The organism is Flavobacterium sp. NLM (assembly GCF_002210235.1).
Taxonomy (GTDB): domain Bacteria; phylum Bacteroidota; class Bacteroidia; order Flavobacteriales; family Flavobacteriaceae; genus Flavobacterium; species Flavobacterium panici.
In genome coordinates, this window is record NZ_LIAC01000004.1 from 230,686 (window position 1) to 287,999 (window position 57,314).

The 57,314-nt window shown below is 32.6% G+C and carries 68 protein-coding genes (2 of these 68 only partly in view); 61 read left to right on the top strand and 7 right to left on the bottom strand.

Annotated elements, in window-relative coordinates:
* Nucleotides 1-174, bottom strand: the 5' portion of a protein-coding gene (locus APR43_RS06395; RefSeq protein WP_053470818.1) for a replication-associated recombination protein A. 1,104 nt of this gene lie to the left of the window's left edge; only the first 174 of its 1,278 coding nucleotides appear in the window; its start codon is at nt 172-174; its stop codon lies beyond the left edge, outside the window.
* A 163-nt stretch (nt 175-337) separates the two neighbouring features.
* Between APR43_RS06395 and APR43_RS06400 the strand changes: the two genes are divergently transcribed.
* Nucleotides 338-1,111, top strand: coding sequence for a rhomboid family intramembrane serine protease (locus tag APR43_RS06400; RefSeq protein ID WP_053470819.1), 774 nt, complete (start codon nt 338-340; stop codon nt 1,109-1,111).
* Nucleotides 1,112-1,172: 61 nt separating this feature from the next.
* Nucleotides 1,173-1,679 (top strand): hypothetical protein, encoded by a 507-nt coding sequence (locus tag APR43_RS06405; RefSeq protein WP_053470820.1) that lies wholly within the window; start codon nt 1,173-1,175, stop codon nt 1,677-1,679.
* Between the two features lie 2 nt (nt 1,680-1,681).
* Here the strand turns inward: APR43_RS06405 and APR43_RS06410 are convergent, their stop codons facing one another.
* The 5 genes from APR43_RS06410 to APR43_RS06430 all read right to left on the bottom strand — a co-directional run bounded on the left by APR43_RS06410 (nt 1,682) and on the right by APR43_RS06430 (nt 9,909).
* On the bottom strand, nt 1,682-2,482 hold the full coding sequence (locus tag APR43_RS06410; protein ID WP_053470821.1) for a DUF2490 domain-containing protein: 801 nt from the start codon (nt 2,480-2,482) through the stop codon (nt 1,682-1,684).
* Nucleotides 2,483-2,522: 40 nt separating this feature from the next.
* On the bottom strand, nt 2,523-3,257 hold the full coding sequence (gene rlmB, locus APR43_RS06415; protein ID WP_053470822.1) for a 23S rRNA (guanosine(2251)-2'-O)-methyltransferase RlmB: 735 nt from the start codon (nt 3,255-3,257) through the stop codon (nt 2,523-2,525).
* 85 nt (nt 3,258-3,342) lie between these two features.
* Nucleotides 3,343-4,821, bottom strand: coding sequence for a SusD/RagB family nutrient-binding outer membrane lipoprotein (locus tag APR43_RS06420; protein ID WP_053470823.1), 1,479 nt, complete (start codon nt 4,819-4,821; stop codon nt 3,343-3,345).
* 3 nt (nt 4,822-4,824) lie between these two features.
* A complete protein-coding gene (locus APR43_RS06425) occupies nt 4,825-8,121 on the bottom strand; it encodes a SusC/RagA family TonB-linked outer membrane protein (protein WP_053470824.1) in 3,297 nt (1,098 codons plus the stop codon).
* Nucleotides 8,122-8,205: 84 nt separating this feature from the next.
* Nucleotides 8,206-9,909: a hypothetical protein gene (locus tag APR43_RS06430; protein ID WP_053470825.1), complete on the bottom strand. Its 1,704-nt coding sequence runs from the start codon at nt 9,907-9,909 to the stop codon at nt 8,206-8,208.
* A gap of 184 nt (nt 9,910-10,093) precedes the next feature.
* Here APR43_RS06430 and rpsL point away from each other — a divergent pair, with 184 nt between their 5' ends.
* From rpsL to ctlX, 37 genes are all read left to right on the top strand, one after another.
* Nucleotides 10,094-10,477, top strand: coding sequence for a 30S ribosomal protein S12 (gene rpsL, locus APR43_RS06435; RefSeq protein ID WP_007136570.1), 384 nt, complete (start codon nt 10,094-10,096; stop codon nt 10,475-10,477).
* A 23-nt stretch (nt 10,478-10,500) separates the two neighbouring features.
* The gene (gene rpsG / locus APR43_RS06440) at nt 10,501-10,977 is read left to right on the top strand and encodes a 30S ribosomal protein S7 (RefSeq protein ID WP_026727879.1); all 477 of its coding nucleotides are present in this window, start codon (nt 10,501-10,503) and stop codon (nt 10,975-10,977) included.
* A gap of 10 nt (nt 10,978-10,987) precedes the next feature.
* Nucleotides 10,988-13,144 carry an elongation factor G gene (gene fusA, locus APR43_RS06445; RefSeq protein WP_053470826.1) on the top strand — a complete coding sequence of 719 codons (2,157 nt, stop codon included), beginning with the start codon at nt 10,988-10,990 and terminating at the stop codon, nt 13,142-13,144.
* Between the two features lie 10 nt (nt 13,145-13,154).
* Complete coding sequence (gene rpsJ, locus APR43_RS06450) at nt 13,155-13,460, top strand: 30S ribosomal protein S10 (RefSeq protein WP_007803605.1); 306 nt, start codon at nt 13,155-13,157, stop codon at nt 13,458-13,460.
* 403 nt (nt 13,461-13,863) lie between these two features.
* The gene (gene rplC / locus APR43_RS06455) at nt 13,864-14,481 is read left to right on the top strand and encodes a 50S ribosomal protein L3 (RefSeq protein ID WP_007803612.1); all 618 of its coding nucleotides are present in this window, start codon (nt 13,864-13,866) and stop codon (nt 14,479-14,481) included.
* Nucleotides 14,481-15,110 (top strand): 50S ribosomal protein L4, encoded by a 630-nt coding sequence (rplD, locus tag APR43_RS06460; protein WP_053470827.1) that lies wholly within the window; start codon nt 14,481-14,483, stop codon nt 15,108-15,110. Before rplC ends, rplD begins: the two co-directional genes overlap by 1 nt.
* Before the next feature lie 7 nt (nt 15,111-15,117).
* A complete protein-coding gene (rplW, locus tag APR43_RS06465; protein ID WP_012022489.1) occupies nt 15,118-15,408 on the top strand; it encodes a 50S ribosomal protein L23 in 291 nt (96 codons plus the stop codon).
* Between the two features lie 9 nt (nt 15,409-15,417).
* Nucleotides 15,418-16,242 carry a 50S ribosomal protein L2 gene (rplB, locus tag APR43_RS06470; RefSeq protein ID WP_035650459.1) on the top strand — a complete coding sequence of 275 codons (825 nt, stop codon included), beginning with the start codon at nt 15,418-15,420 and terminating at the stop codon, nt 16,240-16,242.
* Between the two features lie 6 nt (nt 16,243-16,248).
* Nucleotides 16,249-16,527: a 30S ribosomal protein S19 gene (gene rpsS / locus APR43_RS06475; RefSeq protein ID WP_012022488.1), complete on the top strand. Its 279-nt coding sequence runs from the start codon at nt 16,249-16,251 to the stop codon at nt 16,525-16,527.
* A gap of 6 nt (nt 16,528-16,533) precedes the next feature.
* The gene (gene rplV, locus APR43_RS06480) at nt 16,534-16,947 is read left to right on the top strand and encodes a 50S ribosomal protein L22 (protein ID WP_007803631.1); all 414 of its coding nucleotides are present in this window, start codon (nt 16,534-16,536) and stop codon (nt 16,945-16,947) included.
* Between the two features lie 5 nt (nt 16,948-16,952).
* Nucleotides 16,953-17,711, top strand: coding sequence for a 30S ribosomal protein S3 (gene rpsC, locus APR43_RS06485; RefSeq protein ID WP_012022487.1), 759 nt, complete (start codon nt 16,953-16,955; stop codon nt 17,709-17,711).
* A gap of 19 nt (nt 17,712-17,730) precedes the next feature.
* The gene (gene rplP / locus APR43_RS06490; protein ID WP_017495016.1) at nt 17,731-18,156 is read left to right on the top strand and encodes a 50S ribosomal protein L16; all 426 of its coding nucleotides are present in this window, start codon (nt 17,731-17,733) and stop codon (nt 18,154-18,156) included.
* A gap of 12 nt (nt 18,157-18,168) precedes the next feature.
* On the top strand, nt 18,169-18,360 hold the full coding sequence (gene rpmC, locus APR43_RS06495; RefSeq protein WP_008464297.1) for a 50S ribosomal protein L29: 192 nt from the start codon (nt 18,169-18,171) through the stop codon (nt 18,358-18,360).
* A 17-nt stretch (nt 18,361-18,377) separates the two neighbouring features.
* Nucleotides 18,378-18,638 carry a 30S ribosomal protein S17 gene (gene rpsQ / locus APR43_RS06500; RefSeq protein ID WP_007803646.1) on the top strand — a complete coding sequence of 87 codons (261 nt, stop codon included), beginning with the start codon at nt 18,378-18,380 and terminating at the stop codon, nt 18,636-18,638.
* A gap of 2 nt (nt 18,639-18,640) precedes the next feature.
* Nucleotides 18,641-19,009, top strand: coding sequence for a 50S ribosomal protein L14 (rplN, locus tag APR43_RS06505; protein ID WP_007803649.1), 369 nt, complete (start codon nt 18,641-18,643; stop codon nt 19,007-19,009).
* Between the two features lie 11 nt (nt 19,010-19,020).
* A complete protein-coding gene (gene rplX, locus APR43_RS06510; RefSeq protein WP_053470828.1) occupies nt 19,021-19,335 on the top strand; it encodes a 50S ribosomal protein L24 in 315 nt (104 codons plus the stop codon).
* A 2-nt stretch (nt 19,336-19,337) separates the two neighbouring features.
* Nucleotides 19,338-19,889 carry a 50S ribosomal protein L5 gene (gene rplE, locus APR43_RS06515; RefSeq protein WP_017495015.1) on the top strand — a complete coding sequence of 184 codons (552 nt, stop codon included), beginning with the start codon at nt 19,338-19,340 and terminating at the stop codon, nt 19,887-19,889.
* Between the two features lie 3 nt (nt 19,890-19,892).
* Nucleotides 19,893-20,162, top strand: a complete 270-nt coding sequence (rpsN, locus tag APR43_RS06520; protein ID WP_008464305.1) for a 30S ribosomal protein S14 — start codon at nt 19,893-19,895, stop codon at nt 20,160-20,162.
* A 79-nt stretch (nt 20,163-20,241) separates the two neighbouring features.
* Complete coding sequence (rpsH, locus tag APR43_RS06525) at nt 20,242-20,640, top strand: 30S ribosomal protein S8 (RefSeq protein ID WP_029272051.1); 399 nt, start codon at nt 20,242-20,244, stop codon at nt 20,638-20,640.
* An 18-nt stretch (nt 20,641-20,658) separates the two neighbouring features.
* Nucleotides 20,659-21,201 (top strand): 50S ribosomal protein L6, encoded by a 543-nt coding sequence (gene rplF, locus APR43_RS06530; RefSeq protein WP_053470829.1) that lies wholly within the window; start codon nt 20,659-20,661, stop codon nt 21,199-21,201.
* An 11-nt stretch (nt 21,202-21,212) separates the two neighbouring features.
* Nucleotides 21,213-21,563, top strand: a complete 351-nt coding sequence (rplR, locus tag APR43_RS06535; protein ID WP_053470830.1) for a 50S ribosomal protein L18 — start codon at nt 21,213-21,215, stop codon at nt 21,561-21,563.
* A gap of 3 nt (nt 21,564-21,566) precedes the next feature.
* Nucleotides 21,567-22,091: a 30S ribosomal protein S5 gene (rpsE, locus tag APR43_RS06540; RefSeq protein ID WP_085950926.1), complete on the top strand. Its 525-nt coding sequence runs from the start codon at nt 21,567-21,569 to the stop codon at nt 22,089-22,091.
* Nucleotides 22,092-22,103: 12 nt separating this feature from the next.
* The gene (gene rpmD, locus APR43_RS06545; RefSeq protein WP_017495010.1) at nt 22,104-22,286 is read left to right on the top strand and encodes a 50S ribosomal protein L30; all 183 of its coding nucleotides are present in this window, start codon (nt 22,104-22,106) and stop codon (nt 22,284-22,286) included.
* A gap of 11 nt (nt 22,287-22,297) precedes the next feature.
* Nucleotides 22,298-22,750: a 50S ribosomal protein L15 gene (rplO, locus tag APR43_RS06550; protein ID WP_017495009.1), complete on the top strand. Its 453-nt coding sequence runs from the start codon at nt 22,298-22,300 to the stop codon at nt 22,748-22,750.
* A 13-nt stretch (nt 22,751-22,763) separates the two neighbouring features.
* On the top strand, nt 22,764-24,110 hold the full coding sequence (gene secY / locus APR43_RS06555) for a preprotein translocase subunit SecY (protein ID WP_053470831.1): 1,347 nt from the start codon (nt 22,764-22,766) through the stop codon (nt 24,108-24,110).
* A 7-nt stretch (nt 24,111-24,117) separates the two neighbouring features.
* On the top strand, nt 24,118-24,333 hold the full coding sequence (gene infA, locus APR43_RS06560) for a translation initiation factor IF-1 (protein WP_007136545.1): 216 nt from the start codon (nt 24,118-24,120) through the stop codon (nt 24,331-24,333).
* Between the two features lie 12 nt (nt 24,334-24,345).
* A complete protein-coding gene (ykgO, locus tag APR43_RS06565) occupies nt 24,346-24,462 on the top strand; it encodes a type B 50S ribosomal protein L36 (RefSeq protein WP_002987490.1) in 117 nt (38 codons plus the stop codon).
* A 2-nt stretch (nt 24,463-24,464) separates the two neighbouring features.
* Nucleotides 24,465-24,839, top strand: a complete 375-nt coding sequence (gene rpsM / locus APR43_RS06570) for a 30S ribosomal protein S13 (RefSeq protein ID WP_012022478.1) — start codon at nt 24,465-24,467, stop codon at nt 24,837-24,839.
* Nucleotides 24,840-24,847: 8 nt separating this feature from the next.
* Nucleotides 24,848-25,231, top strand: coding sequence for a 30S ribosomal protein S11 (gene rpsK, locus APR43_RS06575; RefSeq protein ID WP_053470832.1), 384 nt, complete (start codon nt 24,848-24,850; stop codon nt 25,229-25,231).
* 90 nt (nt 25,232-25,321) lie between these two features.
* A complete protein-coding gene (gene rpsD, locus APR43_RS06580) occupies nt 25,322-25,927 on the top strand; it encodes a 30S ribosomal protein S4 (RefSeq protein ID WP_029272055.1) in 606 nt (201 codons plus the stop codon).
* Between the two features lie 21 nt (nt 25,928-25,948).
* Nucleotides 25,949-26,941, top strand: a complete 993-nt coding sequence (locus APR43_RS06585; RefSeq protein WP_008464329.1) for a DNA-directed RNA polymerase subunit alpha — start codon at nt 25,949-25,951, stop codon at nt 26,939-26,941.
* Nucleotides 26,942-27,003: 62 nt separating this feature from the next.
* Nucleotides 27,004-27,495 carry a 50S ribosomal protein L17 gene (gene rplQ / locus APR43_RS06590; protein ID WP_053470833.1) on the top strand — a complete coding sequence of 164 codons (492 nt, stop codon included), beginning with the start codon at nt 27,004-27,006 and terminating at the stop codon, nt 27,493-27,495.
* A gap of 242 nt (nt 27,496-27,737) precedes the next feature.
* Entirely contained in the window at nt 27,738-28,856 is a 1,119-nt protein-coding gene (gene carA, locus APR43_RS06595) for a glutamine-hydrolyzing carbamoyl-phosphate synthase small subunit (RefSeq protein WP_053470834.1), read from the top strand.
* Between the two features lie 102 nt (nt 28,857-28,958).
* Nucleotides 28,959-30,251, top strand: a complete 1,293-nt coding sequence (gene eno, locus APR43_RS06600) for a phosphopyruvate hydratase (RefSeq protein WP_053470835.1) — start codon at nt 28,959-28,961, stop codon at nt 30,249-30,251.
* Nucleotides 30,252-30,407: 156 nt separating this feature from the next.
* Nucleotides 30,408-31,685, top strand: a complete 1,278-nt coding sequence (locus tag APR43_RS06605) for a citrate synthase (RefSeq protein ID WP_053470836.1) — start codon at nt 30,408-30,410, stop codon at nt 31,683-31,685.
* A gap of 63 nt (nt 31,686-31,748) precedes the next feature.
* Complete coding sequence (locus tag APR43_RS06610) at nt 31,749-32,663, top strand: dimethylarginine dimethylaminohydrolase family protein (protein WP_053470837.1); 915 nt, start codon at nt 31,749-31,751, stop codon at nt 32,661-32,663.
* Nucleotides 32,664-32,748: 85 nt separating this feature from the next.
* Complete coding sequence (gene ctlX / locus APR43_RS06615) at nt 32,749-33,684, top strand: citrulline utilization hydrolase CtlX (protein ID WP_053470838.1); 936 nt, start codon at nt 32,749-32,751, stop codon at nt 33,682-33,684.
* Between the two features lie 81 nt (nt 33,685-33,765).
* Here ctlX and APR43_RS06620 read toward each other — a convergent pair whose 3' ends face one another.
* A complete protein-coding gene (locus tag APR43_RS06620) occupies nt 33,766-34,392 on the bottom strand; it encodes a MarC family NAAT transporter (protein WP_053470839.1) in 627 nt (208 codons plus the stop codon).
* Between the two features lie 150 nt (nt 34,393-34,542).
* Here APR43_RS06620 and APR43_RS06625 point away from each other — a divergent pair, with 150 nt between their 5' ends.
* The 22 genes from APR43_RS06625 to APR43_RS06730 form a co-directional block, all read left to right on the top strand.
* Nucleotides 34,543-34,908, top strand: coding sequence for a CoA-binding protein (locus APR43_RS06625; protein WP_053470840.1), 366 nt, complete (start codon nt 34,543-34,545; stop codon nt 34,906-34,908).
* Nucleotides 34,909-35,095: 187 nt separating this feature from the next.
* Nucleotides 35,096-35,716 (top strand): recombination mediator RecR, encoded by a 621-nt coding sequence (gene recR, locus APR43_RS06630; RefSeq protein WP_053470841.1) that lies wholly within the window; start codon nt 35,096-35,098, stop codon nt 35,714-35,716.
* Nucleotides 35,717-35,786: 70 nt separating this feature from the next.
* Nucleotides 35,787-36,575, top strand: a complete 789-nt coding sequence (locus APR43_RS06635; RefSeq protein WP_053470842.1) for a polysaccharide biosynthesis/export family protein — start codon at nt 35,787-35,789, stop codon at nt 36,573-36,575.
* 18 nt (nt 36,576-36,593) lie between these two features.
* Nucleotides 36,594-39,044, top strand: a complete 2,451-nt coding sequence (locus tag APR43_RS06640) for a polysaccharide biosynthesis tyrosine autokinase (RefSeq protein WP_053470843.1) — start codon at nt 36,594-36,596, stop codon at nt 39,042-39,044.
* A 10-nt stretch (nt 39,045-39,054) separates the two neighbouring features.
* Nucleotides 39,055-40,038, top strand: coding sequence for an SDR family oxidoreductase (locus APR43_RS06645; RefSeq protein ID WP_053470844.1), 984 nt, complete (start codon nt 39,055-39,057; stop codon nt 40,036-40,038).
* Between the two features lie 22 nt (nt 40,039-40,060).
* Entirely contained in the window at nt 40,061-41,452 is a 1,392-nt protein-coding gene (locus tag APR43_RS06650; RefSeq protein WP_053470845.1) for a UDP-glucose 6-dehydrogenase, read from the top strand.
* An 86-nt stretch (nt 41,453-41,538) separates the two neighbouring features.
* The gene (locus APR43_RS06655) at nt 41,539-42,003 is read left to right on the top strand and encodes a UpxY family transcription antiterminator (protein WP_053470846.1); all 465 of its coding nucleotides are present in this window, start codon (nt 41,539-41,541) and stop codon (nt 42,001-42,003) included.
* A 327-nt stretch (nt 42,004-42,330) separates the two neighbouring features.
* Entirely contained in the window at nt 42,331-43,614 is a 1,284-nt protein-coding gene (locus tag APR43_RS06660) for a nucleotide sugar dehydrogenase (RefSeq protein WP_088636392.1), read from the top strand.
* A gap of 27 nt (nt 43,615-43,641) precedes the next feature.
* Nucleotides 43,642-44,649 carry a mannose-1-phosphate guanylyltransferase gene (locus APR43_RS06665; RefSeq protein WP_053470848.1) on the top strand — a complete coding sequence of 336 codons (1,008 nt, stop codon included), beginning with the start codon at nt 43,642-43,644 and terminating at the stop codon, nt 44,647-44,649.
* 6 nt (nt 44,650-44,655) lie between these two features.
* Entirely contained in the window at nt 44,656-45,702 is a 1,047-nt protein-coding gene (gene rfbB, locus APR43_RS06670) for a dTDP-glucose 4,6-dehydratase (protein WP_053470849.1), read from the top strand.
* Between the two features lie 36 nt (nt 45,703-45,738).
* Nucleotides 45,739-48,144, top strand: a complete 2,406-nt coding sequence (locus APR43_RS06675) for an SLBB domain-containing protein (protein WP_053470850.1) — start codon at nt 45,739-45,741, stop codon at nt 48,142-48,144.
* A 7-nt stretch (nt 48,145-48,151) separates the two neighbouring features.
* Nucleotides 48,152-49,210, top strand: coding sequence for a lipopolysaccharide biosynthesis protein (locus APR43_RS06680; protein ID WP_053470851.1), 1,059 nt, complete (start codon nt 48,152-48,154; stop codon nt 49,208-49,210).
* Between the two features lie 41 nt (nt 49,211-49,251).
* Complete coding sequence (gene pseB, locus APR43_RS06685) at nt 49,252-50,262, top strand: UDP-N-acetylglucosamine 4,6-dehydratase (inverting) (protein ID WP_053470852.1); 1,011 nt, start codon at nt 49,252-49,254, stop codon at nt 50,260-50,262.
* Nucleotides 50,262-51,416, top strand: a complete 1,155-nt coding sequence (gene pseC / locus APR43_RS06690) for a UDP-4-amino-4,6-dideoxy-N-acetyl-beta-L-altrosamine transaminase (RefSeq protein WP_053470853.1) — start codon at nt 50,262-50,264, stop codon at nt 51,414-51,416. Before pseB ends, pseC begins: the two co-directional genes overlap by 1 nt.
* Nucleotides 51,409-52,104 (top strand): pseudaminic acid cytidylyltransferase, encoded by a 696-nt coding sequence (gene pseF / locus APR43_RS06695; protein WP_053470854.1) that lies wholly within the window; start codon nt 51,409-51,411, stop codon nt 52,102-52,104. The genes pseC and pseF overlap by 8 nt, the downstream gene beginning before the upstream one ends.
* A gap of 30 nt (nt 52,105-52,134) precedes the next feature.
* Complete coding sequence (gene pseG, locus APR43_RS06700) at nt 52,135-53,118, top strand: UDP-2,4-diacetamido-2,4,6-trideoxy-beta-L-altropyranose hydrolase (RefSeq protein ID WP_053470855.1); 984 nt, start codon at nt 52,135-52,137, stop codon at nt 53,116-53,118.
* Nucleotides 53,108-53,755, top strand: a complete 648-nt coding sequence (locus APR43_RS06705) for an acetyltransferase (RefSeq protein ID WP_053470856.1) — start codon at nt 53,108-53,110, stop codon at nt 53,753-53,755. Before pseG ends, APR43_RS06705 begins: the two co-directional genes overlap by 11 nt.
* A 22-nt stretch (nt 53,756-53,777) precedes the next feature.
* Nucleotides 53,778-54,464: an SDR family NAD(P)-dependent oxidoreductase gene (locus APR43_RS06710; RefSeq protein ID WP_053470857.1), complete on the top strand. Its 687-nt coding sequence runs from the start codon at nt 53,778-53,780 to the stop codon at nt 54,462-54,464.
* Entirely contained in the window at nt 54,461-55,156 is a 696-nt protein-coding gene (locus tag APR43_RS06715; RefSeq protein ID WP_053470858.1) for a metallophosphoesterase family protein, read from the top strand. Before APR43_RS06710 ends, APR43_RS06715 begins: the two co-directional genes overlap by 4 nt.
* Before the next feature lie 80 nt (nt 55,157-55,236).
* Nucleotides 55,237-56,178 carry an ATP-grasp domain-containing protein gene (locus tag APR43_RS06720; RefSeq protein WP_053470859.1) on the top strand — a complete coding sequence of 314 codons (942 nt, stop codon included), beginning with the start codon at nt 55,237-55,239 and terminating at the stop codon, nt 56,176-56,178.
* 4 nt (nt 56,179-56,182) lie between these two features.
* Nucleotides 56,183-57,232: a pseudaminic acid synthase gene (gene pseI, locus APR43_RS06725; RefSeq protein WP_053470860.1), complete on the top strand. Its 1,050-nt coding sequence runs from the start codon at nt 56,183-56,185 to the stop codon at nt 57,230-57,232.
* 10 nt (nt 57,233-57,242) lie between these two features.
* Nucleotides 57,243-57,314 carry the 5' end (the start) of a hypothetical protein gene (locus APR43_RS06730; RefSeq protein WP_053470861.1) on the top strand. It continues 954 nt past the right edge of the window, so 72 of the gene's 1,026 nt are visible here — the first part of the coding sequence; the start codon lies at nt 57,243-57,245; its stop codon lies off the right edge, out of view.

Sequence of the window (57,314 nt, forward strand, 5' to 3'; positions counted from 1 at the left end):
AATTTGTGCCAAAGTTGTTTTGCCTGTTCCGGGCGGCCCCCAAAAAATAAGTGAAGGAATTATTCCTTTTGAAATTTGCTGCGTCAATGAACCATTTGGTCCAACCAAATGACTTTGACTAACATAATCCTCTAATTTCTGTGGGCGAATACGCTCGGCTAACGGTGCTTCCATTTTGTAAAATTACTATTTTCAAAATTAATTTTGTTACATGAAATACTATATAGCATTTCAATTTTTAAACATTTAACATATAAATAGAATAGCTGACAAATTATCAGTAATTTTTATTTGGATAGTTTTTTGATGCCAGAAAATCAATTAGAATCGAAACTATATGAATGATAATCAATTTAAATTTTCAACAGCAGTTGTTGGAGTTCCGGTATTTTTTGTGCTTTTTCTATGGGTTATATACTGGATTCAGATTCGATTCGATTTTGATTTTTATCAAAACGGAATTTATCCCAGAGATTTTTCCGGATTACAAGGCGTGTTGTTTAGTCCATTTATTCACGAAAATTTAGAACATTTATATAATAACTCAATTCCGCTTTTGGTTTTACTGACAGCTTTGCAGTTTTTTTATCCCAAGCAGTCATTAGGCGTTATTGGTTATGGAATTTTATTTTCGGGATTGATAACCTGGATTATTGGCCGGCCAAACTTTCATATTGGAGCCAGTGGATTAATTTATGTTTTGGTAAGTTTTATTTTTTTTAAAGGAATACAAACTAAATATTATCGTTTAGTGGCACTTTCCTTATCTGTTATTTTGCTTTATGGAGGAATGATTTGGTATGTTTTTCCAGATGTAGATGCAGCAATTTCCTGGGAAGGACATTTAGGCGGATTTATTACGGGATTTGGACTTTCCTTATATTATAAGACTTCTGAATATACAAAACCTATAATTTACGATTGGCAGAAACCGGATTTTGATCCTTCGCAGGATGCTTTTATGAAACATTTTGATGAAGATGGAAATTTCGTAAATACTGAAATTCCTGAAGAAGAAAATGAAAATCCTGATGCGTATTTTAATTCAAATGTTATTGTAAATTATATTGTAACGAAATCAGAACCAGTTGATAAAGGTTCTGAAGAATGATTTTTATGAATTAAAATGATTAATTTTGTTAAGGAACACTTTAATTTAATTAATCCAACTCATGAAAATTACTTTTTTCTCTGTTTTAATTTTATTGATTTTTGGAAGTGCTGAATCTTTTGCTCAATGCGATGTAAAAAATAGAGTACTTGCAGACGGTTCCATGGTTTATTATTTTGATCCGGCAGCTTTTTATACTACAAAATCTAAATCTCTAAAAATAAATATTGTTACCGATAAAGAAAATTATTTTGTTGCTCTACAGCCCACACCTTTTCCGGAAAAAAAGATAGGAAAAGGAATCAAAGATGATTTAATAATACACTTAGCTGATAATAATGCATATAAATTAACGCATTATGATACACAGTATATAAAAAATGATTCTGTTATGCAGGTTTTGTATTTAATTGACAAAAAGGATTTAACTGCGTTTTCTAAATTTGAAGCTGTTGTAGCTTCTATAAATATGAAGGGAACTGAGTTTATTCGTGATTACAATTTCAAATTGCATAAAGATGAAATTGTAAAACAGCTGGCTTGTTTTTTAAAAGAAGAAGAAAAATAAACTTAATCCTCACTTGTAGTTTCTGATTTATGTAAGAGCTTTTTGTTTAGATTTTCAAAAAAATTATTAAATGTAAGTGTGAATGAGGCAGCGTTTACGATTTGATTTCCATTATCTCTGGGAAGATATTCGTTGGCATAAGTTAGTTCAATTTGTATGTCATCTGAAAAGAGATATCCGGCACCAATATTTAATCTGTTTCTATCAAAAAAACTAAGACCGGTAACTTTTGTTCCCGATTTGAAAAATAATTCATCAGAAGCAACAGCATAAATAACACCTTCTCGTAAAACTTTACTGTTAATAGGTTGTAAGTATTTAATTTGCTGGCGATATCGAATTACGTTTTCGTAGCTATCATCCTCATTTTTCATATGACGAAGTTCCGTTCGCATCCTTGTACTTAAAGTATATCCGGTTTTATGGAAGTAATAAATGCCCTGCAAAGCAAATCGCCATTCTGGAGATTCAAATTGACCTATTTCAGGAACATCTTTATTGTTAAAGTATGCTATAAATGATGATAACTTCCATCGTGGAGACAAATAATAATGTCCCCAGGCTCTAAATGATCTTTGTGTGTTTTGCTCAAAAATGTTTGGGGATGATTCAGTACTGCTGTAACTTGTTCCTAAATTAAGTTCAGTTGACCACTTTTTATTTATAGTTCGGCTAAATTGAATCTCACCCCAAAATTGATTGTACTTTGTTGTTTGCCCATAACTCATCATTGTAATTAGAAAAATTACAATTGAAGAACAGATTTTTCTAAGTACTATATTTTGAGCAAGTTTTGAAGACATTTAATAATTATTAAGTTGTCATTCTACTTCGGGATGCTTGTTAACTTCTCTGGCGAACTGTTTCGTATAAAAATGCACCGCATGCAACAGATACGTTAAGTGATCCTATGGAACCAAACATTGGTAATTTTGCTTTTTCATCTACAATTTTCAAAACAGAAGGATTTATACCTCTGTCTTCAGATCCCATTATAATAGCTAAAGGTTCATTTAGAGATAAGTCATAAATGTTTTGATCGGTTTTTTCAGTAGCGGCTACGGTTTTTATTCCAGATCCCTGAAGGTAGAATATAGCATCTTTGATATGTTCAACTTTGCAAATAGGTACATTGAATACTGCACCTGCAGATGTTTTAACTGTGTCACCATTTACCGGTGCAGAACCTGCTTTTTGAATAATAATTCCATTTACTCCTGTACATTCAGCAGTTCTGATAATAGCACCAAAATTTCTAGCATCCGAGATTTGGTCTAATATTAAAAATAAAGGTTTTGAACCCGAAGCAATAGTCGATTCTACTAAATGTTCTATATCAATAAATCCAATAGGGGAGATTGTTGCAACGGCACCTTGATGATTATTTGGTGTTAATCTATTTAGTTTTTCAACTGGAACATAAGAAAAATTAATGTTGGCACGTTTCATTACCTTCATTAAATCTTTCATTAATTCTCCAGAAATTTCTTTTTGTATAAATACTTTGTCAACTTCCTGACCAGCTTGTATCGCTTCTATAATGGCTCTAATACCAAATATTTGATGTTCTTTTTCCATGAGGCAAATATAGGTATAATGTTTATATAAAAAAAAACCACCCCGAATGAACGGAGTGGCTTTTAGTATTTGATTTAGAATAAAATTAGAATTTATCCCAGAAAATACGTTTTGAAGTACCATTACTTCCAAGTTTAGCGGCTGCAGCTGCATAATTTTCATTATTAAGCGTTTGCTCGTTATTTGGATAAGAGTAGCGTCTTGGAACAATTGTAGTTGGGCCATCAGCATCATCAAATGTAACTGGAGGTGCTGCTAATACAGGGAAGTCTAATCTTCTGTATGAAGTCCATGCTTCAAAACCTCTGTTATATAATGCAATCCAAGATTGCTCACCAATTTTTTGTTTCCACGTACCTGTTGCAGTAGCATAAGCTACAGTTGGTTTAGCTAAATAAGTTGTAATGTCAGCTGCCGCTACACCCCAATCTTGCATAGATAATGTAATTGCAGAATTGTAATGAGCTTCTGCAGTACCACCTACAGCAATTCCTCTTTCTACAGCTTCAGCTAGTAAAAATTGAACTTCAGAAGCAGTTAGTAATACTCCAGGATATGTAGGATCTTGAATTGTTTCTGTAATGTGTGAATAATTATCATAAACATTAAGAACACCATATACACCACCTGCATAATTTCCTGATCCTGCTGGAAATTCTGTGAAAAATTTAGCACGTCTAGGGTCAGCAAGAGCATTCATTTTATTAACAAATGTATTTGCAGGAACAAAATCATCACGACCAGAAGCTACTAAATCAACATATAAAGGGTTAGCATTTGGCTGAAGAGTAGCATAGTTCAAATAAGCACTATCTGCATTATCTAAAATAACACCATCAGCAAGAGCAGCTAAGGCTTCTGTACTTGCATAAGTATGATCAACATCATCCATATTAATAGCCATTCTTAAACGAAGAGTATTCGCAAATTTAGCCCATTTTGCTGTGTTTCCACCAAATATAAGATCTGCTTCATCATAACTGTCGCTGCTTTGATCTAAACCATGAGATGCAGTTGTTAATTTCGCAATAAGATCTTTGTAGATAGTTTGAGCGTCATCATATTTAGGCTGTGGATTGTTAAGGATATCTAAAGCTTCAGTATAAGGGATGTCACCAAAAGTATCAACTAAAATACCGTAAGAATATGCAGTTAAAATATCAGTTATGTATATCTTATTTTCAAGAACCTTTAAATCAGCTGGGCTTCCTGTAAAATTAGCTTTTTGATCTTGTAAGATACTCTTAGCTTCTTTGAAATCTCTTAATACATCACGATAGTATGTAGCCCAATGTCTGTCTGGGATACTACGGCCAGTTAAATCATATTGAGATTCTTGTGGATATGATGTCTCAGTCCACTGTTGAGCATATAATCTAAATACATTAAAGTTTACACTTGTGCTTGTTACTTGATCCATCATTGCATGTTCAGCATTTGTGAACAAGAACTCTGGCTTTGTAGTGGTAGGACGTTTAACATCCTGGTTTAGTCCTGTAATGTCATCAGTACATGATGCAAACAAAGCTAAAAGGGGGATAAATATAAGCAGTCTATTTTTCATAGCTTAGAATTTTATTGTTAAGTTACAACCAATATTTCTGGTTGTTGGTAAAGATCCGATAGATAGTCCCATAGAACCAGTATTTGAACCAAGTCCACTTTCAGGGTCAGCATCTGGAAGGTTTTTATGGATGATCCATAAGTTAGATCCAACAAGAGATATTTTAGCATCAACTAAATGGATTTTTTGAACTAAAGAAGTTGGTACATTATAAGTAATATTTACCTCTCTTAATTTTACAAAACTTGCATCATAAACATATCCTTTAGTAGCACCACCAGAGTAAGAGTTTGTGATAGCTCCAGCCTCAGGTCTGAAATAAGCAGTTCTACGTGTATTAACTGCTCCATCAGGAGTAACTCCGTCAAAAATTACACCACCACCGTTTGCTACAGTATTTCTAATAGGGTTGCCTAAGTCATTGTTTCCAGCAGTTTGAACACCTAAACCAGTTCCTACACCATACCATTGGTCAGTTGAGAAAATATCTCCACCTTTTTTCATGTCAATTAAGAAACTTAAAGATAGGTTTTTGTAAGCAAATTTGTTACGGATACCACCAATCCAATCTGGATTAACATTTCCAACAATATTATTTGTAGAAGTATTGATTACATATCTTCCAGTTGTAGCACTTACAACTCTTGGGCCATTTTTATTAACTTCTCCTGGGTAACTAGGAACGAAATTTGGATCATAGTATGTATAATCTGTACCTTTTATTACTCCAAATGGTTGTCCAACTACTGCGTTTAAAGTTCCAGAACCTGGGTAAGTAGTGATAAGTAAGTTTGAGATACCTGGAGCCAATGCTGTTACCATGTTGTCATTTTTAGACCAGTTTACATTGATATCCCAAGAGAAATCATTTGTTTTAATTGGAGTCAAATTAAATTGAACCTCAATACCTTTATTTTCTACTGTTGCAGCATTGATATAACGAGAAGTGTATCCAGTTGCAGTAGAGTAAGGAACGTTTACAGCTTCACCATTGTTTACGTTTTTGTAAACACTCACATCAAATCCAACTCTTCTTTTTAAGAACTGCATTTCAAGACCAATCTCTTGAGTTTTAGTTTTAATTGGTTCTAAGTTTGGATTGTTTTTGATGTTGTTAACAGAATATTGTTGTTGTCCGTTGAAAGCATCAATTTTTGAATATGTATCAACTAAAGCTAAACCTGGTGTTCCAAGCGGGCTTTCAGAATAACCAGCTCTTAATTTACCAAAAGTTAACCAATCAGCTTTTAAATTGTTTGAGAATACCCAGCTTCCAGAGATAGAGTTACTCCATAAGTAGTTATTGTCAACAGGAAGATTTGAGAATGCGTCTCTTCTTGTAGTACCGTCAAGGTATAAGAAATCTTTGTAGCCCAAAGATGCCGAAGCATAGTAGCTATTTACTCCAAGTTTTTGAGCTCTTTCATATGGATAAGGGCTTGTTGCAATTGAATTAGATAAAGAATATAATCCAGGAACAATTAATCCACCCTGTGTTGATGCTGTAATTGATGTAAATTCGTTTCTTTTTACAGTACCTCCAATAATTCCAGTTAAATTAAAGTCTTCACCAAAATTCTTTTTGAAGTTAAGAAGTAAATCATAGTTTTGTTCAGAGAAGTTTCCATTATATCTTTGGTAACCTGACGTTTCGTCTAATAAGTTAATACCAAATGTTTTAGATACTGAACCAACAGCTACTCTTTCTTCACGAAGCTCAGCATACGTATCTGTAGAAATTTTTCCAGTTACAGATAACCATTCAGCAACTTTGTATGTTAAGTTAGCATATCCAACAAAACGATTTCTGCTGTCATTTTGATAATTTTGGTAACGTTCAAAGTATGGGTTATTCCAATAGTTTGGTAATCCATTATCAGCTGATTTTCTGTTCCAAGTAATGTTTTGATGTCCTGAATTGTTGTAAGCATCTTCTAATTGTTTAATATCAACGTTCGTTTGCCACCATTGACGGAATCCAGTAACAAAGTTGTCACTATATCCAGTAATGTTTCTACCTATAGTTGCCTGGTTAGAAAAGTTAGCAAATGTTGCAAGAGATAATCTGTCAGTAAATTGGTGATTTAATTTTAAACTGAAGTTGTTTTTGTTTAATTCACTATTTGGCAGAATACCAGTTTGTTTAGTGTTTGTGTAGTTGAAAACTACATTTGTTTTGTCGTTTGCATCTTCAAAAGAGATTCCATTAACTAAAGAAAGAGAATTTTTGAAGAATTTTGTTGGATCATTTTGTGCAGCTACCCATGGAGTCGCTTTTCCATAATTGTTGTTGCCTGGATAAGCAGAAAAAGCATCCCATTGGTATACATTTAATGATGGATCAAAAGCATCACCAGCAGAAGCATCATCTCCCATAGCTACTACTTGATCAGGAATACCATCTCCGTTAACATCTTGGCTACCGAAAGAAGCACCGTATCCAGCTCCGTATTGTTTTTGGTATTTTACAAAAGTATCTTTGTCAATAGTTCCTGTTACAACTTCAGATGAAACTGTAATTCCAAGACCTTTTTTAGCTTTACCTTTTTTAGTAGTAATCATCAATACTCCATTTCCAGCTAAGTATCCGTATAATGCAGATGCAGCAGCACCTTTAAGTACGTTAACGCTTTCTATGTCGTCAGGGTTGATGTCCATACCATTGTTACCATAATCATAACCAGTAGCTCCTCTTTGTTGATTTGTTGTTCCATCAACAGAAGTATTACTGTTGTTGATTGGCATACCATCTATTACGATAAGCATCTCATTACTTTGTCCGATAGCTTTAATACCACGAGAAACTGCACTTGTAGAACCTCCAAAGTTTTGGTTTCTTGTGATGTTAACACCGGCAACTTTTCCAGAAAGTTCATTTAAGAAGTTTCCACTTGAAGTTCCTGCTTTCAGGTCTCCACCTTTTACCTCTTGTGTTGCATAACCAAGAGATTTTTTCTCTCTTTTAACACCTAAAGCTGTTGTTACAACAACGCTTTCAAGTTCTTGCGCATCTCCAGCTAATTTTACGTTAACTGTTGATGAAGTTGCAGCTATTTCCTGGGTTTTCATCCCAATGTAGCTAAATACCAAAATTTGGCTTGATGAAGCTTTGATAGAATATTTACCATCAAAATCGGTTTGCGTTCCAGATTTCGTTCCTTTGACGATTACACTAACACCTGGTAAAGGCATTCCTGCATTGTCAGAAACTGTTCCTGAAACAGCTCTTTCTTGCGCAAAAGAAAGTTGCGCAACTAGTACTAATAAAAGCACTAAGAATCCATTGAACTTTAGTTTCATTTTTAAATATTTTGAATTAGTATCGCAAAACTCTTAATAATTTGTTAACTTTCCTAGTAAAATATTTTTTTTTTTCGTTAAAGGTCAAAATTTAACATTATAACATATGTTTATGATAGTGTTATATAATTGTAATTCCTGTGTTTTGTTTGCTCCGTTTGTGAGATTAATATTTATTAATCCGTTTGGTGTTTGTATTGAGGTTCCAATTCCGATTCCTATTAATTTTTTTATTTTGTTTGGGTCTGTAACGCTTGTAAGGTCTTGGTATATTCCATAATCCAAGATCGAATTAATGTAGAGATTTGAAGAAACAATATATCGGTACTCTGTAAGAATGGAGGCTGTGAAATTTGCCTGGAGACTATTTTCTAAAAAACCTCTTATTGACCTGATTCCGCCAAATCTGAATAATTCGTTTGAAATGTAGTTTTTGCTATGCAGGTAAAAATTTTGTGAATTTATGTTAATATAGTTTTTGTTATTGAGTTCAAAATTATAACCGGCATTTAAATTTGTGTAAAATTGGTTACTGGATCCTGCTGTTTCTAAATCATTATTTGTGTTCCTTTTTCCATAACCAGCTGCTAAATTTAAAAATGCTTTTTTGGGCATAAGGTAATTGTTGTAGTCTATTTTTTTATATTCGTAAGTTGATGTGAAATACGAATTGTCAAAATCGCTAATGGTTGAGTTATTTGTGTTTTGGATATCGCTTGATTCTGTAGCTTGATATCCGAGATACACTTTGGAATTGTAATTTATGTAATACCCTAAATCGATAGCTGTTTTTGTGTTTTGAAAAGTACTGTCTTGTTTGAATATGTTTAATTGAGCCTTTATTCCGAGTGATGATTTGAATATATATGGAATTTCGAGTTTGGTGCTGAAAGTCTTTTGTTGGTTTCCATCGCTTTTCCAGTATAATGAAAATTGCTCTCCGGCATGAAGTGTGTTGATTAATTGAATATCAAGATATCCATTAAGCGTTACTTTTTTGTTTTCGTCATTTGAAAATCCAATAAAACCGTCAAAAGTGTTTGCTTTTCTTTTTTCTATGTAAGTATAGATTTTAGTAGAGTCATTTGTAAAAAGTATTTCGGGGTATTTTGTTTGGGAAACAAACTCGAAATTATTAATGTCTTCGTAAAGCTGTTTTGTGATTTCCTGATTAAATGTTTTGTTCAGGTATTTTTTATTAAGCTGCTTTAAATGGCCTTTAGGGAAAAAGTTGCCAGAATTGCTATTTGCATAATTTAGGATAATTGAATTTACATTGCGTTTTTTTTCGGATTTAAAATTTAAGTCGGCATAAATTGTCAAATTCTTTCTTCGAATATTTTCGAGTTTAATTTTGCTCAGCGCAAAACCTTCTTTTTCGGCTTGGATTATTTTGGTATTTAAATAATTTTCAATTTCAGTATAAGGGAGAATTATGGAATCATTTTGGTTTTTATGAGGGTCAAAAAAATGATTATTTATACCTATATATATATGTATACTTTTTATTCGGTTTTTTAGACTGAAAAGTGCGGTATATGTGCTATCGTTTATTTTGTTGTTTTCTAGTGTTTTATTGTCTAGAAAGCCTTTTTTTGAAAGTTTACCGGAAGTGTTTTTTATTTCGTCAAATAAAGATTTGATATTGGGATGAGTTGTGTTATAGTTTAAGGAGTCGATAATTTTATTTTCAACATCATTTGACCCATTTATTTTTAGATAAAAGGTTTGAGTATAGGCAGAAAAGCTTATAAGTAAAAAAAACAATGTAGTAAAAAACTGTTTCAAGAGAAAATGTTTTTATTTAATTAAAGTGTATGCAAATATCTATTGTTTGTTTGTAAAAACATACTAATAAATAATGTTGTTGAAAATTAATAGATTAACGTTTGTATAGTGAAAATTATTTTATACATTTGCAACCCCGTAAAAAGCGGGAATTTAATAAACATAATAATTTTTAGTATTAATTATGCCAACAATTCAACAATTAGTAAGAACAGGAAGAACTCAGATAACTAAGAAGAGTAAATCGGTTGCTTTAGATTCTTGTCCTCAAAGAAGAGGGGTTTGTACGCGTGTTTACACTACTACACCAAAAAAACCAAACTCTGCAATGCGTAAAGTTGCGCGTGTACGTTTGACAAATGGTAATGAGGTGAATGCTTACATTCCTGGAGAAGGACACAATCTACAAGAGCACTCGATAGTATTAGTTAGAGGCGGAAGGGTAAAAGATTTACCAGGTGTTAGATATCATATCGTTCGTGGAGCGCTTGACACGTCAGGAGTTGCAGGAAGAACGCAAAGAAGATCTAAGTACGGTGCTAAACGCCCAAAAGAAGCAAAAAAGTAATTTAAAACTTTTAAGAAAAAGACATGAGAAAAAGAGCGGCAAAGAAAAGACCACTTTTACCGGATCCAAGGTTTAACGACCAATTGGTAACGCGTTTTGTAAACAACTTAATGTGGGATGGTAAGAAATCTACAGCTTTCAAAGTATTTTATGATGCAATTGATATCATTGAAACTAAAAAGCAAAATGATGAGAAAACTTCATTAGAGATCTGGAAAGATGCTTTAACAAACGTTATGCCTCACGTAGAAGTACGTAGCCGTAGAGTTGGTGGAGCTACATTTCAAATTCCAATGCAGATTCGTCCAGATAGAAAAATTTCTATGGCAATGAAGTGGTTAATACTTTATTCTAGAAGAAGAAACGAAAAATCTATGGCACAACGTTTAGCGTCAGAATGTTTAGCTGCTGCTAAAGAAGAAGGTGCTGCGGTTAAGAAAAGAATGGATACTCACAAAATGGCAGAGGCTAACAAAGCATTCTCTCACTTTAGATTTTAATTCGTAAGAAATGGCTAGAGATTTAAAATATACAAGAAATATCGGAATTGCTGCTCACATTGATGCTGGTAAAACAACAACTACTGAGCGTATTCTTTTTTATACTGGAAAGTCACACAAAATTGGTGAGGTACACGATGGTGCTGCAACAATGGACTGGATGGCGCAAGAGCAGGAAAGAGGTATTACAATTACTTCTGCTGCTACAACTTGTACTTGGAATTTTCCAACAGAGCAAGGTAAAGCACTTCCAGAATCATTGCCTTACCACTTTAATATTATTGATACTCCTGGACACGTTGACTTTACTGTAGAGGTAAACCGTTCTTTACGTGTACTTGATGGTTTGGTTTTCTTATTTAGTGCTGTTGATGGTGTTGAGCCTCAATCAGAAACTAACTGGAGACTTGCTGATCAATATAGAGTTCCTCGTATGGGATTCGTGAATAAAATGGACCGTCAAGGTGCTAACTTTTTAGCTGTATGCGGACAGGTTAAAGATATGTTGAAATCGAATGCGGTTGCAATTACTTTGCCTATTGGAGATGAAGCTGATTTTAAAGGTATTGTTGACTTAGTGAAAAATCAAGCTATTGTATGGCATGATGAAACACAAGGTGCTACTTTTGATATCGTTGATATCCCAGCGGATATGATTGATGATGTTAAGCATTACCGTTCTATTCTTATCGAAGAGATTGCAACTTATGATGAAAATCTTTTAGATAAATATATGGAAGATGAAAACTCTATTACAGAGGAAGAAATCAACAATGCATTAAGAGCTGCTACTATTGATATGGCAATTATCCCAATGCTTGCTGGTTCGTCTTTCAAAAACAAAGGTGTTCAGTTTATGTTGGATGCAGTTTGTAAATATTTACCATCTCCTTTAGATAAAGAAGGTATTGAAGGAATTCATCCTGATGATGCTGATTTATTAGAAGAAGATCAAACGAAAATTTTACGTAAGCCAGATGTTAAAGAGCCATTTGCTGCTTTAGCATTTAAAATTGCTACTGACCCGTTCGTTGGGCGTTTAGCTTTCTTCCGTGCATATTCTGGACGTCTAGATGCTGGTTCTTATGTTTTAAATACTCGTTCTGGTAATAAAGAAAGAATTTCTCGTATTTACCAGATGCACGCTAATAAACAAAATCCAATCGAATTCATTGAGGCTGGAGATATTGGTGCTGCTGTTGGATTTAAAGATATTAAAACAGGAGATACTCTTTGTGATGAAAAGAATCCAATTATCTTGGAGTCTATGAAATTCCCTGATCCTGTAATTGGTATTGCTATTGAGCCAAAAACAAAAGCTGACGTTGATAAAATGGGTATGGCTTTAGCTAAATTAGCTGAAGAAGATCCAACATTTACAGTTAGAACTGATGAGGCTTCTGGGCAGACTATTATTTCAGGTATGGGTGAGCTTCACTTAGATATCTTAGTAGATCGTATGAAACGTGAATTTAAAGTTGAAGTAAACCAAGGTGAGCCTCAAGTTGAGTATAAAGAAGCGTTTACAAGATCTGCAACACATAGAGAGACTTACAAGAAACAATCTGGAGGTCGTGGTAAATTCGGTGATATCGTATTTACAATCGAGCCTGCTGATGAAGTTGATGGTAAAGTTCCGGTTGGATTACAATTTATCAATGCTGTAAAAGGTGGTAACGTTCCTAAAGAATATATCCCTGCTGTTGAAAAAGGATTTAGAGAGGCTATGAAAACTGGTCCATTAGCAGGATATGCTGTGGATAGTTTAAAAGTAACTTTAACTGATGGATCTTTCCACCCTGTGGATTCTGATGCATTATCTTTTGAGTTAGCTGCAAGAATGGGTTATAAAGAATCAGGACGTGCTGCTGGAGCTGTTATTCTTGAGCCAATCATGAAAATCGAGGTTATTACTCCAGAAGAAAACATGGGTGATATCGTAGGTGACTTGAACCGTCGTAGAGGTCAGGTTAATGATATGGGTGATAGAAATGGTGCTAAAACTATTAAGGCTGATGTGCCTTTATCAGAAATGTTTGGATATGTAACTACATTAAGAACATTATCTTCTGGTAGAGCTACTTCAACAATGGAGTTTTCTCACTATGCAGAAACGCCTTCTAATATTTCAGAAGAGGTAATCAAAAAAGCAAAAGGTAACGCTTAATTTTAAGAAAATGAGTCAAAAAATCAGAATAAAACTAAAATCTTACGATCACATGTTGGTAGATAAATCTGCTGAAAAGATCGTAAAAACAGTAAAAACTACTGGAGCAGTTGTAACAGGTCCAATTCCGTTGCCAACTCACAAAAAACTTTTCACTGTGTTGCGTTCTCCGCACGTTAACAAAAAAGCGAGAGAGCAATTTGAAGTAATGTCATACAAGAGATTGATTGACATTTATTCATCTTCATCTAAAACTATTGATGCGTTAATGAAACTTGAATTGCCAAGTGGAGTTGAAGTAGAAATAAAAGTATAATTTTTTTTATTATATTTTATATATAAAAGCGAGACAGAAATGTCTCGCTTTTTTGTTTGTATAGAGCTTGTATATGGTGTATGATTAATTTGTCAAAAGAAATGAATTATTGTGATTTTGTTTAAAATGTATGCTGTTTTGCATTGGCGAAGAGGTTTTTTCTTTAGTAGACGAAGTAATTGTTAAGAATAATATATCTGTCAGTTAAGTGGAGAAAAAATATTTTTTACACATATGGCTTATTGCTAATAGTGGGTTTGATCGTTGGATTTTGATTATGAGCGATTTAATTTTTGTAACTGTTTGGTATATTCAATTTTAATGTATACTTTTGCACTCCCTGTTTGGAAATTTCTGTTATTTTCAAATTGAAGGGAATTTTAGTAATTAATAATTAATATTTATGTCTGGGTTAATTGGTAAAAAAATCGGCATGACTAGCATTTTTGATGAAAACGGGAAAAACATTCCTTGTACAGTAATCGAAGCTGGGCCGTGTGTTGTTACCCAAGTCAGAACCAAAGGTGTTGACGGGTACGAAGCGTTGCAACTTGGTTTCGATGACAAAAACGAGAAACATTCCACTAAAGCGGCTTTAGGTCACTTTAAAAAAGCTGGAACTGTTGCTAAGAAAAAAGTCGTTGAATTTCAAGATTTTGCAACTGAACAAAAATTAGGAGATCTTATCGATGTTTCTATTTTTGCTGAAGGAGAATTTGTAGATGTACAAGGTGTATCTAAAGGTAAAGGTTTTCAAGGGGTTGTTAAACGTCACGGATTTGGTGGTGTTGGACAAGCAACTCACGGTCAACACAACCGTTTAAGAGCGCCAGGTTCTGTGGGAGCTTCTTCATATCCATCTAGAGTATTCAAAGGAATGCGTATGGCTGGAAGAATGGGAGGAGATAATGTAAAAGTTCAAAACCTTAGAGTTTTAAAAGTAGTTGCTGAAAAGAACCTGCTTGTTATTAAAGGATGTGTTCCTGGACATAAAAACTCTTATGTAATCATTCAGAAGTAATGGAAGTAAAAGTATTAGATTTCAACGGAAAAGATACTGGAAGAAAAGTTCAACTTTCTGATTCAGTATTCGCAATTGAACCAAACAATCACGCTGTATACCTTGATGTTAAGCAATATCTTGCTAATCAAAGACAAGGAACTCACAAAGCTAAAGAAAGAGCTGAAGTGACAGGAAGTACACGTAAGATTAAAAAACAAAAAGGAACTGGTACAGCTCGTGCGGGAAGTATCAAAAATCCATTGTTTAAAGGTGGTGGAACAATTTTCGGACCAAGACCAAGAAGTTATTCATTCAAATTGAATAAAGGTTTAAAAAGATTGGCGAGAAAATCTGCTTTCTCAATCAAAGCAAAAGAATCAAATATTATCGTTGTTGAAGACTTTAATTTTGATGCGCCAAACACTAAAAATTTCATTAACGTTTTGAAAGCTTTAGGGTTAGAAAATAAAAAATCTCTATTTGTGTTGGGAGAGTCAAATAAAAATGTATATTTGTCGTCACGCAATTTAAAGGCTTCTAATGTCGTAACTAGCTCAGAATTAAGCACTTACGCTATTTTAAACACTAATAATTTAGTGCTTTTAGAAGGTTCTTTGGAGTTAATCGAAGAAAATTTAAGCAAATAATAGGAGTATGAGTATCATAATTAGACCTATAGTAACAGAAAAAGTAACCAAAGAAAGTGAAGTTCTAAACCGCTTCGGATTCGTTGTTGACAAAAAAGCTAACAAAGTTCAAATTAAGAAAGCTGTTGAGGCTGCTTATGGAGTAACTATCGTTTCAGTTAACACAATGAATGTGAGACCAGATAGATCTACTAAATACACTAAAAGTGGTTTAATCAGTGGAAAGACAAATGCAATTAAAAAGGCAATTGTTCAAGTACAAGAAGGAGAAACAATTGATTTTTACAACAATATCTAAGATAGAAAAATGTCAGTAAGAAAATTAAAACCTATTACCCCAGGTCAGCGATTTAGAGTTGTGAATGGTTATGACGCCATTACAACTGATAAGCCGGAACGCTCTTTGATAGCGCCGATAAAAAACTCTGGAGGTAGAAATAGTCAAGGAAAGATGACCATGCGTTACACGGGTGGTGGTCACAAGCAGAGATATCGTATTATTGATTTCAAAAGAACTAAAGATGGAATTCCAGCTACAGTGAAATCAATCGAATACGATCCAAATCGTACTGCATTTATCGCTTTATTAGCTTATGCTGATGGAGAGAAAACTTATGTAATTGCTCAAAACGGATTGAAAGTTGGACAGAAATTAGTTTCTGGTCCAGAATCTCAACCTGAAATTGGTAATACATTACCTTTAAGCAGAATTCCTCTTGGAACTGTTATATCTTGTATTGAGTTACGTCCAGGACAAGGAGCGGTTATTGCTCGTTCAGCTGGAACTTTTGCTCAGTTAATGGCAAGAGACGGGAAATACGCAACAATTAAAATGCCATCTGGTGAAACAAGATTAATCTTGTTAACTTGTTCGGCTACAATTGGAGCTGTTTCTAATTCTGACCACCAATTAGTTGTATCTGGAAAAGCAGGTAGAACAAGATGGTTAGGAAGAAGACCTAGAACTAGACCAGTAGCGATGAACCCAGTTGATCACCCTATGGGAGGTGGTGAAGGACGTTCTTCTGGAGGGCACCCACGTTCAAGAAACGGATTGCCAGCTAAAGGTTACAGAACTCGTTCTAAGAAAAACCCGAGTAACAAGTATATCGTAGAACGTAGAAAGAAATAATAAGATATGGCACGTTCATTAAAAAAAGGACCTTTCGTTCATTATAAATTAGACAAGAAAGTTCAGGAAAACGTAGAAAGTGGTAAAAATAGTGTAGTAAAGACTTGGTCTAGAGCTTCTATGATTACTCCGGATTTCGTTGGACAAACTATCGCAGTTCATAACGGTCGTCAATTTGTACCAGTTTACGTAACAGAAAACATGGTAGGTCACAAATTAGGAGAGTTTTCACCAACTAGATCTTTTAGAGGTCATGCTGGAGCAAAAAATAAAGGTAAAAAATAAGAAGCAATGGGAGTTCGTAAAAGAGAAACAGCAGATGCGAGAAAAGAGGCTAATAAGTCTATTGCTTTCGCAAAATTGAATAACTGCCCTACTTCACCTAGAAAAATGCGCTTAGTAGCGGACTTGGTAAGAGGTCAGAAGGTAGAAAGAGCACTTAACATTTTAAGATTCAGTTCTAAAGAAGCTTCAAGAAAATTAGAAAAACTATTATTATCTGCAATCAACAACTGGGAGCAAAAAAATAGTGAAGGTAATTTAGAAGAAGCTGGATTATTTGTTAAAGAGATCAGAGTAGATGGTGGAATGATGTTGAAAAGACTTCGTCCAGCTCCACAAGGTCGTGCACACAGAATAAGAAAACGTTCTAACCACGTTACAATCGTGCTTGGAGCTATCAATAACACACAAAGCAATTCTTAAGCAGCATGGGACAAAAGACAAATCCAATTGGAAATAGACTTGGTATCATCAGAGGGTGGGACTCAAACTGGTATGGTGGAAATGATTACGGTGATAAACTTGCCGAAGATCACAAAATCAGAAAGTATATCCACGCTCGTTTATCAAAAGCTAGTGTATCAAAAGTAATCATCGAGAGAACTTTGAAACTTGTAACCGTTACTATCACTACTGCTAGACCTGGTATCATTATCGGAAAAGGCGGACAAGAGGTAGACAAGTTAAAAGAAGAACTTAAGAAAGTTACTGACAAAGAGGTTCAAATTAACATCTTTGAAATTAAAAGACCTGAGTTAGATGCTTATCTTGTGGCGACAAGCATCGCTCGTCAAATCGAAAGCCGTATCTCTTACAGACGTGCAATTAAGATGGCTATTGCAGCTTCTATGCGTATGAATGCAGAAGGTATTAAAGTTTTGATTTCTGGTCGTTTGAATGGTGCTGAAATGGCACGTTCAGAAGGTTTCAAAGAAGGTAGAATTCCTCTATCAACTTTCAGAGCTGATATTGATTATGCTTTGGCTGAAGCTCACACTACTTACGGTAGAATGGGTATCAAAGTATGGATTATGAAAGGTGAAGTTTATGGAAAGAGAGATCTTTCTCCACTTGCTGGAATGGATAAAAAACAATCTGGTACTGGCGGTGGTAAAGGTGGAGATGCCCCTAGAGGTAAATCTAACTTTAATAAAGGTGGAAAACCAGACGCTCGTAAAAGAAAGTAAATTTTTAAACTAAAGAAAAATGTTACAGCCTAAAAGAACAAAATACCGTAAGGTACAAAAAGGTAAAATGAAAGGTAACTCTCAAAGAGGGCATGAACTTTCAAATGGAATGTTTGGTATTAAATCTGTACATGAAGATGGAATGTTCTTAACTTCTCGTCAAATCGAAGCTGCGCGTATCGCTGCAACTCGTTACATGAAGAGAGAGGGACAATTATGGATTAAAATATTTCCAGACAAACCTATCACTAAGAAACCTCTTGAAGTACGTATGGGTAAAGGTAAAGGAGCAGTTGAGTATTGGGCTGCTGTTGTTAAACCAGGAAGAATTATGTTTGAAGTTGGAGGAGTTCCATTATCAGTTGCAAAAGAGGCTTTACGTCTTGCAGCTCAGAAACTTCCAGTAAAAACTAAATTCGTCGTTGCTAGAGATTTCGAAGCATAATTTATATTTATTATGAAACAATCAGAAATAAAAGATCTTTCTGCAGCGGAGTTGCAAGAAAAGCTTAGTCAAACTAAGAAAGTATATGCTGACCTAAAAATGGCTCACGCTATATCTCCAATTGCTAACCCACTTCAAATTAGAAGCGTTAGAAGAACAGTTGCAAGATTGGCTACAGAGTTAACTAAAAGAGAGTTACAATAATTGTATTCTGCTGAAAGATGGAAGAAAAAAGAAATTTAAGAAAAGAAAGAATAGGTGTTGTTACTTCAAATAAAATGGATAAATCTATTGTTATTGCTGAAGTAAGAAAAGTAAAACACCCATTATACGGTAAGTTCGTGTTGAAAACTAAGAAATATGTTGCACACGACGAAACAAACGACTGTAACATTGGAGATACTGTAAGAATTAGCGAAACGCGTCCTTTAAGTAAAACAAAATGTTGGAGATTAGTTGAAATCTTAGAAAGAGCTAAATAATTATGGTACAACAGGAATCAAGACTAAAAGTAGCAGATAACACGGGAGCAAAAGAAGTTTTAACTATCCGTGTTTTAGGAGGTACCAAAAGAAGGTATGCCTCTGTTGGTGACAAGATTGTAGTATCTATTAAAGATGCAACTCCAAACGGTAACGTGAAAAAAGGAGCTGTTTCAACTGCAGTTGTTGTACGTACCAAAAAAGAAGTGAGAAGAGCTGATGGTTCTTATATCCGTTTCGATGACAATGCATGTGTTCTTTTGAATGCTGCAGGGGAAATGAGAGGAACTCGTGTTTTTGGTCCGGTAGCAAGAGAACTTCGTGAAAAACAATTCATGAAAATTGTATCATTAGCACCAGAAGTGCTTTAATTCGTTTTAAGATGATAAAGCTAAAAATAAAATCAGGAGATATCGTAAGAGTTATTGCTGGAGACCATAAAGGTGCTGAAGGTAAAGTTTTACGTGTTTACCGTGAGAAAAATAAAGCGATAGTTGAAGGTGTAAACCTGGTTTCAAAACATACAAAACCAAGTGCTAAAAACCCTCAAGGTGGTATCGTTAAGAAAGAGGCTTCTATTCAAATTTCTAACATTTCTCTAATTGATCCTAAAACTAAGGAAACAACTAGAGTAGGTATTAGAGTAGAAGGAGATAAGAAAGTAAGATTTTCAAAAAAATCTAATCAAGTACTATAGTAATGGCATATACACCTAGACTAAAAGAAGAATATAAGAGTAGAGTAATCTCTGCTCTTAAAGAAGAGTTCGGATATACAAACGTTATGCAAGTTCCAAAACTTGAAAAAATCGTTTTGAGCCGTGGAGTTGGTGCAGCTGTATCTGATAAAAAACTTATTGACTATGCGGTTGATGAGTTGACAAAGATCACTGGACAAAAAGCAGTATCTACAATTTCAAAGAAAGACGTTGCGTCATTCAAATTGAGAAAAGGGATGCCTATTGGAGCAAAAGTTACTTTACGTGGTGAAAGAATGTATGAGTTTTTAGATAGACTTATTACTTCTGCTTTACCGCGCGTTAGAGATTTTAGTGGTATCAAAGCTACTGGTTTCGACGGAAGAGGTAACTACAATCTTGGGGTTTTGGAGCAAATCATTTTCCCGGAAATTGATATTGACAAAGTAAACAAAATCTCAGGAATGGATATTACATTTGTTACTACTGCAAAAACAGACAAGGAAGCAAAGTCATTATTGGCTGAATTAGGATTACCTTTTAAAAAGAATTAAGATATGGCTAAAGAATCAATGAAAGCCCGTGAGGTGAAAAGAGAAAAAACGGTAGCTAAGTATGCTGAAAAGAGAAAAGCTTTATTAGAAGCTGGAGACTATGAAGGTTTACAAAGATTACCAAAAAACGCTTCACCTGTTCGTTTGCACAACCGTTGTAAATTGACTGGAAGACCAAGAGGTTATATCCGTCAATTCGGTATTTCACGTGTAACTTTCCGTGAAATGGCTAACAATGGATTAATTCCAGGTGTTAAAAAAGCCAGCTGGTAATTTAAAAAAAGTTTATAAATTGATTAAAGGTTCAGGAGGCAGAGTGCTTCCTGAAAACCATAATCGCAATCAAATACATATGTATACAGATCCTATTGCAGATTATTTGACTAGAGTTCGTAACGCTGTGGCTGCAAACCACAAAGTTGTTGAAATTCCAGCTTCTAATCTTAAAAAAGAAATAACTAAGATCTTATTTGATCAAGGTTATATCTTAAGTTACAAATTTGAAACGAACACTGTTCAAGGTTCTATCAAAATTGCTTTAAAGTACGATAAAGATACTAAAGAGCCTGTAATTAAAGATATCCAAAGAATTAGTAAACCAGGTTTACGTAAGTATGCTGGTGCTGCCAAATTACCGAGAATCCTTAACGGATTAGGAATTGCTATTGTTTCTACTTCAAAAGGTCTTATGACTGGAAAACAAGCAAAACAATTAAATGTAGGTGGTGAAGTAATTTGTTACGTATACTAATTTTAAACACTAGATAAGATGTCAAGAATAGGTAAAAGCCCAATTGTAATCCCTGCTGGTGTAACTGTAGAAGTTAAAGACGGTATTATTACAGTAAAAGGAAAAAAAGGTCAATTAGTTCAGGAGTTTTCGGACGTTAATGTAACTGTTGAAGGCGATCAAGTTTTAGTTGAAAGATCGTCTGATCATAAAGACCACAGAGCAAAACACGGATTATTCAGATCTTTGATCAATAATATGATTGTGGGTGTTTCTGAAGGTTTCACAAAAGAACTAGAATTAGTTGGAGTTGGTTATAGAGCTTCAAACCAAGGTCAAAAATTAGATTTAGCTCTTGGATATTCTCACAATATTGTTTTAGAAATTGCTCCAGAAGTATCTTTAGAAACAATATCTGAAAAAGGTAAGAACCCAATCGTAAAATTAACATCATTTGATAAACAACTTTTAGGACAGGTTGCTGCGAAAATCAGAGGTTTCCGTAAGCCTGAGCCATACAAAGGAAAAGGTGTTAAATTTGTGGGTGAAGTATTAAGAAGAAAAGCAGGTAAATCAGCTTAAAAAATAAGATTATGTCATTAACAAAATCTGATAGAAGACAGAGAATTAGATTCAGAATTAGAAAATCGATTAGTGGTACTGCTGCTAACCCAAGACTATCTGTATTTAGAAGTAACAAAGAAATTTACGCTCAACTTATTGATGATGTAAATGGAGTTACTATTTTAGCTGCATCTTCAAGAGAAAAAGAAATAGGAAAAGGTACTAACGTTGAAGTAGCTGCTGCTGTTGGAAAACTAGTTGCAGAGAAAGCGTTAAAAGCTGGGATCGAAACAATCACTTTTGATAGAGGTGGTTATTTGTATCACGGTCGTATTAAATCATTAGCAGAAGGCGCAAGAGCGGCTGGACTTAAATTCTAATATATTATGTCTAAATACAAAAATGTAGAATTGGTAAAACCAAGTGGTCTTGAACTTAAAGATCGTCTGGTAAGTGTTAATCGTGTTACTAAAGTTACAAAAGGTGGTAGAGCTTTCGGTTTTTCTGCTATTGTAGTTGTAGGTGATGAAAACGGAGTAGTTGGTCACGGATTAGGAAAATCTAAAGATGTTTCTGAAGCAATTGCGAAAGCAGTAGAAGATGCTAAGAAAAATTTAGTGAAAATTCCTTTGAATGGACAATCTGTTCCTCACGAACAAAAAGGTAAATTTGGTGGTGCGCGTGTATTCTTAATTCCTGCTTCTCATGGTACAGGAGTTATTGCTGGTGGAGCTGTTCGTTCAGTTCTTGAATCAGTAGGTATTCACGACGTATTATCTAAATCTCAAGGATCATCAAATCCTCATAACGTAGTTAAGGCAACTTTTGATGCTTTATTACAAATGAGAAGCGCTCACACTGTTGCAAAACAAAGAGGTGTTTCTTTAGAAAAAGTTTTTAAAGGTTAATTCAAGGAAATTATGGCTAAATTATTAGTAAAACAAGTAAGAAGCAAAATCAACTGCCCTCTTTCTCAAAAAAGAGGATTAGAAGCTTTAGGTCTACGTAAAATGGGACAAGTTGTAGAGCATGATTCAAACCCTGCTATCCTTGGTATGATAAACAAAGTTAAACACTTAGTTTCTGTTGAAGAAGCTAAATAACAAATACTGTTATGAATTTAAGTAACTTACAACCAGCTGAAGGGTCAACGCACAATCAAAATAAAAGATTAGGTAGAGGAGAAGGTTCTGGAAAAGGTGGTACTTCTGCAAGAGGTCACAAAGGAGCAAAATCTCGTTCTGGTTATTCTAAAAAGATTGGTTTTGAGGGAGGACAAATGCCACTTCAAAGACGTGTACCTAAGTTTGGTTTCACAAACATCAATCGTAAAGAATACGAAGGTGTTAATTTAGATACGCTTCAATTATTAGTAGACAATGGTGTGATTACTGATTCTGTTTCTATGACAGATTTCGTAGCAAATCGTCTAGCTACCAAAAATGAAATCGTTAAGATTTTAGGTAGAGGAGAATTGAAAGCAAAATTAAAAGTAACTGCCCACAAATTTACTGCTACTGCAAAAGCTGCTATTGAAGCTGCTGGTGGAGAAGCTGTAACTATATAACTTATCTATTAAGATGAAGAAATTTATTGAATCAATAAGTAATGTTTGGAAAATCGAAGAACTGAAAAACAGAATCTTAATTACATTAGGATTGCTTTTGGTATATCGTTTTGGTGCACATGTAACGCTGCCTGGAATTGACGCAACTCAATTAACAGGTTTAGCGGGACAAACTAAAAATGGTTTAGGATCTATCCTAGACATGTTTACAGGAGGTGCTTTCTCTAAAGCTTCAGTTTTTGCTTTAGGTATTATGCCTTATATTTCTGCATCTATTGTTGTTCAGTTAATGGGAATTGCGATTCCTTATTTGCAAAAACTTCAAAACGATGGAGAGAGTGGTAGAAAAAAGATTAACCAAATCACTCGTTGGTTGACTATAGCTATTACACTGGTTCAAGGTCCAACTTATATCTATAATTTATACAGAACGTTACCTGGAAGTGCATTCTTACTAGGATTTAATTCACCTGAATTTTTGTTCTCTTCTGTTATCATCTTAGTTACTGGTACAATTTTTGCTATGTGGCTTGGGGAAAAAATTACAGATAAAGGTATTGGAAATGGAATTTCATTATTAATTATGGTTGGTATCCTAGCTCGTTTACCGCAAGCTTTTATTCAAGAGTTTACAACGAGAGTTACCAATAACAATGGAGGTCCAATGTTGTTAGTTATTGAAATTATTGTGTGGTTATTGGTAATCATTTCTTGTGTATTGCTTACAATGGCAGTACGTAGAATCCCGGTTCAATACGCTCGTCGTACTACAACTGGTGACTATGAGCAAGATTTAGCAGGTGGTAACAGACAATGGATTCCTCTTAAGCTTAATGCTTCTGGGGTTATGCCTATCATTTTTGCTCAGGCAATTATGTTTATCCCTGCAGCAGTAGCTGGATTGTCTAAATCAGACACATCACAATCTATTGTTGGTGCATTTAGTAATATGTTTGGTTTCTGGTATAATTTTGTTTTTGCAACTTTAATTATTGTATTTACATTCTTTTATACTGCGATCACTGTACCTACTAACAAAATGGCTGATGATTTAAAAAGAAGTGGTGGTTTTATTCCTGGAGTTCGTCCTGGAGCTGAAACTTCTGAATTTCTTGATAAAGTGATGTCTTTAATAACTTTCCCAGGATCTTTATTCCTTGCTTTGATTGCTGTGTTCCCAGCTATTGTTGTAAGTATTATGGATGTACAACAATCTTGGGCAATGTTTTTTGGAGGTACCTCATTAATAATTATGGTTGGAGTTGCGATAGATACTATTCAACAAATCAATTCATACTTGTTAAACAAACATTATGATGGTTTAATGAAGACTGGTAAAAATAGAAAAGCAGTAGCTTAATATATTTATGGCAAAACAATCAGCAATAGAACAAGACGGATCAATCATTGAAGCATTATCTAATGCGATGTTCCGTGTGGAGTTAGAAAATGGACATATTGTAATTGCTCATATTTCTGGAAAAATGCGTATGCATTATATCAAGTTATTACCTGGTGATAAAGTGAAACTAGAAATGAGTCCTTACGATTTGTCAAAAGCAAGAATTACTTATCGATATTAAAGGATATTCACTATGAAAGTTAGAGCATCAGTAAAAAAGAGAAGTGCCGAGTGCATTATCGTGCGTAGAAAAGGAAGATTGTACGTGATAAACAAAAAGAATCCTAGATTTAAACAAAGACAAGGATAATTATGGCAAGAATAGCAGGGGTAGATATCCCAAAAAACAAGAGAGGTGTTATAGCACTTACCTACATCTTCGGATTAGGAAAAAGTAGAGCTATTGAGATTTTAGAGAAAGCTCAAGTTAGCCAAGATAAAAAAGTTCAAGATTGGAATGATGACGAGATCGGAGCGATTCGTGATGCTGTTTCATTTTACAAAATTGAAGGAGAGTTACGTTCTGAAGTTTCTTTGAACATCAAGCGTTTAATGGATATTGGTTGTTATAGAGGAATTCGTCATAGATCTGGTCTTCCATTAAGAGGTCAAAGAACTAAAAACAACTCTAGAACTAGAAAAGGAAAAAGAAAAACTGTTGCTAACAAGAAAAAAGCAACTAAATAATAAGTAATATGGCTAAAGCAACTGCAAAAAAACGTAAAGTTATCGTTGAATCAACGGGTGAAGCTCATGTTTCTTCTACTTTTAACAATATTATTATTTCTTTGACAAATAAGAAAGGTGAAGTTATTGCTTGGTCTTCAGCTGGAAAAATGGGTTTCAGAGGTTCTAAAAAGAATACTCCGTACGCAGCTCAAATGGCAGCAGAAGATTGTAGTAAAGTAGCTCTTGAGGCTGGACTTAAAAAAGTAAAAGTTTATGTAAAAGGACCAGGAAACGGACGTGAGTCTGCTATCCGTTCTATTCATAACGGTGGAATTGAAGTTACTGAGATTATCGATGTTACTCCAATGCCTCACAACGGATGTCGTCCTCCAAAAAGACGTAGAGTTTAATACTCAAAAATTTATAGTATAACCTAGATTGAAAATAGATTATCGAAGGATAAGACCTGAATTCATAATCTCAATCTTAAACAATTCAAAATGGCAAGATATACTGGTCCTAGTACAAGAATCGCCCGTAAATTTGGCGAAGCAATCTTCGGAGATGATAAATCTTTCGAAAAAAGAAATTACCCACCTGGACAACACGGGATGGCTAAAAAAAGAGGAAAAAAATCTGAGTACGCTGTTCAGTTAATGGAAAAGCAAAAAGCTAAATATTCTTATGGAATTTTAGAAAAACAATTCAGAAATTTATTCGAAAAAGCATCAGCTACTAAAGGAGTTACTGGTGAAGTTTTATTACAACTATGTGAAGCAAGATTAGATAATGTTGTTTTTAGAATGGGAATTGCTCCATCTAGAAGAGGTGCTCGTCAAATAGTATCTCACAGACACATTACAGTAAACGGTGAAGTTGTTAATATTCCTTCTTACCACCTTAAGCCTGGTGATAAAGTTGCAGTTCGTGAAAAATCTAAATCTTTAGAGGCTATCGAGCGTTCTTTATCAAATTCAAGTCATGTTTATGAATGGATTACTTGGAACAATGATCTTAAAGAAGGAACTTTTGTTTCTGTACCTGCGAGACTTCAAATTCCAGAAAACATTAAAGAACAATTAATCGTAGAGTTGTACAACAAATAATAATTGACTTAGTCGAAATTTATGGCAATATTTAATTTTCAAAAGCCCGATAAAGTTATCATGATCGATTCAACCGATTTTGAAGGTAAATTCGAATTTAGACCTTTAGAACCTGGTTATGGATTGACAGTTGGTAATGCACTTAGAAGAGTTTTGCTTTCAGCGTTAGAAGGTTATGCAATTACATCTGTTCGTATCGAAGGTGTAGATCATGAGTTTTCTACTATTTCAGGTGTTGTTGAAGATGTTACCGAAATTATCCTTAATCTAAAGCAAGTACGTTTCAAACGTCAGATAGAAGATATCGATAATGAATCAGTTACTATTTCTGTTTCTGGTAAAGATCAATTAACAGCAGGTGATTTTCAAAAATTTATCTCAGGTTTTCAAGTTTTGAATCCAGACCTTGTTATCTGTAATTTAGATTCTAAAATCAAATTGAACTTCGATTTAACAATCGAAAAAGGTAGAGGATACGTTCCTGCTGAAGAGAACAAAAAACAAAATGCTGCAATTGGAACGATTTTTACAGATTCTATTTTTACTCCGGTAAAAAATGTAAAATATGCAATCGAAAATTTCCGTGTAGAGCAAAAAACAGATTACGAAAAGTTAGTTTTTGAAATCAAAACTGATGGATCGATTAATCCAAAAGATGCTCTTACTGAAGCTGCTAAAGTTTTAATTCACCATTTCATGTTGTTTTCTGATGAAAGAATTACACTTGAGGCTGACGAAATTGCACAAACAGAATCGTATGATGAAGAGTCATTGCATATGAGACAATTGCTTAAAACTAAGCTTGTTGATATGGATTTATCTGTAAGAGCATTAAATTGCTTGAAAGCGGCTGAAGTTGATACACTTGGTGATTTAGTATCGTTCAATAAAAATGACCTAATGAAATTCCGTAATTTTGGTAAAAAATCTTTAACTGAACTTGATGAACTTGTTGCAGTGAAGAATTTAACTTTCGGAATGGATTTAGCTAAATACAAATTAGATAAAGAATAATTTACTTCATATTTTGCTCTCCATAGTGGATTGTAGCAAGATGAAGATAAAAAAAACACGTCATGAGACACGGAAAAAAATTCAACCACTTAAGCAGACAGACTGGACATAGAAAAGCTATGTTGGCTAATATGGCTTGTTCTCTTATCGAGCACAAACGTATTAACACTACTGTTGCTAAAGCTAAAGCGCTTAAACAATTTGTTGAGCCTTTAATCACAAAATCAAAAGAAGATACGACTCACAACCGTCGTATTGTTTTTGCTTACTTACGCAGCAAATATGCAGTAACTGACTTGTTCAGAGATGTAGCAGCTAAAGTTGGTGACCGTCCAGGTGGATACACTCGTATCATTAAAGTTGGAAATCGTTTGGGAGATAACGCTGATATGGCGATGATCGAACTTGTAGATTTCAATGAACTTTACAATGGAGGTAAAAAAGAAGTTAAAAAAGCTAAAAGCCGTCGTGGTGGTAAAGCTAAGAAAGCTGAAGGTACTGCTCCTGAAGCTCCTGCTGCTGAATCAGAATCGACTACTGAAGCTTCTGAATAATTATGAAAGTAATGATTCTATAGAAATCAAGGATAAGCTAATTTTTAGTTTATCCTTTTTTTTTGATTTTTTTTAGAAGAGTAAAATTTAACTTATTTCAGTGTCAAGGTTTTATTTTTATGAATGAAAAATTTAAAAAATCTTGGCAGCACTCTTTTAAAGAAGTAAATTTGCAAAATATCTAATTACAAATGAAACATCAAAAGTTTCATAAGACGATTAAAAACAATACAAATTAAAGAATGAAATACACAACACGACAAAGCGCCATTTTATTACTAAGTGATGGAACTATTTTTCATGGTAAATCTATCGGAATCAGCGGTAAAACTTTTGGTGAAGTTTGTTTTAATACTGGAATGACCGGATATCAGGAGATTTTTACAGACCCTTCTTATTTTGGTCAAATTATGGTTGCGACTAATCCGCATATTGGTAATTATGGTGTTAATGATTTAGAAGTAGAATCAGACAGCATCAAGATTGCTGGTTTGGTTTGTAAAAACTTTAGCTTTAATTATTCTAGAGAAGGTGCTTCTGGAAGTCTGGAAGATTACTTTACGAAACAAAATCTGATTTGTATTTCTGATGTTGATACAAGAGCACTTGTAAGTTATATTCGTGACAATGGAGCAATGAATGCTGTTATTTGTACAGATGGAACTTCAATTGAAGATTTGAAAAAGGAATTAGCAAATGTTCCTGATATGGAAGGTTTGGAATTAGCTTCAAAAGTATCTACAACTGAGCCTTATTTTGTTGGAGATGAAAATGCAACCTATAAAATTTCGGCGCTTGATCTTGGAATCAAAAAGAATATTCTTAGAAACCTTGCAAAAAGAGACTGCTACATTAAAGTTTTTCCATACAATTCAACTTATGAAGATTTGAATTCGTTTAATCCAGATGGGTTTTTCTTATCAAATGGGCCTGGAGATCCAGATCCTTTATTTGGAGCGATTGAAGTTGCAAAGAAAATCCTTGCCGAGGATAAGCCTTTATTTGGAATCTGTTTAGGACATCAGGTAATTGCTTTGGCAAATGGTGTTCAGACTTATAAAATGTTTAATGGGCATCGCGGGATTAACCATCCGGTAAAAAATATTATTACAGGAAAAGGTGAAATTACTTCTCAAAATCATGGTTTTGCTGTAAAGAAAGAGCAATTAGATAATCACCCTGATTTAGAAATTACACATTTACATTTAAATGATGGAACTGTTGCAGGTATGAGAATGAAAAATAAGAATTGTTTTTCAGTACAATATCACCCAGAAGCAAGTCCGGGACCGCACGATTCGTCATATTTATTTGATCAATTTGTTGAGAATATAAAACTGACTGTGTCTAAAACGATGTAGTTAATAAATAAAGGTGTTTAGTAAAGAAAATTCGTTTTTAATATTAAATATTTTTCTAATTTCGAAAAAAAATCTATAATCTATTAATAAAAAACAAAAATAATGAGTATTATAATTAAAGTTCACGCAAGACAAATTTTGGATTCCAGAGGAAATCCTACTATTGAGGTTGATGTAGTAACTGAAAACGGAGTTTTAGGAAGAGCTGCAGTTCCATCTGGAGCATCAACTGGAGAACACGAAGCTGTTGAATTACGTGATGGAGGTAAGGCTTATCTTGGAAAAGGAGTTTTGAATGCAGTGAACAATGTAAATACTGTTATTGCTGAGGAATTAGTTGGGACTTCTGTTTTCGAACAAAATACAATTGATCAATTAATGATCGATTTAGATGGGACTCCAAATAAATCTAAATTAGGAGCTAATGCAATTTTAGGTGTTTCTTTGGCTGCTGCAAAAGCTGCTGCTAACGAACTTGGGTTACCTTTATACAGATATGTAGGTGGAGTTTCTGCTAATACCTTACCTGTTCCAATGATGAACATCATTAATGGAGGTTCTCACTCTGATGCGCCTATCGCATTCCAGGAATTTATGATTTTCCCTGTAAAAGCAACTTCTTTTACACATGCTATGCAAATGGGAACTGAAATTTTCCACAGCTTGAAAAAAGTTTTACACGACAGAGGTTTAAGTACAGCTGTTGGTGATGAAGGTGGTTTTGCTCCAAATTTAGCAGGTGGTACTGAAGATGCTTTAGATACTATCAAATTAGCGGTTGAAAAAGCTGGATATACTTTTGGTGACGAAATTATGATTGCCCTTGACTGTGCTGCTTCTGAGTTTTATGTAAACGGTAAATACGATTATACTAAATTTGAAGGAGAAACTGGAAAAATCAGAACATCTGAAGAGCAAGCTGATTATTTAGCTGAACTTGCTGCTAAATATCCAATTATTTCTATCGAAGATGGTATGTATGAAGATGACTGGGATGGATGGAAATATTTAACTGAAAAAATTGGAAATAAAGTACAATTAGTAGGTGATGATTTATTTGTTACTAATGTTGCGCGTTTGTCAACTGGTATTGAAAAAGGAATCGCTAATTCAATCCTTGTAAAAGTAAACCAAATTGGAACTTTAACAGAAACTATCGCTGCAGTAAATATGGCTAAAAATGCTGGTTATACTTCAGTAATGTCTCACCGTTCTGGAGAAACAGAAGATAACACAATTGCTGATTTAGCAGTTGCTTTAAACTGTGGACAAATTAAAACCGGTTCTGCTTCTCGTTCTGATCGTATGGCAAAATACAATCAATTATTAAGAATCGAAGAAGAGTTAGGAAGTACTGCTTATTTCCCAGGATTAAACGCTTTCAAGATCAAATAATCGTAAGAGTTATATGTTGAAAAGAAACCATTCGGATTAACGAATGGTTTTTTTTTGGAGTTTTAACAAATTCATAGCAGGATTCTTTTTTTAGTTAGTCTTAAATTCCTTAGATTTGATAAATTATTATTTTATAGAATTATTTCCGATTATATTATGTCAAAAATAGCTACATTAGAAGTAGATGGTCAAAAAATTGAACTTCCGGTAATTACAGGAAGCGAAAATGAATCAGCTATCGATATTAACAAATTACGTGATTTAACAGGTATTATTACAATTGATCCGGGATATAAAAACTCTGGATCTTGTAAAAGTGAAATCACTTTCTTAGACGGAGAATTAGGAATTTTACGTTACAGAGGATATTCAATCGAAGACTTAGCTGAAAAGGCTAGTTTTTTAGAAGTTTCTTATCTTTTGATTTTCGGAGAATTACCAACAGCTCAGGAATTAGAGCAGTTTGAAAATGGTATTAAAAAACATACTTTGGTAAACGAAGAAATGAAAAATATCATTGATGGTTTTCCAAAAACAGCTCACCCAATGGGAGTTTTATCTGCTTTGACAAGTGCTTTAACAGCATTTAACCCAAAAGCAGTTAATGTAGACAATGAAAAAGAAATGTACGAAGCCATTTGTAAAACAATGGGTAAATTTCTTGTAATTGCTACTTGGACTTATAGAAAATCTATGGGTTATCCATTAAATTATTACGATAACACAACAGGTTATGTAGATAATTTTATGCAGTTAATGTTTAAATTACCTACAGGACCTTATTCAGCAAATCCTGTTGTAGTTGATGCTTTAGATAAATTATTTATTCTTCATGCAGATCACGAGCAAAACTGTTCGACATCTACAGTAAGAATGGTAGGTTCATCTCATGCTGGTTTATTCGCTTCTATTTCTGCAGGAGTTTCTGCTCTTTGGGGACCACTTCATGGAGGGGCTAACCAAGCAGTTCTTGAAATGCTTGAGGAAATTAATAAAGACGGTGGAGATACTGATAAATTCTTAGCAAAAGCTAAAGATAAAAATGATCCATTCCGTTTAATGGGATTTGGTCACAGAGTTTATAAAAACTTTGATCCAAGAGCAAAAATCATCAAAAAAGCAGCTAAAGAAGTTTTGGAAACTTTAGGTGTTGAAGATCCGATTTTAGAAATTGCTAAAAAATTAGAAGCAGCAGCCCTTGAAGATGATTACTTCAAATCAAGAAATTTATATCCAAACGTTGATTTCTACTCTGGAATTATTTACAGAGCATTAGGAATTCCAACGGATATGTTTACTGTTATGTTTGCTATCGGAAGACTTCCAGGCTGGATTGCACAATGGAAAGAAATGCGTGAAAATAAAGAGCCAATAGGAAGGCCAAGACAAATTTATACTGGACATCCTTTAAGAGACTTTAAGTCTAATAAATAAAAAAACTAAAGCTTTACTTAACTGTAAAGCTTTTTTTATCTTTGTCAAAAATATAATAAAGTTATGTTGCAATTAAATGTAAAGAACGAAACTTCAAGATTGCGTGCTGTAGTTTTGGGTTCAGCCGTTCATAATGGGCCAACTCCTTCATTAGAAGAGGCCTATGATCCTAAATCATTGGAACATATTAAAGCCGGAACATATCCAATCGAAAAAGATATGGTTGCTGAAATGGATGCTTTTAATGCTGTTTTTCAGAAATACGATGTAACTGTTTATCGTCCTGAAATGATTGAAAATTACAATCAAATTTTTGCCAGAGATATAGGATTTGTAATTGATGATGTTTTCATAAAATCAAATATTTTACCAGATCGTGAACGCGAGTTAGATGCAATTCAATATGTGATTGATCAAATTGATGCAATAAAAGTTGTACGCCCGCCAGAAGAAGTTCACATTGAAGGCGGCGATGTTATGCTTTGGAATGATCATATTTTTATTGGAACATACAAAGGAAGTGATTACAAAGATTATATTACTGCCAGAACAAATATGCATGGCGTAAATTATATTAAAGAATTGTTTCCAAATAAAATTGTGAAAGAATTTGATTTGGTTAAATCGAAGTTAGAAGCTCGTGACAATGCCTTGCATTTAGACTGCTGTTTTCAACCTGTTGGAAAAGATAAAGGAATCATTTATAAAAGAGGTTTCCGTGAAGAAGCAGATTATTTGTATTTGGTAAATCTTTTCGGAAAACAAAACTTATTTCATATTGAAAGAGAAGAAATGTACAATATGTTTTCAAATGTATTTTCGATTGATAAAGATGTTGTTGTTTCTGAGAAAAACTTTACCAGATTAAATAACTGGCTTCGAGCAAATGGTTTTACTGTAGAAGAAATTCCATATGCAGAAATTGCAAAACAAGAAGGTTTATTGAGATGTTCAACTTTGCCATTAATTAGAGACTAAAATAGTTGTTTCAAGTTCTAGGTTTCAGGTTTCAAGTTGTTGTAACCTGAAACTTGAAACCTCAAACAAAATAAAAGTATAAAAAATGAAACAAACAACAAATGCAATTGTAATGATACGGCCTGTTGCTTTCAGAATGAATGAACAAACAGCTGTAAATAATTATTACCAAAAAGTATTAGACGGATTATTACCAAGTACAGTGAATGCAAAAGCACAGCAAGAGTTTGATACTTTTGTTGAAAAACTAAGAGCTGTTGGTGTTGACGTGACCGTAATTGAAGATAATTTGGAAACTGATACTCCAGATAGTATTTTTCCAAACAATTGGGTTTCATTTCACGAAAATGGAGATGTCGCACTTTATCCTATGTTTGCAGAAAATCGTCGTTTAGAGCGCCGTGAAGATATATTAGATACTTTAGAAGAAAAAGGTTTCGAAATTTCTAATATAATGGATTATACATCTGCAGAAGATGATGGTTATTTTTTAGAAGGAACCGGAAGCTTACTTTTAGATCGTGCCAATGCAAAAGCATATTGTGCATTATCGCCTCGTGCTGACGAAGAATTGTTTATTGAGTTTTGTGAAGATTTTGATTATGCTCCGGTAATTTTTGAAGCTTTTCAAACTGTTGACGGTGATCGTAAATTGATATATCATACCAATGTTATGATGTGTTTAGGTGAAACTTTCGCAGTTATTTGTGCAGATTGCATCGATGATAAAAAAGAGCGTAAAATGGTTCTTGATAATCTAAAAGATGATAAAAAAGAAATTATTCTAATTACAGAAGATCAGGTTAATAATTTTGCCGGAAATATGTTGGAAGTTCGAGGAACGAATGATAAAAAATATATCGTTATGAGTGCATCAGCTCATCAAAGTTTAACTCCAAAACAAATTCAACAATTAGAAAAACACGCTGAAATTTTAAGTTCGAGTTTAGATACAATTGAAGCTTGTGGTGGCGGAAGCGCAAGATGTATGATGGCTGAAGTGTTTTTACCAAGAAATTAAAATTAGTCTATAAAATAAAAAAAGGGATATAAACACTAAGTTTTTATCCCTTTTTTGTTTTTGTATAAATATGGAAACATTTTAAAAATTTCCTTTTATAATATTTACGATCGAACTTACGATATATTGAATTCCGATAGAAATTACAATAAAACCAACAATTCTGGAGATTGCTACAATTCCTGATGCTCCTAAAATTCTTGCCAGATAATGTGCGCTTTTAAGAATAACAAAAATAACGACGGCAATTGCTAAAATTGCAAGACAAGAAAAAATGATTTCCTCCACTTGATGATGTTCCTGATAAAATGCAATTAATAAAGAAATAGATCCTGGTCCAGCAAGCATTGGGATTGCTAATGGAGTTAAAGCAATATCATTTCTTTGCTGTACTTCGTTTTCAATTTTTTTATTGATCCCTCGTTTTTTATTGAATTTACCGGAAAGTAATGAAAAACCAGAATTAACAATCACGATTCCGCCTGCAATTCGAAGTGCATCAATACTTATTCCGAAAAAAGTTAAAACGTATTGGCCAATAAAAAAAGAAACCAATAAGATAATACCAACATTTATGGCAGTCCATAAAGAAATTCTAGAGCGTTCTTTTTGAGAATCATGCTGCGTTAATCCAACAAAAATGGGAACTGTCCCAATTGGGTTTAGTACTGAGAAAAGTGCAGCAAATAGGTAAATAAATAAATCCATATAATATTGGTTAGTGAAGTAAAAATAGTCAAATTTAATACTTGGGTGTAAATTTATATTATGATATTATTTTTTACAGTCAATATTCTAAATCAATAGAATAAATTATGCTCGTCCTTTTTGACTACTTTTGTGGAATATTCTAATATAATGAAAAATAAAAAAACATTGTTGCTTGGAGCAACCACAAAACCTGATCGTTATGCTTTTAGAGCAATAAATGCATTAACTCAAAAAGGGCATACTGTTCTTGCAATTGGACAAAACACTGGGGAAGTGGCAGGGGTAAAAATTCATACCAAAGCCGTTCCGGTTAAAAATATAGATACAGTAACTTTATATCTAAATCCTACTCGTCAGCGTGACTATTATAATTACATCGTTGAAGCACAGCCTAAAAGAGTAATCTTCAATCCCGGAACTGAAAATCCTGAATTATATCAATTGTTGGAATTGAATAATATTGAGGTTGAAGTTGCATGTACTTTGGTTTTATTAGCTACTAATCAATATTAATTTTTTCGTGAGCTAATCTCGACTATTCATTATATCTTTTATGGCTTCCGAAGTGTCGGGATTGCCATAAAAGAATATCGCTTTTATTGATGCTAAAATAAATTCAGTAAGAATATTTAATCTTTTGAATGCTGATTTTAGATGTGTCAAAGCCAGCTATACCATTAAAAGTATTACTTTTGTCGTCATGGAATTTTCATCAAAACTTATTGAAAAAGCGGTCAACGAGATGTCGCAATTGCCTGGAATTGGTAAGCGTACAGCATTGCGTTTAGTTCTTCATTTGTTAAAGCAGCCAAAAGAACAAACAGGATTTTTGTCACAAGCGTTATTAAATATGCGCGAGGATATTAAATTCTGTCAAAATTGCCATAATATATCAGATACGAACATTTGTGAAATTTGCGCAAATACCAGAAGAAATCATCAAACGATTTGTGTTGTAGAAGACATACGCGATGTAATGGCGATTGAAAATACGGGGCAATACAGAGGGATTTATCATGTTTTAGGAGGCAAAATTTCTCCAATTGAAGGAGTTGGTCCAGGCCAGTTAAATATTTCTACTTTAGTTGAAAAAGTAAAATCAGGAAAAGTAATTGAAATTATCTTCGCCTTGAGCTCTACAATGGAAGGGGATACCACAAATTTTTACATTTATAAACAAATTGCCGATTCAGAAATTGTAATTTCTACAATAGCGAGAGGGATTTCCGTTGGAGATGAATTAGAATATGCTGATGAAATTACACTTGGGAGAAGTATTTTACACCGTGTTCCGTTCGAAAAAACTTTCAAAAGCAATTAAATACAATCAAATAATATATAGATTTCCTGAAAACTAAAGGAAAAACTATATTTGCGTTAAAATTTTCAAAATGACAAAAAACAGCCTCTATATATTATTGCTGATTAGTACATTATTTACCTCTTGTATTCCTTTAAATGATCTCGTGTACCTACAGGATAAAAATACGTCATCAGAACAAAATAATATTGCATCATTAGAATCCAAACCTTATAGATTGCAAGTAAATGATGTTTTAAGTATTAGTATAAAAGCTATCGATCCTAAATTGGTTTCGATTTTTAATACAACAGATGCTTCTTCTATTGGCAAATCAGAATCGTCATTATATTTCGATGGATTTACTGTTGATGATCATGGAAATATCAGAATGCCAATTTTAGGAGAAATTAATGTTATTGGTTTTACTTTAGAGGAAGTTCGTGTCAAAATAGAAAAAAAATTGAATGAAGAGTATTTTAAAAGTGAAGCAAACATTTTTCTTACTGTAAAATTAGCAGGATTTAGATATACAATTAACGGAGAGGTAGGAAGTACTGGAACAAAAACATTATTTAAAGAAAATGTAAATATCATGGAGGCTATTGCCAATGCGGGTGATATCACTACCGTAGGTAATAGAAAGGCTGTAACTGTAATTCGTCAGACACCAACAGGTGTGCAAATGAATGAAATAGACCTTACAGATGTTAATGTTATGAAATCTCCTTATTATTATCTACAGCCAAATGATTATATATATGTCAAGCCTTTGAAACAAAAAACTTGGGGAACTGGACAAACTGGTATACAGTCTATAGGTACCGTTATTACGCTGTTGTCATTGGCAACAACAGTTTATTTGATAATCAGAAATTAAAAAATAATTTATTTTAAGATGTTAGACATAAAAGATTTTTCCATTTTTGAGAATCATTCAAATTTTGATTTTAAAGGGTTTTTATTAATAATCCTAAGTTATTGGAAATGGTTTTTGGCAAGTTTGATTATTGCTTTTACAATTGCATATCAGGTAAATATTCGAAAAGAAAAAATTTATGGGATGCAAACCATGATTTCTATAAAGGAAGAAAGCAATCCGTTTTTTACATCTAATACCAGTTTGGTTTTTAATTGGGGCGGAATTTCAGATCAGGTTAATGGAATCTCTACCATATTGCAATCTAGATCCCATAATGAACTGGTTGTTGATAAGTTACAGTACTATATCGATTATCTTGAACAAGGACAATACAATTTAATTGATTCTTACGGAGCAGTTCCTTTTTATGTTGATATAGATAAAACAAAAGGACAGCTTGCAAATACTTTAATTAGTATTAAATTTTTAAGTGAAAATGAATATCAAATTCAAATACCATTTGAAAGTAATTCAGTTTCGTTAATTACATATTCTACAAATATTTACAGTAATACTTCTGTACAGCCTGTAACATTTATTAAAAAATATAAGGTTGGTGAGCAGGTTTCTCTACCTTTTTTGAACTGGAAACTACAAATTAATGATAATCCGGGATTTTATAAAGGAAAGGAATATTTTGTAAAATTCAATGATTTTAATGGAACAGTTTCTCGCTATAGAGGAATAAGTGTAGATAGTGATAAAAATGGAGGATCGCTTCTAACTTTAGGAATGCAGGGAACCAATAAAGCCAGAATGGTTGAATACTTAAACGCAACAGTAAGAATGTTGATAAAAATTCAATTAGATGGTAAAAACCAGTTTGCAACTAATACAATAAGATTTATAGATAGTACACTTGTTGCTATGGAAGCACAGTTGAAACAAACTGGGAATGAATTGAAAACTTTTAGAAAAGGTAAAAATATTTATGAAATTGAAGGAGGCGGTGCTAAGTTTTCAGATAAAATAATGAACTTCGATGTTGAAAAAGATCAAGTAACACGAAAAATTGCCTATTATAATTCTTTAAGATCTTATTTAAATAATAGTGTAGATTATTCAAGATTACCTGCGCCTTCTGTTGCCGGTATAGAAGATCCCAATATTGTTGCAAATGTTTCAAAACTTATTGCACTTTCGGCACAAAGATCAGAGATGGCATATGCCGTAAAAAGCGATAAGATTTTTAAAGACTTCGATAATCAAATGCAGGCTGTAAAAAGTGTGTTGCTAGAAAACATAATTTCAGCCAAGGCTTCTTTATTGTATGATTTATCTTTGGTAAATGCAAAGATTGGTCAAGCTGAAAATACTGTTAAAAAATTGCCGGAAGAACAGCAAGAATTATTAAAGATTCAAAGGAAGTACGATTTAAATGATAATATTTATACCGAGTTTCTTCAAAAACGAAATGAAGCAGAAATTGTAAAAGCTTCGAATTTGTCAGATATTCATTTTATTGATTCTGCAAAAGACATTGGAGGAGGATTGATAGGCCCTAAAACATCTGCAAATTATATTCTTGCATTGTTTTTAGGAATACTAATTCCTCTTATGTTTGTAATTGCAATTTTCTTTATAAATAATTCAATTCAAAACACAGAAGATATTAGTAAATTAACCGAAATCCCAATAATTGGAGTAATCGGTTTTAATAAAGATGCAGTAAGTTTGGCTGTGTTTGATAAGCCAAAGTCGGCACTTTCAGAAGCTTTTAGAGGTATTCGGTCTTCATTACAATTTTTATATAAAAGACAACAGCTTCATGGTTCAAAAACTTTAATGATTACTTCATCTATTAGTGGTGAAGGAAAGACATTTTGTTCTATTAATATAGCCACGGTTTTTGCTTTAAGTGAAAAGAAAACGGTTATCGTTGGTTTGGATTTGAGAAAACCAAGATTAGCAGATGAATTTTCTTTTACAAATAAACAATTAGGGGTTGTTAATTATTTAATTAAGCAAAACACTTTGGACGAAATTACAAATTCAACACAAATTGAGAATCTTGATGTAATACTTTCCGGGCCAATTCCTCCAAATCCATCTGAATTAATTTTAAGCGATGCAATGAAAGAATTGATAGATGAATTAAAACAAAAATACGATTATATAATTCTCGATACACCACCAGTAGGTTTAGTTTCAGATGCTTCAGAACTTGTTCAATATGCTGATGTTACTTTGTATATTGTAAGACAGAATTATACGAAAAAAGATATGATAACGTTGCTGAATAACAAAGTTAAAAGAGGAGAATTGAATAACACAAGTATCGTTTTTAATGGCTTTGAAAATAAAGCAAAGTATGGGGCTACTTATGGATATGGATACGGTTACGGAGCTTACTCAAATGGATATCATGAAGAAGAGAAACAAAGCGGACTTTGGAACTTAATTTCTGATAAATTTAGAAAAAAATAATTTTGAACAAATGAACATTTCAAATCAAAACACAATACTAATTACTGGTGGAGCTGGTTTTATAGGTTCAAATCTATCAGAACATTTTCTGGGATTAGGCTATAAGGTAATTTGTTTGGATAATTTTTCTACTGGTCATCGTCATAATTTAAAGCATGTTATAGAAAATCCAAACTTTAAATTAATTGAAGGTGACATAAGAAATATCGAAGATTGTATTTTGGCAGTTGAAGGTGTTGAATACGTTTTACATCAGGCGGCATTAGGATCTGTTCCAAGATCAATAAATGATCCTATAACAACCAATGAAGTAAATGTTTCAGGTTTTCTAAACATGTTAGTTGCTTCCAGAGATGCAAAAGTAAAACGTTTTGTATATGCAGCCAGTTCGTCGACTTATGGAGATTCTGAAGGATTGCCAAAAGTTGAAGATGTAATTGGGAAACCATTATCTCCTTATGCAATAACTAAATATGTAAACGAGTTATATGCTGAAATTTTCAGTAAAACTTATGACTTAGAAACAATTGGATTACGTTATTTTAATGTTTTTGGAAGAAAACAAGATCCAGATGGAGCTTACGCTGCAGTAATTCCAAAGTTTGTTAAACAATTAATGAATCATGAAAGTCCAGTTATTAATGGTGATGGTAATTATTCACGCGACTTTACATATATAGACAACGTGATTCAAATGAATGAACTGGCAATAACGACTCAAAATCAATCTGCTTATAATACGGTTTATAATACTGCTTTTGGAGATCGGAACACATTAAATGACTTGGTAAAATATTTAAAAAAATATTTGTCTGAATTTGATCCAAAAATTGCTGATGTAGAGATTATATATGGCAGAAATAGAGCAGGAGATATTCCACATTCATTGGCAAGTATCGATAAGGCAAAAAGTCTTTTAGGATATAATCCGAAATATTCTCTTCAGGAAGGATTAAAAGAAGCAGTAAGCTGGTACTGGAATAATTTGAAATAAATAAAGATAATAATTATAGTAAATGGAAATTACAAAAATTTGCTGCATAGGGGCTGGTTATGTTGGAGGTCCTACAATGGCCGTAATTGCACAAAAATGTCCACATATTCAAGTTACAGTTGTAGATTTGAATGAACAAAGAATTAAGGATTGGAATGATCCAAATACTGATAATATTCCTATTTATGAGCCGGGACTTGCAGAAATTGTTGCAGAAGCTAGAGGAAGAAATTTGTTTTTTTCAACAGAAGTAGAAAAAGCAATTGACGAAGCACAGATAATCTTTATTTCAGTTAATACCCCAACGAAAACTTATGGAAAGGGAAAAGGTATGGCAGCTGATTTAAAATATATTGAGTTATGTGCCAGACAAATTGCAAAAGTTGCGAAACAAAATAAAATTGTAGTCGAAAAATCTACTTTACCAGTTCGAACTGCAGAAGCTATAAAAAGCATATTAGATAATACTGGTAACGGTGTACAGTTTCAAATTTTATCAAATCCCGAGTTTTTAGCAGAAGGAACGGCAGTTACAGATCTATTAAACCCGGATCGAATTTTAATTGGAGGAGATACAACTCCAGAAGGAGAGATTGCGATTAATGCTCTTGTAAATGTTTATGCAAATTGGGTTAATAGAGAGAAGATTTTAACAACAAATGTTTGGTCATCAGAATTGTCTAAATTAACAGCTAATGCATTTTTAGCTCAGCGTATTTCGTCTATCAATGCAATGTCTGAATTGTGTGAAAAAACTGGAGCAGATGTAAATGAAGTTGCAAAAGCAATTGGAATGGATAGCAGAATTGGACCGAAGTTTTTAAAAGCTTCTGTTGGTTTTGGAGGATCTTGTTTTCAGAAAGATATCTTAAATCTAGTTTATATTGCTAAAACTTATGGTTTAAATGAAGTAGCAGATTATTGGGAACAAGTTATAATTATGAACGATCATCAAAAAAGAAGATTTTCAAATAAAATTGTTCAGACTTTATATAATACTGTTGCCGATAAAAAAATTACTTTTTTAGGTTGGGCTTTCAAAAAAGATACAAATGATACACGCGAATCTGCGGCAATTTATGTAGCAGATGATTTAATAAACGAGCAAGCGAAGATTTCTGTATATGATCCAAAAGTGTCAAGAAATAAAATGTTAAGCGATTTAGATTATTTAGAAACCAGAAGCGTTCAAGAAAACATTAATTCGTTAACCATATTTAATGATGCTTATAATGCTTGTAAAGATTCACATGCTATTGCCGTATTAACTGAATGGGATGAATTTACAACTTATGATTGGCAAAAAATTTATCAATCAATGCATAAGCCGGCATTTGTTTTTGATGGAAGAAATATACTAGATGCTAAAAAGTTAGAATCAATTGGTTTTGTTTATAAAGGAATAGGTTCTTAATGAGAGTGTGTTTATTGAGATGAAATTTAATATGAAGTGAGAAAAAGTGGTTGGTTTAAGATTTATTTTCAATATAAATAGAAATTATGAATTGGTATGTGATTTATACAAAACCGAAATGGGAGAAAAAAGTAGCTGAAAGACTTATTCAGATGGGGATTGAATGCTATTGTCCTTTAATAACAAAAATAAAACAATGGTCAGATAGAAAGAAGAAAGTTGAAATGCCGCTTTTTAATTCTTATGTTTTTGTTCAATTGCCCGATAGTGAAAGAAATTCTGTTTTTGAAATAGCAGGTGTCGTGAGATATTTGTTTTGGCTAGGCAAGCCGGCAGTGGTTCGTGATGAAGAAATTAATATAATAAAAAACAGCTTAAAAGCTCCGAATATTGCCGATGCTTCTGTTATTCCATTTCATGTTGGTGACAAAATTAAATTAGAATCAGGGGTTTTTAATAATCAAAATGTGATTGTTCAGGAAGTTTCAAATACACATTATATTTTAGTTCTTGAATCATTGGGATGTGTATTAAAAATTAAATATAAGTAAAATTAAGTCGGTTTATTTAGTTTTAGATAGCATCTTTTTATTATCTTTCTAAGTTATACAGAGAATAAAATTTCAATTTTTGGGTTTTATTCTCTGTTTTTATTTTTTGTAAATATTTTATTACATATTGATTTTTAGTGCATTAGTGTTTAAAACGTCTGGAATTCTTTGTTTTACTAAAGTATTACAAAAAACTATAGTATATAAATTGACTTTTATGTTATATTTGCCGAAAATAATTTTGCGTAGTCTGGTCTCATTTTTTGTGACTCAGAAGGGCGAAGCCGTGAATTTTAATGACTGAAAACTTATAAATAAGGAGTGAAATTGGAAAAAAACATAAAGATAGCTGTTATAGGGTTAGGTTATGTTGGCTTACCGTTAGCCAGATTATTTGCGACAAAATATAGTGTTGTAGGTTTTGATATTAACAAATCAAGAATTGAAAGCCTGAATTCTGGGATTGATACTACACTGGAGGTAGATTCTGCTACTTTGCAAAAAGTATTAGTTGATAATGCTGATAATAAAATTGGGTTGTATTGCACAAGCTCTCTTGATGATATTGCAAAATGTAATTATTTTATAATTACGGTGCCAACTCCGGTAGATAAAAATAACCGTCCGGATCTTACACCTTTATATAAGTCAAGTGAATCTGTTGGTAAAGTCTTAAAAAAAGGCGATATTGTAATTTATGAATCAACTGTTTATCCAGGAGTTACTGAAGAACAATGTGTTCCGGTTTTAGAAAAAATTTCAGGACTCAAATTTAATGAGGATTTTTTTGTAGGTTATTCTCCAGAGAGAATAAATCCAGGAGATAAGGAACATACAGTAGAGAAAATTTTAAAAGTAACTTCCGGCTCAACTCCAGAAATAGGATTAAAAGTAGATTCATTATATAAATCGGTGATTGTCGCAGGAACACACTTAGCACCGTCAATCAAAGTAGCTGAAGCGGCAAAAGTAATTGAGAATTCTCAAAGAGATATCAATATAGCTTTTGTTAATGAACTGGCTAAAATATTCAATTTAATGAATATTGATACTCAGGAAGTTTTAAAGGCCGCAGGAACAAAATGGAATTTTTTACCATTTAAACCAGGTCTTGTAGGAGGTCATTGCATTGGAGTAGATCCTTATTATTTAGCTCAGAGAGCACAAGAATTTGGATACCATCCTGAAATAATTTTAGCAGGACGACGTTTAAATGACAGCATGGGCGAATATGTTGCTTCACAAGTTGTAAAACTAATGATAAAAAAAGGTGTTTCTGTTAATGGAGCAAACCTTTTAATGTTAGGAATTACTTTTAAAGAAAACTGTCCTGATGTCAGAAACACAAAAATAGTAGATGTTATAAAAGCATTAAAAGAATACGGGATAGTAGTTACAATATTTGACCCTTTAGCTAGTATCGAAGAGGTCAAAAAAGAATATAAATTAGATACTAAAAATTCTTTGCCAGCAGAAAAATTTGATGCTATAGTTTTAGGAGTAGCACATAATGAATTTTTAAAATTGAATTTTTCTGAACTGCAAAAAGAAAGCAGTTTATTATATGATGTAAAAGGAGTTTTAGGGGAACTAGCAGATAATAGGCTATAGACCTAAAATTTTATTTAATAAAAAAAAATGGAAAAAAGTAATTCAATTATACACGTAATTTTAACAGGCGGAGTAGGGAGCAGATTGTGGCCTCTTTCTCGTAAAAGTCAGCCAAAGCAATATTTGGAAATTTTTGAAAATAAATCTTTATTTGAGATGACGGTTGATCGTAATAGTCATTTAGCAGATAAAGTAATGGTAGTTGGAAATGTGGATAATCATCATTTGAGTGGAAAAGTGATGGATAAAACAAAAACGGCCTATGTAAATATTGTCGAGGCTACTCCAAGAAATACTGCAGCAGCAATTGCTTTTGCCGCGTTTGCTTCAGATCGAGAAGATATCTTAATTATAACGCCATCCGATCACATTATAGACAAAATGGATGATTACAATAATGCTATTAAGGAAGCAGTTTTGAAAGCTCAAGATGGTTTTATTGTTACGTTTGGAATTATTCCAACCAAACCAGAAACTGGGTATGGATATATTGAATCAAAAGGAGATAAAGTATTGTCATTTAGAGAAAAGCCAAATGAGACTACCGCAAAGGAATTTATAGCAAGAGGTAATTTTTTATGGAATAGCGGAATGTTTTGTTTTAAGGCAGGAGTGTTATTGGATGAGTTGAAACAGTTTCAACCAGATGTTTATGAAAAGTCTAAAGCAGTGTGGGAAGCTCATAAAGAAGGTTTTCTTGATTTAGGTTTATCATTAGAGATTCCATCAATCAGTATTGACTACGCTGTAATGGAACGTAGCAAAAAAATTAAAGTTGTACCAGCAGCATTTTCATGGTCAGATCTTGGATCATTTGAGTCTGTCTATGAATATTTAATAACTAAAGGGCATCCAGTAGATAAAAATGGTAATATGGTTATCGGATGTGACAAACATACCACTTTTTTAGGATTACAAAATACTATATTTGTACATACTGATACTGCAAATTTAATTTTGCATAAAGAAAGTTCTCAGGATGTAAAGGATATATATAGTGAATTAGAAAAACAAAATTCAGATCTCTTAAATTAATTCAAAATGAAAAAAATTCTTATAACTGGTGGAGCTGGTTTCATAGGTTCTCATGTGGTAAGACGTTTCGTGAATAAATATCCGGATTATCAGATTTTTAATTTGGATGCTTTGACTTATGCAGGAAATCTTGAAAATATAAAAGATATCGAGGATAAATCAAATTATACTTTTGTAAAAGGAGATATTGTAGACGAAAGTTTTATTAATGATCTTTTTTTAAAGCATAATTTTGATGGGATTTTGCATTTAGCAGCAGAATCGCATGTTGATCGTTCTATTGAAGACCCGTTAGCTTTTGTGAAAACTAATGTAATTGGAACAATGAATCTTTTAAATGCTGCGAAGAATCAATGGAAAGGGAATTTTGGAGGAAAGAGATTTTACCATATCAGTACCGATGAAGTTTATGGATCTCTTGGAACTGAAGGCCTTTTTACTGAAACCACTGCTTATGATCCAAATTCACCTTATTCTGCTTCAAAAGCTAGTTCTGACCATTTTGTTAGAGCATATGGAGAAACATACGGATTGCCATACGTTTTGACGAATTGTTCAAATAATTATGGCTCTTATCATTTTCCAGAAAAATTAATCCCTCTTTTTATAAATAATATTATTAATAATAAGCCATTGCCAGTTTATGGTGATGGAAATTATACTCGCGACTGGTTGTTCGTTGAAGATCATGCGATTGCAATTGATCTGGTTTTTCATGAAGGCAAAAACCATGAAACATATAACATTGGAGGGTTTAATGAATGGAAAAATATTGATCTTGTTAAACTTTTATGTAATATAATGGATAAAAAGCTAAACAGGGCAGAAGGTTCTTCGCAAGAACTAATTACCTATGTTAAAGATAGACCAGGTCACGATTTGAGATATGCAATTGATGCAACAAAAATTAATAAAGAATTAGGTTGGAGACCGTCAGTAACTTTTGAAGAAGGTTTAGAGAAAACTATTAATTGGTATCTAAGCAATACAGATTGGCTGCAAAATGTGACTTCAGGTTCTTATAAAGATTACTATCAAAAGCAATATTCTTAAAAAAAAAAATTAAACTGAAGTTCAAACTTTAATTATATGAAAAAGAGAGTATACGTTCTTATTTTGTTTTTATCTGTATTAACATCTTTTAATGTTCATGCACAAGATATATTAAAATCCAAAGATTTAAGTACAGTAAGAGTTGATTATTTATCCCAGGATGATCTTGCTAACATTAGCGCACAATTAAAGAGCAATAATATGACTATTGATCAGGTTGAGCCTATGGCTTTATCGAAAGGTATGAGCAAGGAAGAATTTGACAAACTCAAAAGTAAGCTTAATGCTATGGCGGGTGGAACAATAAATAAAAATAGCTCAACTAATACTGGAAATAAAGTTGAATTTGGAAGAAATCAGGAAAAGATTATCAATAATAAAGTTAAGGACTCCGCAAACGCAATAATTTTTGGTTCAGAACTTTTTGACAATCCAAATTTAAATTTTGAACCGGATCTAAAACTAGCGACTCCGCTTAATTATATATTAGGACCTGGAGATGAGCTTCAAATTAGTATATATGGAGTTCAAGAATATAATGCAAACATTCCTGTTAGTACTGAAGGAAAAATAAGTATTCAATATGTAGGACAAATTTCAGTTGCGGGAATGCCAATCGAGGCAGCTACACAAAAAATCAAATCTGCAATTGCTAATGTATATAGTACAGTAAAATCTGGACAATCTCAAGTTAGTGTTAGCCTAAGTCAAATACGAACCATTAAGATAACTGTCGTTGGAGGAAAACAACCAGGGAATTATTCTATATCATCTTTAGCAACTGTATATAATGCGTTGCATTTAGCAGGCGGACCTGGGAAAAATGGAAGTTATAGAAACATAGAACTTATTAGAAATAATAAAATATTTAGAAATATTGATATTTATAGGTTTTTAGTAAAAGGAGACCAATCTGATAATGTTAATTTAAAAGATAATGATGTTATTAGAATACCTGCATACAATCAGAGAGTTAAGGTACAGGGTGAAGTTAAACGTCCCGGAGTTTTTGAGATGAAAAAAGGGGAGAGTTTTTCTGACTTATTAAATTTTGCATCAGGATTTAATGAACTGGCATATACAGCATCTGTTAACGTTGTGCAGAAAACAGGAAAAGAATTCAAAGTGCAAGATATTAATGAAAGTGATTTTAGCACTTATATCCCACAATCAGGAGATGTTTTTAGAATTACTAAAATTTTAGATAGATTTGAGAATCGTATTAAAATTGAAGGAGCTGTTTTTAGACCAGATTATTATTCTTTTAGTGAAGGAATGAGAATTTCTGATCTTATTACTAGAGCTGAAGGATTAAAAGAAGATGCTTATAGTAAAAGAGCTAGAATAATTCGATTAAAATCAGATCTAACTACAGAGATTGTAAATGTTGATTTAAATGCGGCACTAGCAGGAGATATAAATGCTGATGTTGAACTAAAAAGAGAAGATATTATTACAGTTTACTCTATTTTAGATTTTAGAGAAGAATACAAGGTCACTATTGATGGAGAAGTTAAAAAGCCTGGAGTGTATGAATATGTGGAGAATATAACTTTAAATGATTTAATAATTCAAGTGGGAGGATTAACAGGATCTGCATCTAAACGAGTAGAAGTTGCAAGAATGGTAAAGTCCGACGTTATAAACGATAATGATCCAAAACGTATTGAATTGTTACAACTTGAAATTTCATCTGACAATAATGAACAAGCTAAAAACTTTATTTTAAAACCTTTTGATGTTGTTAACATACGTAAAATAGCAGTTTACGAAAAACCACAAATGGTAACAATTTCTGGAGCAGTAGCTTATCCTGGTAAATATGTTTTGGCAAACAAAAAAGAGAAAGTATATGATATAGTTATGAGAGCTGGCGGACTAACTTCTATTTCAAATATTGAGGGACTGAAAATAAAAAGACCTATTAAAAAAGAGGAAATTGAAAAGTTAGAAAGTATAGATTTAAATTTGTCTAAGAATGATTCTTTAAAGGAAAAATTAGCCGATATAAAGTTTTCTACTATTCCTGTTGATTGGAGAAAAATTGAAAAAAATAGAAATCATTATTCTAATGTTACTTTATTTCCTGGTGATGAGATTACTGTAGCAGTATACAACGAAGGGGTAAAAGTAACAGGGAATGTATTGCTGACATCTGAAATTCCATATAGAAGCGGAAAAGGATTTAAATATTACATAAATGCTGTTGGAGGAGTAAACAATAAGGGCTGGAAGAAAAAAGCTTATATAATATATCCTAATGGTAAAGCTGATGTAACAAAATCATTTTTATTTTTTAGGTCATACCCTACAGTTGAGCCCGATTCACAAATAGTAGTTCCAGAAAAACCAGAAACAAAGAGAATGACAACTGGAGAATGGGTAAGTATTGGTAGTGTAATTACTAGTTTGGCATTATTGATAGTAACAGCATTTAAATAGATATTTAATGGACAATACAACTGTTAAAAATGACGAAATTTCGTTAAAAGAATTGGTGTTAAAATTAAAGGAATGGTATTTCTACTTCCTTTCCAAGTGGAAAATTATAGTATTTGCAGGAATAATTGGAGCCGTTTTTGGCATTGGTTATTCACTTATTAAAAAACCAGTTTATACTGCAAAGTTATCCTTTGCTTTAGAAGATGAAAAAGCAGGAGGAGGGTTAGGAGGAGCTTTAGGTTTAGCTAGTACGCTAGGATTAGATTTAGGCGGTAGTGGTGGAGGAATGTTTTCTGGGAGTAATTTGACCGAACTTTTTAAATCAAGATATATGGTCGAAAAAACACTTTTATCTCCAGTTAATGAAAATGGCAAAGTTATTTCTTTAGCCGAGATGTATATTAAAAATAATAAGTGGAGAAAAAATTGGGATGACGATTTAAAGTTAAAAGATGTACATTTTTTGCCTAATGTAAAGCGTCAAGGTTTTACTAGAGTCCAAGATAGTATTTTGGGAGTAATTTTTGAAAATTTATCTAAAAATGGACTAACTGTTGATCAAAAAGATAAAAAGGCATCAATTATTACTGTTGAGGTTTCTTCAACAAATGAACTTTTCTCTAAATATTTTTGTGAAGGCTTGGCTAAACAGGTTGGTGAATTTTATATTGATACTAAAAGTAAAAAAGCCAGATTAAATATGGATATACTTCAAAGACAAACAGATTCAATTCGTAACGAACTTAATGGTGCGATAACAGGTGTTGCTGTTGCCAATGATAATACTTTTAATTTAAATCCTGCGCTAAATGTTCGAAGAGCACCTTCGGCTCGAAGACAAGTTGATGTTCAGGCTAATACTGCTATACTTACGGAATTGGTAAAACAAACAGAGTTAGCAAAAGTTACTTTACGTAGAGAGACCCCACTAATTCAAGTGATCGATAAGCCTATTTTACCATTATCAAAAGTACGTTTTGGTAAGGCAAAAGGTATTATCGTAGGAGGCTTTTTAGGAGGCTTTCTAATTCTAATTTATCTTTTAATCAAAAAGTTATTAAAATAACTAGTTTAGATTTTTACAAATATTTATAACAATTACATAATATGTTAAACAATAAAACAATATTAATTACAGGAGGAACTGGTTCTCTTGGAAAAGCTTTAACTAAACATATATTTATTAATTATCCATCGGTTAAAAAAGTAATTATTTTTTCTAGGGATGAGCAGAAACAGTTTCAAATGGCTCAGGAATATCCACTAAGTAAATATCCTCAAATTAGATTCTTTCTCGGGGACGTTAGGGACGAGCAAAGATTAATACGAGCATTTCAGGGTGTTGATTATGTTATACATGCAGCAGCAATGAAACATGTTCATTTAGCTGAATATAATCCTGACGAATGTATAAAAACTAATATTGGTGGAGCTCAAAATGTTATTCATGCCGCAATGCAGACTAACGTACAAAATGTAGTGGCTCTTTCTACAGACAAAGCTTGTGCTCCAATTAATCTTTATGGAGCTACTAAGTTAACATCTGATAAACTCTTTGTTGCAGCAAACAACATAAAAGGATTTAATCCAATAAAATTTTCTGTAGTAAGATATGGTAATGTAATGGGGTCAAATGGCTCAGTTATTCCTTTTTTTCTAAATAAAAAGAAAGAAGGAAAACTACCAATTACTGATATGTCGATGACCCGTTTTAATATTTCATTGCAAGGGGGTGTAGATATGGTTATGCACGCGATGGAACATGCTTGGGGAGGGGAAATTTTTATACCAAAAATACCGTCATATAAAATTACTGATATAGCAAAAGCCGTAGCTCCAGACTGTTCACTAGAAGTAGTTGGTATTCGACCAGGTGAAAAAATACATGAAGAGATGATTACTGCTTCAGATTCTTTTTACACTTACGATCTAGGAAAGTATTATACGATACTTCCATCTGTTCCTAATTTTAAATTACATGATTATTTGAGCCATTTTAAAGCTAAAAAAGTTGAACAAGGATTTTATTATAATTCAGGCTCAAATGAAGAATGGGAAACAGTTGATACATTGAGAGCTTTGATTAAAGAGCATGTTGACGTAAATTTCGAAGCATAATGGAAAATAAAATTATTCCTTACGGAAGACAAGATATAACAGATGAAGATATTCAGGCTGTAATTGAAACTTTAAAATCGGATTTTCTTACCCAAGGCCCTAAAATAAAAGAATTTGAGGAGAAATTTGCGCAATCAGTTAATGCTAAATATGCAGTAGCTGTCAATAATGCAACAGCTGGTCTTCATATTGGGGTTATGGCTTTAGGATTGAAAGAGGGTGATAGAGTAATCACCACTCCAATAACCTTTGCTGCTTCAGCAAATTGTGCACGATTTGTAGGTGCAGAAGTTTGGTTTGCAGATATTGACAGAGATACTTATTTATTGTCTCTTGAAAAAACCAAAGAATTAATAGAAAGCAAACCAAGAGGTTTTTTTAAAGGAATAATTCCTGTTGATTTTGCTGGATTACCAGTAGATTTAGAAGCTTTTAGAAAATTAGCTGATGAACACGGCTTATGGATTTTGGAGGATGCATGCCATGCCCCTGGAGGGTATTTTATGGATTCTAAAAACCAAAAGCAGTTTTGTGGAAATGGAGTTTATGCAGATGCTGCGGTTTTTTCATTTCATCCTGTAAAACATATTGCATGTGGAGAAGGAGGAATGGTAACTACCAATTCTGATGAAGTTTATAAAAAATTATTGCTTTTACGTTCTCATGGAATTACAAAAGACAATATGTCAGAAAATCAGGGTGGTTGGTTTTATGAAATGCAGACATTAGGATATAATTATAGAATAACCGATTTTCAAGCAGCTCTTGGAATTTCTCAATTGGCAAGAAATGAAAAAGGAGTAGAAAAGAGAAATGAAATTGCTCAAAAGTATAAAAGTGCTTTTCAAGGAAAAATTAGGTTTCAAAGTTTACAAGATAATTTTTTAAATGCACATCATCTTTTTGTAATTGAAGTGGAAGATAGAAAGGGGCTTTATGATTATTTACATCAGAATAAGATTTATGCTCAAATTCATTATATTCCCGTTCATCAGTTGCCTTATTATAAAGAAATTGGATATAATAGCGATACTGATTTAAGTAAATCAGAAGATTATTATTCAAAGTGTATCAGCCTTCCAATGTATCCTACATTAACAGCTGAAGAACAAGAATTTGTTATCACAAAAACACTTGAATTTTTAAATGTCTAATCTTTGTATAATTCCTGCACGAGGAGGAAGCAAGCGAATTCCTAGAAAAAACATTAGACCTTTTCTAGGAAAACCTATTATAGCCTATTCTATAGAAGCAGCAGTTAATTCTAGATTATTTGATGAAGTAATGGTTTCTACAGATGATGCTGAAATTGCTGAAATTGCATTAAAATATGGAGCAAAAGTTCCATTTATGCGTACAGAAAAAACTTCAAATGACTATGCAACAACTTTTGACGTTATTGAGGAGGTTTTAACAAAATACAAAGACACAAATAAAGATTACGATGTAGTTTGTTGTATTTATGCCTGCGCACCATTTGTTACTTCAAATAAGCTTACTGAAAGTTATAAAATGCTAGAAACAAATAATTATGATAGCGTTTTTCCCGTTATACCATTTGGATTCCCGATTCAAAGAAGCTTAAAATTTGAGGAAAATAAAATTAAATTTTTCTATCCTGAATTTAGTTTAGCGAGATCTCAAGATTTGGAGAAGAGTTATCATGATGCAGGACAGTTTTATTGGATGCAAATAAATAAATGTTTAGAACAAAAAAAGATCTTAACCGAAAATAGTGGAAGTATAGTTATTTCTGAGATGCAAGGTCAGGATATTGATAATGAAGTAGATTGGAAATTAGCAGAATTAAAATACAGATTATTGGAAGAGAATGAAATTTAAATCTATGTGTAACTCCAAGTTTTAAATATAATGAAAAGAAGAGTTGTTTTTAGATCAGACGGAAATTCGATAATTGGTTATGGCCATTTTACTAGGACATTAGGACTTGCTGCTTTAATAAAAGAGGAATTTAATTGTATTTATGCAACTAAAATACCGACAGATTATCAGAGAAAAGAAATTAATAAAATTTGTAGTCAGCTTATTGAACTTAGTGATAATGATAATCAATATGATGAATTTTTGAGTTATTTAGATAAAGATGATATTGTTGTTTTAGACAATTATTTTTTTGATTCTGAATATCAACAAGAAATTAGAAATATAGGTTGTAAACTAATTTACATAGACGATCACAATGATAAAAACTATGTTTGTGATGCTTTAATTAATAATATACCAGGTTTTGAATATAATTCCTTTAAGAAGGAGGGTTATACTAAATTATATTTAGGAACCGATTATGCATTGTTAAGAAAAGAATTTTTTAATCCTAAATACAGGTCAATTAAAAAACAAACAAACACTGTATTTATGTCGTTTGGAGGTGCTGATTCTTATAATATCTCAGAAAAAATCATGTTTTTTTTAAATGATATTGGCTCATTTTCTGAGATAAATTTATTGATTGGAGATGCTTATAATTTTTTCCCCAGTTTAGAAAAGTTTAAAAATTTAAAAATCCATAAAAATATTGACGCTGATGAAGTTGCTTTGTTAATAGCAGGTTCTGATATATGTATTGTACCTGCCAGCAGCCTTTTAAATGAAACAGCATCGATAGGAAGTAAAATTTTGGTTGGCTATTTTGCAGATAATCAAATTCAACCCTATAATCACTTTGTAGATAATCATTTAGCAATTGGAGTAGGAGATTATAGAAACGTTGATTTTAATTCATTTAAAACTAAAATTAAAGAAGTTATGGAATCTTCTTTTTTAATTGAGAATCAAAAAAAAGTGTATAATTATCAACAGTATGCTAATCTAAAAAATGTGTTCTATGATTTGTAATGAAATAAAAGTTGGTTTAATTGGTTTCGGTAGTGTTGGTAAGCAATTATATAATACACTATTAGAAAATAATTATCAGGAAGAAAATATCTACATTTTTGCTGATGATTTAACTCCAAACGATAAAGAAAGAAGATATAGATTTAATGATTTTAAATTAGACGTTTTTAAAAATTTACACTTTATACCAACATTAGGATATCTAAGCAAAAATTTGAAATATCAAATCCTAAATTATTTGATTGAAAAAGAATATAATATTTTTTCATTTACACATCCAACAGCTTTTGTCAGTAGAAATGCTAAAATTGGAAAAGGAGTAATTATTTATCCTTTATGTAATATTGATCAAGGTGTAACAATAGAGGATGGAACTATAATACTGAATTCATCTATTATTGCTCATGATACTCATGTTGGAAAATGTACTTATATTGCCCCAGGAGTTTGTTTAAGTGGTTTTATAAATGTGGGTGAGCTTTCATTTATTGGTACAGCTGCAACAATTGCAAATAATGTAACAGTAGGAAGAAATAGCACTATAGCAATAGGAACTTGCTTAACTAAGGATATTAAAGAAGATAGTTTTGTAATAGGAAATCCATTTAAACATAAAGAAAACATCACGCTATATTAAGGGATAGTGAAATAGTTTAAAATTGAAAAAACTTATAATAATAACAGGAACAAGTAGAGGACTTGGTAAAGCTTTAGTTGATTTAACATTAATTGACGAAGAGACTAAGATTATTTCTTTATCTAGATCATTACATGATGATCATAAAGGGATAAATTCAGATAAATTATTATTAATCAAAACAGATTTGTCCGAACCATTCTCAATGGGAATTATTGATGCATTAAAAAAAGAGATTAGACAAAATTCTATTATTTATTTTTTTAATAACGCTGGTATAATTTTACCGATCAATAAAATAAGTAATTTTAGTGTTTCAGAAATTGGATTGTCAATTAATACCAATATTAATTATCCGGTAAATCTAATAAATCAACTTTTATATAATTTTTTAGATAATAAAATTGTATTAGTAAACATTACTTCTGGAGCTGGAAACAATTCAATACCATATTGGTCATTATATTGTTCTGCAAAGGCTTATTTAAAAATGTTTTTTAAGGTTTTAGAAGAAGAAAACCTAAATAACGATAACCTAGAAATTTTTAGTATTGATCCAGGAGTTTTAGATACCAAGATGCAAGAAGATATAAGGAAAACGCATTTTCCTGAGCAAAAATATTTTAATTCATTAAAGTCAGAGAATAAACTCGTAAAAGCTGAAGATGCAGCTAATAAAATGCTTACTGAAATTAATTTTTATTCATGAAAATAGCCGTTATTTCAGATATCCATGGTAATCACTACGCTTTGCAGGAAGTTTTAAACGAAGCAAGAAATATTGGAGTTGATAAAATTTTAGTTTTAGGTGATATTGTAGGGTATTATTATTATCCTGAAAAAATTTTGAATTTGCTTTCAGAATGGGATTATGAAATTATCAAAGGTAATCATGAAGTGATCCTCCAAGATCTTTATGAAAAGAAAATCAGCCCTGAAATATTAGTTGAAAAATACGGTAGAGGACATGAATATGCATTAAAAAAAATTCCTCAAGATAAACTAGATTGGTTGTTCTCACTTCCAGAACAAAAATCACTTATTATAGATGGTGTTTCTTTTCAGTTAAATCATGGTAGTCCTTCAAATATTGATGAATATATTTATCCCGATGCCCCAATTGCTCAATTAGAAAAGTGTAATTCTAACCAACATGATTTTGTACTAATAGGACATTCGCATTACTCATTTTCATATAAATGCACGGATAGCATTTTGATAAATTGCGGATCTGTTGGACAATCACGAGAAAAAGGAGGAAAGGCATATTGGGCATTAATAAATACAGATAATAAAGACTATAAAATAAGAGTTACTTCTTATAGTCCCGCAAAATTAATTCAGGATATTCAATCAATAGAATCAAAAATAGGTTACTCTTCAAAAATTTTAGAACGATAAAGAAGATTAAAAAATTTGGTTGTAGTTTTGAATGTTTTAAAATAAAAACTAGATAAAAAAAAGTTGCACTAATTTACATTATGAAAGAAAAATTAAATATTCTCGTTACAGGTTGTGGAGGAGATATAGGACAAAGTGTAGGCAAAATTCTTAACGAATATACTTTAATAAATAATTTATATGGTTGCGATATTTCAGATAAAAATGCAGCAAAATTTATTTATTCTAATTTTTTTTTAGGGCTAAAATGTACTGATAATAAATATATTAAAAATCTGGAAAGCTTTGTAAATGAGAAGAGCATAGATTTAGTTATACCTATTTCTGAGCCAGAATTAAGGTTTTTTTCTAGAGAAAAAATAAATAAAATTGGAAGTGCAGAATTAATTTTAGCTTCTCCAAATGCTCTTGAGATAGGTTTTGATAAATTGGAAACTGCAATTTTTTTAAAAAATAATAATCTTCCTTTTCCAGTTACAAATTCAATTACAAATGCTGAGCCAGTAGAGTATCCTGTAATCTTAAAGTCAAGAACAGGGTCAGGTAGTTCAAGCGTGTATATAGTCAAAGACTACGACACTTTTATTTCGGTTAAAAAAAATAATCCGGATTTTATTATACAAGAATTTTTGGACGGGGATAACGGTGAATATACTTGTGGCCTTTTTAGAAGTAAAACAGGAATAATACGCTCAATTATACTCAAAAGAGAATTGATGGGCGGTTTTACTGGATATGGAGAGGTAATTGAAAATAATCAGATCAGGGATTTGTTAAAATCCTTAGCCGAAAAAATTAATTTGGTAGGCAGTATTAATGTACAATTAAGACTGACTTCAAAAGGACCAATTGTTTTTGAAATTAATCCTCGCTTCTCAAGTACAGTTAGGTTTAGACATTTACTTGGTTTTAAAGATTTAGAGTGGTCAATAGAGGATAAATTAAATTTAGAAATTTCTAATTACGAAGATAATTCAATTGGAAAAAAATTGTATAAAGGATTTAGTGAGTATATTCAATAAAAAGATGAAAAAAATTTGTATAGATAATACTTTTATAGGAGAAGGGCATCCATGTTTTATTATTGCAGAATTATCTGCAAATCATAATGGTAGTATTGAAACTGCAATTGAAACAATTCGTGCAGCAAAAAGAGCAGGAGCCAATTGTATTAAATTGCAAACCTACACGGCAGATACAATAACTATTGATAGCAATAAAGAGGATTTTCTAATAAAAGGGACAATATGGGAAGGTCAAAATTTACACAAGTTGTACCAAGAAGCTTATACTCCTTGGGAATGGCATGAAGAACTTTTTCGTGTAGCTAAGGAAGAAGGATTAACCTATTTTTCTTCTCCATTTGATAAAACTGCTGTTGATTTATTGGAAAGTTTAAACGTACCCGCTTATAAAATTGCGTCTCTTGAAATTACGGATATTCCATTAATAGAATATGCAGCATCTAAAGGTAAACCAATTATTATTTCAACAGGAATTGCTACACAAGAAGATATTGAATTGGCATTGAAGGCTTGTAGGGATGTAGGGAATGATAATATTTCTTTATTAAAATGTACAACTAGTTATCCTGCACCAATAGAAGAAGCAAATATGGCAATGGTTAAAGATTTAGCTGACAGATACGATGTCATTGCAGGGCTTTCTGACCATACAATGGGAGCAACGGTGCCAATTGTAGCAACAGTATTAGGTGCTAAAATCATAGAAAAACATTTTATTTTAGACAGATCAATCGGAGGACCAGATGCATCTTTTTCAATGAACGAAATTGAGTTTACAGAAATGGTAAAAGCAATTCGTGAAGCAGAAAGTGCTATAGGAGTAGTAGATTACACATTGACAGAAAAGCAATCGCAGGGTAAAGATTTTTCCAGATCATTATATGTAGTTGAGGATATTAAAGCAGGTGATGTAATTACAGAAGAAAATGTTAGATCAATCAGGCCGGGATTTGGCATGCATCCTAAATATTTTAACGATGTTTTAGGTAAAAAAATCAATCAAAATCTAGAAAAAGGTGATGCTTTAAAATGGGATTATATTATTAAATAACAATAATTATATGAAATTAAAATTACTAAATTTTTTGTTCGCTTTTGTATTGTGTCTTTCCTGCACTGCTCAAGATGAAGAT

Bases quoted from the DNA above. Each gene is read 5' to 3' on its own strand.
- APR43_RS06400 (WP_053470819.1), top strand. From the start codon at position 338: ATGAATGATAATCAATTTAAATTTTCAACAGCAGTTGTTGGAGTTCCG.
- APR43_RS06405 (WP_053470820.1), top strand. From the start codon at position 1,173: ATGAAAATTACTTTTTTCTCTGTTTTAATTTTATTGATTTTTGGAAGT.
- APR43_RS06410 (WP_053470821.1), bottom strand. From the start codon at position 2,482: ATGTCTTCAAAACTTGCTCAAAATATAGTACTTAGAAAAATCTGTTCT.
- rlmB (WP_053470822.1), bottom strand. From the start codon at position 3,257: ATGGAAAAAGAACATCAAATATTTGGTATTAGAGCCATTATAGAAGCG.
- APR43_RS06420 (WP_053470823.1), bottom strand. From the start codon at position 4,821: ATGAAAAATAGACTGCTTATATTTATCCCCCTTTTAGCTTTGTTTGCA.
- APR43_RS06425 (WP_053470824.1), bottom strand. From the start codon at position 8,121: ATGAAACTAAAGTTCAATGGATTCTTAGTGCTTTTATTAGTACTAGTT.
- rpsL (WP_007136570.1), top strand. From the start codon at position 10,094: ATGCCAACAATTCAACAATTAGTAAGAACAGGAAGAACTCAGATAACT.
- rpsG (WP_026727879.1), top strand. From the start codon at position 10,501: ATGAGAAAAAGAGCGGCAAAGAAAAGACCACTTTTACCGGATCCAAGG.
- fusA (WP_053470826.1), top strand. From the start codon at position 10,988: ATGGCTAGAGATTTAAAATATACAAGAAATATCGGAATTGCTGCTCAC.
- rpsJ (WP_007803605.1), top strand. From the start codon at position 13,155: ATGAGTCAAAAAATCAGAATAAAACTAAAATCTTACGATCACATGTTG.
- rplC (WP_007803612.1), top strand. From the start codon at position 13,864: ATGTCTGGGTTAATTGGTAAAAAAATCGGCATGACTAGCATTTTTGAT.
- rplD (WP_053470827.1), top strand. From the start codon at position 14,481: ATGGAAGTAAAAGTATTAGATTTCAACGGAAAAGATACTGGAAGAAAA.
- rplW (WP_012022489.1), top strand. From the start codon at position 15,118: ATGAGTATCATAATTAGACCTATAGTAACAGAAAAAGTAACCAAAGAA.
- rplB (WP_035650459.1), top strand. From the start codon at position 15,418: ATGTCAGTAAGAAAATTAAAACCTATTACCCCAGGTCAGCGATTTAGA.
- rpsS (WP_012022488.1), top strand. From the start codon at position 16,249: ATGGCACGTTCATTAAAAAAAGGACCTTTCGTTCATTATAAATTAGAC.
- rplV (WP_007803631.1), top strand. From the start codon at position 16,534: ATGGGAGTTCGTAAAAGAGAAACAGCAGATGCGAGAAAAGAGGCTAAT.
- rpsC (WP_012022487.1), top strand. From the start codon at position 16,953: ATGGGACAAAAGACAAATCCAATTGGAAATAGACTTGGTATCATCAGA.
- rplP (WP_017495016.1), top strand. From the start codon at position 17,731: ATGTTACAGCCTAAAAGAACAAAATACCGTAAGGTACAAAAAGGTAAA.
- rpmC (WP_008464297.1), top strand. From the start codon at position 18,169: ATGAAACAATCAGAAATAAAAGATCTTTCTGCAGCGGAGTTGCAAGAA.
- rpsQ (WP_007803646.1), top strand. From the start codon at position 18,378: ATGGAAGAAAAAAGAAATTTAAGAAAAGAAAGAATAGGTGTTGTTACT.
- rplN (WP_007803649.1), top strand. From the start codon at position 18,641: ATGGTACAACAGGAATCAAGACTAAAAGTAGCAGATAACACGGGAGCA.
- rplX (WP_053470828.1), top strand. From the start codon at position 19,021: ATGATAAAGCTAAAAATAAAATCAGGAGATATCGTAAGAGTTATTGCT.
- rplE (WP_017495015.1), top strand. From the start codon at position 19,338: ATGGCATATACACCTAGACTAAAAGAAGAATATAAGAGTAGAGTAATC.
- rpsN (WP_008464305.1), top strand. From the start codon at position 19,893: ATGGCTAAAGAATCAATGAAAGCCCGTGAGGTGAAAAGAGAAAAAACG.
- rpsH (WP_029272051.1), top strand. From the start codon at position 20,242: ATGTATACAGATCCTATTGCAGATTATTTGACTAGAGTTCGTAACGCT.
- rplF (WP_053470829.1), top strand. From the start codon at position 20,659: ATGTCAAGAATAGGTAAAAGCCCAATTGTAATCCCTGCTGGTGTAACT.
- rplR (WP_053470830.1), top strand. From the start codon at position 21,213: ATGTCATTAACAAAATCTGATAGAAGACAGAGAATTAGATTCAGAATT.
- rpmD (WP_017495010.1), top strand. From the start codon at position 22,104: ATGGCTAAATTATTAGTAAAACAAGTAAGAAGCAAAATCAACTGCCCT.
- rplO (WP_017495009.1), top strand. From the start codon at position 22,298: ATGAATTTAAGTAACTTACAACCAGCTGAAGGGTCAACGCACAATCAA.
- secY (WP_053470831.1), top strand. From the start codon at position 22,764: ATGAAGAAATTTATTGAATCAATAAGTAATGTTTGGAAAATCGAAGAA.
- infA (WP_007136545.1), top strand. From the start codon at position 24,118: ATGGCAAAACAATCAGCAATAGAACAAGACGGATCAATCATTGAAGCA.
- ykgO (WP_002987490.1), top strand. From the start codon at position 24,346: ATGAAAGTTAGAGCATCAGTAAAAAAGAGAAGTGCCGAGTGCATTATC.
- rpsM (WP_012022478.1), top strand. From the start codon at position 24,465: ATGGCAAGAATAGCAGGGGTAGATATCCCAAAAAACAAGAGAGGTGTT.
- rpsK (WP_053470832.1), top strand. From the start codon at position 24,848: ATGGCTAAAGCAACTGCAAAAAAACGTAAAGTTATCGTTGAATCAACG.
- rpsD (WP_029272055.1), top strand. From the start codon at position 25,322: ATGGCAAGATATACTGGTCCTAGTACAAGAATCGCCCGTAAATTTGGC.
- APR43_RS06585 (WP_008464329.1), top strand. From the start codon at position 25,949: ATGGCAATATTTAATTTTCAAAAGCCCGATAAAGTTATCATGATCGAT.
- rplQ (WP_053470833.1), top strand. From the start codon at position 27,004: ATGAGACACGGAAAAAAATTCAACCACTTAAGCAGACAGACTGGACAT.
- carA (WP_053470834.1), top strand. From the start codon at position 27,738: ATGAAATACACAACACGACAAAGCGCCATTTTATTACTAAGTGATGGA.
- eno (WP_053470835.1), top strand. From the start codon at position 28,959: ATGAGTATTATAATTAAAGTTCACGCAAGACAAATTTTGGATTCCAGA.
- APR43_RS06605 (WP_053470836.1), top strand. From the start codon at position 30,408: ATGTCAAAAATAGCTACATTAGAAGTAGATGGTCAAAAAATTGAACTT.
- APR43_RS06610 (WP_053470837.1), top strand. From the start codon at position 31,749: ATGTTGCAATTAAATGTAAAGAACGAAACTTCAAGATTGCGTGCTGTA.
- ctlX (WP_053470838.1), top strand. From the start codon at position 32,749: ATGAAACAAACAACAAATGCAATTGTAATGATACGGCCTGTTGCTTTC.
- APR43_RS06620 (WP_053470839.1), bottom strand. From the start codon at position 34,392: ATGGATTTATTTATTTACCTATTTGCTGCACTTTTCTCAGTACTAAAC.
- APR43_RS06625 (WP_053470840.1), top strand. From the start codon at position 34,543: ATGAAAAATAAAAAAACATTGTTGCTTGGAGCAACCACAAAACCTGAT.
- recR (WP_053470841.1), top strand. From the start codon at position 35,096: ATGGAATTTTCATCAAAACTTATTGAAAAAGCGGTCAACGAGATGTCG.
- APR43_RS06635 (WP_053470842.1), top strand. From the start codon at position 35,787: ATGACAAAAAACAGCCTCTATATATTATTGCTGATTAGTACATTATTT.
- APR43_RS06640 (WP_053470843.1), top strand. From the start codon at position 36,594: ATGTTAGACATAAAAGATTTTTCCATTTTTGAGAATCATTCAAATTTT.
- APR43_RS06645 (WP_053470844.1), top strand. From the start codon at position 39,055: ATGAACATTTCAAATCAAAACACAATACTAATTACTGGTGGAGCTGGT.
- APR43_RS06650 (WP_053470845.1), top strand. From the start codon at position 40,061: ATGGAAATTACAAAAATTTGCTGCATAGGGGCTGGTTATGTTGGAGGT.
- APR43_RS06655 (WP_053470846.1), top strand. From the start codon at position 41,539: ATGAATTGGTATGTGATTTATACAAAACCGAAATGGGAGAAAAAAGTA.
- APR43_RS06665 (WP_053470848.1), top strand. From the start codon at position 43,642: ATGGAAAAAAGTAATTCAATTATACACGTAATTTTAACAGGCGGAGTA.
- rfbB (WP_053470849.1), top strand. From the start codon at position 44,656: ATGAAAAAAATTCTTATAACTGGTGGAGCTGGTTTCATAGGTTCTCAT.
- APR43_RS06675 (WP_053470850.1), top strand. From the start codon at position 45,739: ATGAAAAAGAGAGTATACGTTCTTATTTTGTTTTTATCTGTATTAACA.
- APR43_RS06680 (WP_053470851.1), top strand. From the start codon at position 48,152: ATGGACAATACAACTGTTAAAAATGACGAAATTTCGTTAAAAGAATTG.
- pseB (WP_053470852.1), top strand. From the start codon at position 49,252: ATGTTAAACAATAAAACAATATTAATTACAGGAGGAACTGGTTCTCTT.
- pseC (WP_053470853.1), top strand. From the start codon at position 50,262: ATGGAAAATAAAATTATTCCTTACGGAAGACAAGATATAACAGATGAA.
- pseF (WP_053470854.1), top strand. From the start codon at position 51,409: ATGTCTAATCTTTGTATAATTCCTGCACGAGGAGGAAGCAAGCGAATT.
- pseG (WP_053470855.1), top strand. From the start codon at position 52,135: ATGAAAAGAAGAGTTGTTTTTAGATCAGACGGAAATTCGATAATTGGT.
- APR43_RS06705 (WP_053470856.1), top strand. From the start codon at position 53,108: ATGATTTGTAATGAAATAAAAGTTGGTTTAATTGGTTTCGGTAGTGTT.
- APR43_RS06715 (WP_053470858.1), top strand. From the start codon at position 54,461: ATGAAAATAGCCGTTATTTCAGATATCCATGGTAATCACTACGCTTTG.
- APR43_RS06720 (WP_053470859.1), top strand. From the start codon at position 55,237: ATGAAAGAAAAATTAAATATTCTCGTTACAGGTTGTGGAGGAGATATA.
- pseI (WP_053470860.1), top strand. From the start codon at position 56,183: ATGAAAAAAATTTGTATAGATAATACTTTTATAGGAGAAGGGCATCCA.